We start from the raw sequence: 57330 nt of genomic DNA, 5'->3' as shown, positions 1-57330 counted from the left end.
CTGGGTCGACACCATCGTGGCTGGCAAGCTCCCGGAGCCGAACGACCTCTACCTCGGCGACGGCCTGTACGCCGGGATCACCGCGTGGTCCCCGCTCGACATCTTCGCCACCGGGTCGTCGGCGGTCTACTACGTCGGTGCCCCCGACGAGATCACCGGGCACGTCCGGGAACTGCGGGCCCGGACCGGTCTGACGTCGCTGATCCTGGCCGGCTGGCCGCTGATCGACGAGGCGAAACAGGTGGCCGAGCACCTGGTCCCGAGGTTCGCCGACCTGGACTGACGATTCGCGTGAGGGGCGCCGCGGCGATCGTCGCCGCGGCGCGCTTCTCGTTGACGGAGCCGGGTGCCCGCGAGAACAGTGAGGGGTACCGGTCCGTACTGGAGGTGCCCGATGGTCAGCGCAGCACTGTTGGTTCGCGTCGAGGCGAAGCGGGGCAAGGAGGCCGCGGTCGCCGAGTTCCTCGAGGGCGCGCTGGCACTGGTTCGGGACGAGCCCGGCACGACGGCGTGGTTCGCGCTGCGCTTCGGACCCGCCACGTTCGGTATCTTCGATGCCTTCCCCGACGAGGCGGGCCGACAGGCGCACCTCGCGGGCCGGGTCGCCGAGGCCCTCGCGGCCCGCGCCGACGAACTGTTCGTCGCCCACCCCACCATCACCCGGGTGGACGTCCTGGCGAGCAAGCTCCCCGGCTGACGGGTGTCGCAGCAACGTCACGATCAGCTCGCGGCGTTGGACGAAACCGTGACCTTCGGGCCGTCGACGGCCGCGCCGGGAGGCGTCCGGCCCGCGTCACAGGCGGCCGGGCCGTGGCCTCGCTCACGAACCGCACGGTCGTCACCGAGTGCCGTCGCGATGCGGTCCGCGCTGCATTTTCACTGATCAGCGCGCTCACGGCGGCTGCGCCCCGCATCTTTCGGCCCACCTGTTCGCGTATACCCGCATACCCGAACAGGTACCCCTCCGCGTAGTTATACGGATGTCTCGATCAGATAACGACGGAACTCTGGGTTGTGCCCGAACACCGATGCCAGAACCAGTGTCGGACCGCCGCAAGACCCCGGAGGACCTCGAATGGCCCTGAAGAACACCCGACTGACCCGCACCTCCCGTGGACTGGTGCTCGGCGCCGTGACCGCCGGAGCCCTCATGATCCCCGTCGCGCCCGCCTTGGCGCAGCCCGCCACGTCCCACTCGATCGGCAGCTCGGTCCAGGTCACTCCGGTGGCCAGCTCGGCGGGACAGGCCGCCGCCAACGCCGCCCAGTCCAAGATCGGGTCCCCGTACGTGTGGGGCGCGACCGGCCCCAGCTCGTTCGACTGCTCCGGTCTGGTCCAGTGGGCCTACAAGCAGGCCGGCAAGTCCATCCCGCGCACCAGCTACGACCAGGTCGGCGGCGGCAGCTCGGTGTCGCGCGGCAACCTCCAGCCCGGTGACGTCGTCGCCTTCTACGGCGGCGAGCACGTCGGTATCTACATCGGTGGCGGCAACGTCGTCCACGCCCCCACCGAGGGCGAGAACGTCAAGGTGACGTCCGTCGACGCCATGCCGTTCTCCGGCGCCAGCCGCTACTGATCAGCGGTACCCCCGACAGCAAAGAGCCCGTCACTCCGATCGGAGTGACGGGCTCGTTGCCGTGTCGCGCTCGACTCAGCAGTCGTAGTACAGCGAGAACTCGTACGGGTGCGGACGCAGGTTGACCGGCGCGATCTCCTGCTCACGCTTGAGCGAGATCCAGGTCTCGATCAGGTCGGACGTGAACACGCCGCCCTCGGTGAGGTAGTCGTGATCCTGCTCGAGGCGGTCGATGACGGCCGACAGGCTGGTGGGGGCCTGCGGGATGTTGCGGGCCTCCTCCGGCGGCAGCTCGTACAGGTCCTTGTCGACCGGAGCCATCGGCTCGATCTTGTTCTTGATGCCGTCCAGGCCGGCCATCATCTGAGCCGCGAAGTTCAGGTACGGGTTGCCCGAGGAGTCCGGCGCGCGGAACTCGATGCGCTTGGCCTTCGGGTTGTTGCCCGTGATCGGGATACGGACGGCGGCCGAGCGGTTGCGCTGGCTGTAGACCAGGTTGATCGGCGCCTCGTAGCCCGGCACCAGACGGTGGTACGAGTTGATCGTCGGGTTCGTGAACGCCAGCAGCGACGGCGCGTGGTGCAGGATGCCGCCGATGTACCAGCGGGCGATGTCCGACAGGCCCGCGTAGCCGGCCTCGTCGTGGAACAGCGGCTTGCCGTCCTTCCACAGCGACTGGTGCACGTGCATGCCCGAGCCGTTGTCACCGAAGAGCGGCTTCGGCATGAAGGTGGCCGACTTGCCGTGCTGCCACGCGGTGTTCTTCACGATGTACTTGAACAGCTGCAGGTCGTCCGCCGCCGCGAGCAGCGTGTTGAACTTGTAGTTGATCTCCTGCTGGCCGCCGGTGCCCACCTCGTGGTGGCCGCGCTCGAGCTCGAAGCCCGCGTTCTGCAGGTTCCGGGAGATGTCGTCGCGCAGGTCGACGTAGTGGTCGTACGGCGCGACCGGGAAGTAGCCGCCCTTGGCGCGCACCTTGTAACCGAGGTTGGGGCTGCCGTCCGCGTTGCGGTCGTTGCCGGTGTTCCACGCGCCCGAGATGGAATCGAGCTCGTAGAACGCGCCGTTCATCGTCGAGTCGTAGGAGACGTTGTCGAAGATGTAGAACTCGGCCTCGGCACCGAAGAAGGCGGTGTCGGCGATGCCGGTCGACTTCAGGTACTCCTCGGCCTTGCGGGCGACGTTGCGCGGGTCGCGGCTGTACGCCTCGCGGGTGAACGGATCGTGGACGAAGAAGTCGATGTTCAGCGTACGAGCCTTGCGGAACGGATCGATCCGCGCCGTCGCGACGTCGGGCAGCAGCATCATGTCCGACTCGTGGATGGACTGGAAACCGCGCACCGAGGAACCGTCGAACGCCAGGCCGTCCTCGAACACGTCCTGGTTGAAGGCGGACGCCGGGATGGAGAAGTGCTGCTGGACGCCCGGCAGGTCGCTGAAGCGAATGTCGACGAACTCGACGTTCTCATCGGCGATGTACTTGATGACCTCTTCGGCCGTGGAGAAAGCCACGTTGGTGCTCCTTCATTCGGTTACCAGCCGGTCGGGTTACGGCGGTTTCGTCGAGGCAAGACGGTAGATAGCCGGTGTTGCCCGCTAATCAAGCCTATGTTTCGCCGGTGTTACGCGTCGGTGTTCGGGGGCCGTACCCTGGGTGAATGTGACCATTCCCACTGGCCGGCGGGTGTGACGAGCGGCACCGAGGCGGCTGCACCGGCCTCGTGCGGCAGGTCGACGCCTATCCTGGACCCATGGCAAGAATGACCGGTTCCTGGCTGTCCGGCCCCTCCGCGGCACTGCCGAAGGATCAGACCAAGGCGCAGGCGTATCGAGGTGAGCTACTCGGGCTGCCGGCCGACGGTCCCGGATCGCTCGCCGGCACCGGGCGACGCGTCGCCGCCCTCGCCGTCGACTGGCTGTCCGCGGCGGGCGTCGTCATGTTGCTCATCGGCGAGGCACCGCTCGAGAACTCCCGGCTCGGCACCTACACGATGATGCTGTGGTTCGCCGTCGGCGTGGTGTGCGTTTCGCTGTTCTCGTTCACGCCCGGCCAGTACATGCTGGGCCTGCAGGTCGCCCGGGTCGACGCGCCCGCCCGGGTGGGCGTGCTGCGAGCCCTCGGCCGGCAGGCACTCATGGCGTTCATCGTCCCGGCCGTCATCACCGACGTCGACGGCCGCGGCATGCACGACCGCGCGACCGGCACCGGACTGGTCCGCGTCCGCTGAGCCCTTCCCCCCGGAAAGCCGAATGTCACATCGGTTCAGTCGGACTGAACCGATGTGACATTCGGTCGGAGCGGGGGAGGGTCAGCGGCGACGGATGGTGCGCTGCATGCCCTTCATCTTTGCGCCGGGCGGCAGCGGACCCTTGGGCATCGCGGCGCCGGTGCGGCCGCTGATGGCCGCGAGCCGCGACTCGATGGAATCCATGCGCTTGGTGTCGATGTTGCGCGGGAGCTTGTTCAGCTGCTTGGTGAGCTGCGACAGCGGCACCTGGCCCTCGCCGTTGCCGACCACGAAGTCGTAGATCGGGGTGTCGCCGACCAGGCGAGCGGTCTTCTTCTTCTCCTGCGCGAGCAGGCCCTTGACGCGCTGCGGCGAACCCTCGGCCACCAGGACGACACCGGGGCGACCGATCACCCGGTGCACCGCGTCCAGCTGGGTGGTGCTGGCGACGGCACTGGTCACGCGCCACGCGCCCTGCATGTTCTCGAGCGCCCACGCCGCGGCGCCCGCCTGTCCCTCGGCCTTGCCGTAGACGGTCTTCTGGACGCGCTTGCCGAAGATGATGAAACCGAGCAGCACGCCGATGAGGAGACCGATCGGCAACAGGAACCATTGGATGCCGAAGATCAGGCCGATGAGGAAGAACACGACCGCGCTCGCCACGACGGCGCCGATGATCAGCGGCAGCAGCAGCTTGTCTTCCTTGCGCTGCATCTGGAACGCCTGCCAGAGCTGAGTCCGGCGTTCCTTCGATGCCTGCTTGCGGGCCGCCTTCGCCGCAGCCTTCGCTTCCTTGCTGGGTTTGCCCGCTTTTCCGGACTTACTGCCGTTCGCCATACCTCACAGGATACGACGCTCACCGCGCACTATCGCGCGCGCGGTGAGCCTGCACGGCACGTCAGGCGCGGGCGGCCAGACGCTCGAGCACCGAGCTGGCCTCCTGCGAGGCGCTGCCCTCCTCGGCGAGATGTGCCTGGCCTTCGGGGAGTGGCCGGCCGTGGTGCGCCATGGCCTGCGCGTACAGGCGGCCGGCGCGGTAGGACGAACGGACCAGCGGCCCCGCCATGACGCCCGCGAACCCGATCTCCTCGGCCGCCTGCGAGTGCTCGACGAACTCCTCCGGCTTGACCCACCGCTCCACCGGGTGGTGCCGCGGCGACGGACGCAGGTACTGGGTGATGGTGATGATGTCGCATCCGGCCTCGTGCAGGTCCACCATCGCCTGGTGCACCTCCTCCGGAGTCTCACCCATCCCGAGGATCAGGTTGGACTTGGTGACCAGCCCGAAGTCGCGGGCGGCCGTGAGGACGCCGAGTGAGCGCTCGTAGCGGAACGCCGGACGGATCCGCTTGAAGATGCGCGGCACGGTCTCGAGATTGTGGGCCAGCACCTCCGGACGCGACTCGAACACCTCGGCCAGCAGGTCCGGCTTGCCGTTGAAGTCCGGCACCAGGTTCTCGACGCCGGTCCCGGGGTTGAGGGCGTGGATCTGGCGGACGGTCTCGGCATACAGCCACGCACCGCCGTCGGGCAGATCGTCGCGGGCGACGCCGGTGATCGTCGAGTACCGCAGGCCCATCGCCTTGACGCTCTCGGCGACGCGCCGGGGCTCGTCACGGTCGAGGTCGGTGGGCTTGCCGGTGTCGATCTGGCAGAAGTCGCAGCGGCGGGTGCACTGCTCGCCGCCGATGAGGAACGTCGCCTCCCGGTCCTCCCAGCATTCGTAGATGTTGGGACAGCCGGCTTCCTCGCAGACCGTGTGCAGACCCTCGTTCTTGACCAGGCCCTTGAGCTCGGTGTACTCGGGGCCCATCTTCGCGCGGGTCCGGATCCAATTGGGCTTGCGTTCGATCGGCGTTTCCGCGTTTCGGATCTCGATGCGGAGCAGCTTCCGTCCTTCTGGGGCGACAGTCACGCCGTCGATCGTACGCCTGACCGAACCTCTCGTTCCGGTGCGGGGACGGGCCTCAGCCGAACCGGACGGTGGTGAACTCGGGGGTGCGCTCGTCGGCCTCCGGGCGGGACGCCGCGGCGGGGGCCGGCGCCACCCGTTCGATGTCGTGGACGGTCACCGGGAGGCGACCGTCGAGTGCCTCCAGGACCGCGGCGGTGACCGACGGCGCGACCTCCTCGACCGTGACGTCGCGGCCGAGTTCCCGCGACAGCGTGGTGACGCCGGCGTCCTTGATGCCGCACGGGACGATGTTGTCGAAACCGTCGAGGGCGGCGTTGCAGTTGAGCGCGAACCCGTGCAGCGTGACGCCGCGCTGGACCCGGACGCCGATCGCCGCGACCTTGCGTTCCGGTAGCCGGCGGCCGTCCGACAGCGCGGCCGGGAGCCACACGCCGGAGCGTCCCTCGACGCGGCCGCACGTGAGGCCCAGATCGGTGCACACGGCGATGAGCGCCTGCTCGATCCGGCGAACGTAGCTGACGACGTCGACGGGTTCGGCGAGCTTGACGATCGGGTATCCGACGAGCTGTCCGGGGCCGTGCCACGTGATCTTGCCGCCGCGGTCGACATCGATGACCGGGGTGCCGTCGACGGGCCGATCCTCGGGGGCCGTGCGGCGCCCGGCGGTGTAGACGGCGGGATGCTCGAGCAGGAGCAGGGTGTCCGCGCCGCGGTCGTCGGCGCGGGCGGCGGCGAGGGCGCGCTGGTGCTCCCACGCCTCCATGTAGTCGATGCAGCCGAGGTGTTCGACGGACATCGGCAGGGCGCTGGATCGGGCCGATCCGGTCGCCGCCGGGAAAACACTGCTCATGCGCTAGACGGTACGCCCGCCGACCCGGCGGTCCGTCACCGCCCGAACGCGTATGCGAGGGCGTCGTCGATCGCGGCGTGACGGAAGTCGAACCCGGCCTGTTCGAGGACGGACGGCACGGCCCGCTGACCCGTCAGCACCGCTTCCTGAGCGAACTCGCCGATCAGCGCGGACACCGCGAACCCGGGAACCTTCCACGGCGCCGGGCGGTGCGCCACGCGGCCCATCGCGTCGTTGAACCGTGCATTGGTGACGGGTTCGGGCGCGCACAGGTTCACCGCGCCGCGGACGGTGTCGTGGGTGAGCGCGAACTCGATCGCGGCCACCTCGTCGACGAGCGAGATCCACGACATGTACTGGCGCCCGTCGCCGAGTCGGCCGCCGAGGCCGAGTCGGTAGAGGGGGCGCAGCCGTCCGAGCATGCCGCCCTCGGGGGCCAGCACCGTCGCGGTCCGGAGCGTGACGGTCCGGACTCCGGCGGCGCGGGCGGGATCGGTTGCGGCTTCCCAGTCCCGACACACCTGGGCCAGGAAGCCGCCACCGGACGGCGACCGCTCGTCGACGATCCGGTCGCCGGTGTCGCCGTAGTAGCCGACGGCGCTGCCGTTGACCAGGACCGGCACCCCGGTCTCGGCGACCGCGTGCGCGAGCACGTCGGTGGTGGTGAGCCGGCTGTCGCGGATGGCCTGCTTGTACGCGCCCGACCAGCGCTTGTCGCCGATCCCGGCCCCGCACAGGTTGACGACGGCGTCGGCGCCGCGCAGGACCTCGCCGTCCACCACTCCTGCCTCCGGTGTCCACTGCCGTTCGTCGGGCGCGGTCGCCGGGTGGCGGACGAGGCGGGTCACCTCGTGGCCGCCGCTCCGCAGCGACGCGACGAGCGCACTCCCGATCAGACCGGACGATCCGGCAACGACGACACGCATGTCACCCTCCTCGTTTCGAAACGCCGAGGGGCACCATCCCTCACGGAGATGGTGCCCCTCGGCGGCGGCTCACGGCGCGATCCGGCGGACCTTACAGACCCAGATCGGCCTCGAACGACGCCTCCTCGAGGCGCTGCTTGATGGTGGTCAGGAAGCGACCCGCATCGGCCCCGTCGACCAGGCGGTGGTCGTAGGTGAGCGGCAGGTAGCACATCGAGCGGACGCCGATGGACTCGTTGCCGTTCTCGTCCTGGACCACGACCGGACGCTTGACGATCGCGCCGGTGCCCAGCATCGCCGCCTGCGGCGGCACCAGGATCGGGGTGTCGAACAGCGCGCCCTGGCTGCCGATGTTGGTGATCGTGAACGTGCCACCGGCCAGCTCGTCCGGCTTGAGGCCACCGGAGCGGGCACGCTTGGCGATGTCGGCGATCGCACGGGCCAGGCCGGCCAGCGACAGGTCACCGGCGTTGTGGATCACCGGGGAGAGCAGACCCTGCTCGGTGTCGACCGCGATGCCCAGGTGCTCGGCAGCGTGGTAGGTGATCTCCTTGCTGTCCTCGTTGTAGCTCGCGTTCACGTTGGGGTGAACCTTGAGCGCCTCGACGACGGCCTTGGCGAAGAACGGCAGGAAGGTCAGGTTGACGCCCTCGCGCTCGGCGAAGTCGGCCTTGGCCTTCGCCCGCAGGGCCGCGATCCGGGTGACGTCGACCTCGAAGGTCTGGGTCAGCTGCGCGGTGGTCTGCAGCGACTCCCGCGTCTTGGTCGCGGTGATCTGGCGGATGCGGTTGGCCTTCTGCGTCGTCCCGCGCAGGTGGGCCAGCTCGGGGCGGACACCGGCGGTCGCGGCCGGAGCCGGGGCGGCGGCGGCCGGCGCAGCGGCGGCGGGGGCAGCGGCGGCGGGAGCCTTGGCGGCCTCGGCGGCAGCCAGCACGTCCTGCTTGCGGATGCGGCCACCGACACCGGTGCCGGTCACCTTCGACAGGTCGACGTTGTTGTCCGACGCGAGCTTGCGGACCAGCGGCGTGACGTACGGGGTGGCGTCCGTCGACGGAGCGGGAGCTGCCGCGGCGGCCGGTGCGGCCGGAGCGGGAGCGGGTGCCGGAGCAGCGGCCGCGGGTGCGGCCGGGGCAGGCTCGGGTTCGGGCGTGGGCTCGGGCTCGGGGGTGGGCTCGGGCTCGGGCTCGGGGGTGGGCTCGGGTGCGGGAGCCTCGGCGGCGGGCGCGCCGGAGCCGACGACGGCCAGCTGGCCACCCACGTCGACGACGTCGTCCTCCTGCGCGGTGATCTCGAGCAGCACACCGGCGACGGGGGACGGGATCTCGGTGTCGACCTTGTCGGTGGAGACCTCGAGGAGCGGCTCGTCGACGGCGACCTCGTCGCCCACGGCCTTCAGCCAGCGCGTGACGGTGCCCTCGGTGACGGACTCACCGAGCTCGGGCATCGTGACGGGGGTGCCGTCGGTGGAACCGGCGGACGCGGGCGCAGCAGCGGCGGGGGCCGGTGCAGCCTCGGCGGCGGGAGCCGGTGCTTCTTCGGCGGCGGGTGCCTCTTCGGCAGCGGGAGCGGACTCGGCCTCGGGCTCGGCAGCGGGAGCCTCGCCGGCATCACCGATCACAGCCAGCTCGCCACCGATCTCGACGACGTCGTCCTCCTGCGCGACGATCTTCGTCAGAACGCCGGCGGCCGGGGACGGGATCTCGGTGTCGACCTTGTCGGTGGAGACTTCGAGCAGCGGCTCGTCTACTTCGACCGTGTCCCCTTCCTGCTTGAGCCACCGCGTGACAGTTCCCTCGGTGACGGACTCACCAAGGGCTGGCATCTGGACGGAGAAGGCCATTTCTTTTGACTCCTCGACAGTTGTGTTCGGGTTGTTGAGTTTTGTCGACTTGTGGTCGAAAACCATTGTGCTCGGCAAGCACGGTTCCGGCGGCGTTGTACGACGTTTCCGAGGCGCCTCACTCCGGCGGTGTGCTGCGCTTCGGACCCGTCGTGCGGCGCGCTGCGCCCATCCTTTCATTGATGCTCTGAGCGCGTCGTGCGAGGGGCGTGTCATGTGCATTTCCCTCGTCGCGGACGACGGCGGCTGGCAAAATCGGTCAGATCGCCGCGGAGCGGTCCGAGGCGCTCAGGGAGGAGAGTTCAGGTGGGGTTGTTCGACCGGTTCACGCGCGGCAGGTCGCGGGGGGCTACCGCCGCGCCGTCCGACGCGCGACATCTCGCGGACTGGGCGCGCTCGCACTACGGTGTCGAGGCCTATATCGAGCCGCAGACCACGGTGACGGAACTGACCGTCGTGCTCGTGGCGGCCGACGGTGAGTGGACCCGTCGCAAGGTGGGCGGCGAGCGCGGCGCGCGCCGGCTGGGTCAGGAGTTGAAGATTCCCGTCTACGACGTCCGCAAGACCGGCTATCCGCAACGGATGCGGGACTACGACAACCGTCGCCGCATCGAGCGCAAACGCGAGCGGCAGCGGGAGCTGCTGCAGCGCGATCACGACTAGGGCGGCCGCGCCTACCCGTGCGTCTTTCCAGTAGCCGGAGGTACCGGAAAGGCGCACGGGCGCGAGGCGCCTAACCGTTGGCGGCGATGTCCTCGATCACCGAGATCATCGTCCGGACCGGGACACCGGTGCCGCCCTTGCCGGTGTAACCGAACGGGCCGCCGGTGTTGAACGCCGGACCGGCGACATCGATGTGTGCCCACTGCACGCCGTCGGCGACGAACTCCTTCAGGAAGATCGCGGCCGCCAGCATGCCGCCCCAGCGGTGCGGGGTGACGTTCGCCAGGTCCGCGACCCGCGAGTTCAGGTCGCCGCGCAGCTCGGCCGGCAGCGGCATCGGCCAGGCGTTCTCGCCGATCTCCTGCGAGATCGCCGCGACCCGATCGCGGAACTCGTCGGTGCCCATGACACCGGGGGTGCGGTTACCGAGCGCGACCATCTGCGCGCCGGTCAGCGTCGCGGTGTCGATCAGGTAGTCGGGACCGTCCTCGCAGGCGCGCACGATCGCGTCCGCCAGGACGAGGCGGCCCTCGGCGTCGGTGTTGATGACTTCGACGGTGGTGCCGCCGTACTGCGTCAGCACGTCGCCGGGGCGCTGCGCGGTCGCGGACGGCATGTTCTCCGCCATCGGCACCCACGCGGTGACGTCGACCGGCACGCCCAGCTTGGCGGCCAGCACGACGGTGGCGACCACTGCCGCGGCACCGCCCATGTCGGAGGTCATGTTCTCCATGCCGGCGGCCGGCTTGATGGAGATGCCGCCGGTGTCGAACGTGATGCCCTTGCCGACCAGCGCGACCTTCTTGACCCCGCGACGGCGGCCGGACGAGTACGACATCTGCACCAGCCGCGGCGGCCGCGACGAGCCCTGCCCCACGCCGACGATGCCGCCGAAGCCGGCCTTCACGAGCGCCTTCTCGTCGAGCACCTTGACGGTGAGGCCCGCCGCGGTGCCCAGTGCCTTGGCGCGGGCGGCGAACTCCGCCGGGAACAGGTGGCTGGGCGGGGTGTTGACGAGTTCGCGGGCGGTGGCGACGGCCTCGGCGATCGCAACCGAACGGTTGAGCGCCTCCTTCGTCGCCTTGGCGCGCGGCGCCTCGACCAGCAGTTCGACGCGGCCGAGCGGGCGCGCATCGGCGCCGGGCGCGGACTTGGCCTTGAACTCGTCGAACGTGTACGCGCCGAGGTAGAAGCCCTCCGCCGCCGCGCCGAGATCCACCCCGGCCAGCGTCGTCGCGGCCGTCGCGACGCCGGACAGTGCCCGGGCCGCGACACCGGCGGACTTGCGGACCTGCTCGGCGTCGATCCTGTCGGCGGCGCCGAGACCGACGGCGAGCACGCTCGACACCCGCAGCTCCGCCGGCGCGGGCACGCGGGTGAGCTCCTCCGCCTTGCCGGTCGCGCCGACCGACTGCAGGTCGTCGAGCAGCCCCGCCAGCACCTCCTCGTCCACCCCGGCGCCGAGGAGCGCTTCGGGGCCGTCGGGACCGGCCGTGAGACCGATCACGAGGACGTCGACCCGCCGGCCGAGTGAACCGGCGAGCGCCAGCTCGGGTCCCAGGGGGCGGTTGAGGGAAGAGGTTGCGGGCACGGGCGTCTCCTGCACGGCGATAGGGAAGTAAGGGCCGAAACCCGATGCTAGTGCCCGGATCGACGTGCCGAGGTCCGCGCCGTCGTGCACTAGGTTGTTGCCCCATGAGCGACGAGCAGCTGCTGCAGGGCCCCATCCACTCCGTTCACGTCGAGCTCGGTGCCACCTTCGCGCCGTTCGGCGGATGGGAGATGCCGGTCTCGTACGCGGGCACCGTCGCCGAGCACACCGCGGTGCGGGAGACGGTCGGCCTGTTCGACGTCAGCCACCTCGGCAAGGCACTGGTCGCGGGGGCGGGCGCGGCGGAATTCGTCAACGCCACCCTCACCGCCGACCTCGGCCGGATCGGACCCGGCCAGGCGCAGTACACATTGTGCTGCACCGAGACCGGCGGTGTCGTCGACGACCTGATCGCCTACTACGTCGGCGCCGACGAGGTGTTCCTGGTGCCGAACGCGGCCAACACCGCCGATGTCGTCGCGCGGCTGCAGGCGGCCGCCCCGGCGGGCCTGGCGATCACCGACCAGCACCGCGCCTACGCGGTGTTCGCGGTGCAGGGCCCGCGGTCGGCGGACGTGCTGGCGGCGCTGGGGCTGCCGAGCGACATCGAGTACATGGGATTCGTGGACGCCGAGTGGGACGGGAGGCCGGTGCGGGTGTGCCGCAGCGGTTACACCGGCGAGCGCGGTTACGAGCTGTTGCCGCGGTGGGAGGACGGCGAGCCGGTGTTCCGGGCGCTGCTCGACGCGGTCCGCGCGCACGGCGGACAGGCCGCGGGGCTGGGCGCGCGCGACACTCTGCGCACCGAGGCGGGGTACCCGCTGCACGGGCACGAGCTCTCGCTGGACATCTCCCCGCTGCAGGCGCGCTGTGGATGGGCCGTCGGCTGGTCCAAGCCGCAGTTCTGGGGACGCGAGGCCCTCACCGCCGAGAAGGCCGCCGGCCCCGCCCGGCGCATGTGGGGGATCAAGGCGCTCGACCGCGGCGTCCTGCGGCAGGGGCAGACCGTGTCGAAGGACGGCGCCGCGATCGGCGAGACCACGTCGGGCACGTTCTCGCCGTCCCTCAAGGTCGGGATCGCGCTGGCATTGCTGGACACCGCGGCCGGTGTCGCGGCGGGCGACGAGGTCACCGTCGACGTCCGCGGGCGTACCCTCCGTTGCGAGGTCGTCACGCCGCCGTTCGTGCCGGTCCACACCAAGTAATGCTCGGTACCAGGGAAAAAGCGGCGAAACTCGTTTAGATAGGATCACCGCTTATGACAGACGGCCTCGAATTCGCGCGCACCCCGCATCCTTCTCCCGCGACCGAAGAGGCGCGGCGAGAGATTCTGGCGGCGCCCGGATTCGGTCGGTACTTCACCGATCACATGGTGTCGATCCTGTACACCGAGGGCCGCGGTTGGCACGACGCCGAGGTGTTGCCCTACGGCCCGATCCAGCTCGATCCGGCCGGCATGGTGCTGCACTACGGTCAGGCCATCTTCGAGGGACTCAAGGCGTACCGCCAGCCCGACGGTGGCATCGCGTCGTTCCGGCTGACGGCGAACGCCGAGCGGTTGCGCCAGTCCGCGCGCCGGCTCGCGATGCCCGAGCTGCCCGACGAGTTGTTCGTCGGATCGATCGAGGCGCTGCTCGACGTCGACGAGGCCTGGATCCCCGCGGCCGGCGGCGAGGACTCGTTGTACCTGCGCCCGTTCATGTTCTCCACCGAGGCCGGGCTGGGGGTGCGTCCCGCCAAGGAGTACCGCTACCTGCTCATCGCCTCGCCGGCCGGCGCCTACTTCCCGCGCGGCGTCAAGCCGGTGAGCGTGTGGCTCTCGCGTGAGTACGTGCGCGCCGCGCCGGGCGGCACGGGCGCGGCCAAGTTCGCCGGCAACTACGCGGCCTCGTTGCTCGCGCAGGCGCAGGCGTCCGACGAGGGCTGCGACCAGGTGGTGTGGCTCGACGCGACCGAGCGCAAGTACGTCGAGGAGATGGGCGGGATGAACCTGTTCTTCGTCTTCGGCTCGGGTCCCGATGCGCGCCTGGTGACGCCGGCGCTGTCCGGGTCGCTGCTGCCGGGTATCACCCGCAACTCCCTGCTGGCCCTCGCGACCGACGCCGGTTTCGCCGTCGAGGAGCGCAAGATCAGCACCGACGAGTGGCGGGAGAAGGCCGCGTCCGGCGAGATCACCGAGGTGTTCGCGTGCGGCACGGCCGCGGTCATCACGCCGGTCGGCCGCGTGAAGTCCGCCGAGGGCGAGTTCACGATCGCCGACGGCGAGCCCGGCAAGATCACGATGGCGCTTCGTGACACCCTCACCGGCATCCAGCGCGGCACCTTCGCCGACACTCACGAATGGATGACCAAGCTGCGCTGAGCGCACCTGTTCACCGACCTCGGGCCCCTTCGCACCTGCGGAGGGGCCCGAGAGCGTTGCGTAGGACAGACGCCCGTACGGGTACCGGCGTCAGCTCCCGAGTAGGAACCCGACCGCGGTCGCCGCGACCGTGAACTCGAGGGCGGCGCCCAGGACGTCGCCGTTGACGCCGTCGAAGCGGCGTACGCAGTGCCGAACCAGGAGCGCCGCGCCCGCGAGCGCGACGGCGATCACGACCGGGCCCTGCCACCATCGTCCCGGCACTGCCCACAGCGCCGCGGCCACGAGGGGCAGCGCCCACGCCGCCGCAGCCCACAGCGGCTGCGAATCCGCGACGAGGGCACCGAAGCCACGGGTGCCGGACGCGGGCACCCCGCGGCGGCACGCGAACACGACCGCCACCCGGCCGGACGCGATCGCGGTCACCGCCGCGAGCCAGGCGCCGTGCGCGCCCAGGGCGCCCAGCGCGACGGCCTCGACCCCGATCGTCACGACCAGCGCGGCCACCCCGAACGGTCCGGCACCGCCGCTGCGCATGACCTCCCGAGCGCGTTCGGGCGGGCCGTAACAGCCGAGCCCGTCCGCCGTGTCCGCGAGGCCGTCGACGTGCATGCCGCGGGTGAGCAGCGCGAGCGCCCCGACGGTGAGGAGACCGGACAGGGCCGGGTCGAGCCCGGCCCACAGCAGCACCCACAGCAGCCCGGCCGCGACCGCTCCGAGCGCCGCGCCGACCACGGGAGCGGCACCGATGGCGCGGCGGCCCTCCGGACGGCCGATGTCGGCCGGCCCGCGCACGGGCAGCACCGTCAGCCACGAGAAGGCCAGCGCCCACCCGGCGACCGCGTTCCGCACGCTCAGACCGGTTCCGGCTCGCCGTCGACGGCGGCGTTGTTGCTCACGCCCGCCTGGTCGAACGTCGCCATCCGGGACAAGGTGGCCACCGCGCCCTGCAGCACCGGCAGCGCCGCGACCGCACCCGACCCCTCGCCGAGTCGCATGTCCAGGCCCAGGATCGGATCGAGTCCGAGGTGGCGCAGCGCGATCGTGTGCGCGGGTTCGGTGGACCGGTGCCCGGCCACCCACCACTCCCGCGCCCCGGGCGCCAGCACCTCGGCGACCAGCGCCGACGCGGTGACGACCAGACCGTCGACGATCACGGGGGTCCGGCGCACCGACGCCTGCGCGAGGAAACCGGCCATCGCGGCCAGATCCGCGCCGGCGACCGTGCGGAGCAGGCCGACGCCGTCGCGCAGGTACGGCCGCGCCCGGCGCAGCCCGTCTCGGATGGCGGCGGTCTTGCGCATCCAGCCCTCGTCGTCGATGCCGGTGCCGCGGCCGACGGCCGCGACCGGTTCGGTGTCGGTGAGGGCGGCGACCAGGACGGTGGCCGGGGTGGTGTTCCCGATGCCCATTTCCCCGGCGATCAGCAGATCGGCACCCGAGTCCACTTCCTCGTCGGCGATGGCCCGGCCGGCCGCGATCGCGCGCAGCGCCTCGTCGTGGGTGAGGGCGTCCTCCCGGTCGAGCGACCCGGAGGACCGGCGCACCTTGTAGGCCGACACGGACGGATCGGTGTCGGCGTCGACGGCCAGGTCCTCCACCCGCACCCCGGCGCCGGCGATCTCGGCGAGGACGTTGACCGCGGCGCCGCCGCTGCGGATGTTCGCGACCATCTGCGCGGTCACCTCCGGCGGGTACGCCGACACCCCGTTCCGCGCGATGCCGTGGTCGCCGGCGAACACCACCACCCGCGGCCGCTCGAACACCCGCGGCGGGCACACCCCCTGGCAGGCCGCCGCCCACACCGACAACTCCTCGAGCCGTCCCAGGGCGCCGGTCGGCTTGGTGAGCAGCAGCTGCCGGGCCTGGGCCTGCGCGCGGACGTCGGCGTCCGGCGGCGCGGGAGGCTCGAAGTCCGGAGCCGTCGGATTCACGGGATCGCTTGTCACGCTGAGCCTTTCGATTGCAATGTCGCTCACTTGAGTGTCAGGGGTAGCCCAGCGACGACGAGCACCACGTCGTCGCACACGGTCGCCAGCCGGGAATTGAGGGCGCCGATCTCGTCGCGGAACAGGCGACCCGCGCGGGTCTCCGGAATCACGCCCAGGCCCACCTCGGGACTGACGAGCAGCAGCCGCCCGCCGAACCCGGCGACCGCGGCCACGAGGGCATCGGTGCGCGGTGCGACGGTGCCGCGCGGCGCATCCCATGCCCCGGCGTCGTCGAGCTCGCCGGTGAGCCACGTCCCCAGATCGTCGACGAGTGTCGGCGGGTGGGGGCCCGCCGCCGACAGGAGGTCGATCAGGCTGTCGCCGTCGGCGGTCTCGACCGTCGTCCAGTCGGCCGGCCGGCGGCGCCGGTGCAGCTCGATCCGCGCGTCCCAGTCGGCGTCGCCCGGATACCGGCGCGCGGTGGCCACGTACCGGACGTCGGCACGCCCGCTCGACGCGCCGAGCAGGTCCTCGGCGTGCGCGGACTTCCCGGACCGGGCGCCGCCGAGGACGAGTGTGCGATGCGGGGCGGACGCGGCAGGGGAGAGCACGGGGTTAGACGCTACCAACAGCATCGGGCCGGTCCTCGCAGTGCGAGGACCGGCCCGACGGGGGACGGATCAGACGGCGTCGCCCGGGCCGACGCGGGGCTTGGGGGCGCGCATCTTGCGGATCTGCGACGCCCGCACGAACGCGTACCAGCCGAGCTTGAAGCCGCCGTCGACGGAGTCGGGGAAACGCTCGCGGACCCGCCGGTTGATCATGCGGCCGAGGAAGTAGCCCTCGCCGGCCATGAACAGCATCATCACGAGCATGCCGAGCGTGACGTAGCTCTGGATGACCGGGCTCAGGAACATCGCCAGGATCAGGATCAGCGCGAGCGGCATGAACAGGCCCACGAGGTTGCGGCGACTGTCGACGATGTCGCGCACGTACGCGCGGACCGGGCCCTTGTCGCGCGGCAGCAGGTACTTGTCCTCGCCGGCGAGCATGCGGGCTCGGCGGTCGGCGGAATCCGCGCGCCGCTCGGCCGCGGCGATCTTGCGTTCCTCCTTGGAACCGCGGGTGGCCTTGCGGCGGGCCCGCGCCTCCTTGGTGGTCAGCGGTGCGGGCGCGACCGGTCCACGGCGCTTGGCCTCGGCGTCCCGGCGCCGGGGTGTGGGGCGGCCCTTGCCGGGCGTCGCGGCACCGGTCCCGGTCGCCGCACTGGTGGTCTCCGCGGTCGACTCGATGACCTCGACGTCGCGCTTGTCGGAATTGTCGGAGTCGCCTCGGCGTAGCAGCTTCACGTCTCCAGGCTATGGGATAACCGCCGCCGTGGCGAAACCGACCACCCGTCGAACCGCCAGGACGCGGCGCGAAATGCCGAGGTCGCCGGGCCGCAATACACTGCGCGGATGCGTGTGCTGATCGCCCCCGACTCGTTCGGCGAAACCCTCACCGCGGTACAGGCGGCCGACGCGATGGCCGCCGGCTGGCGATCCGTCCGTCCGGCCGACGACATCGTCCGCGCACCCCAGTCCGACGGCGGGCCCGCGTTCGTCGACGTGATCTCCGGCACGGTCGGCGGCAGGCGGGCCTCCCGGGTCGCCGGCCCGCTCGACGCGGAGACCGTCGCGCGCTGGGTCCTGGCCGACGGCACCGCCTACATCGAGTCCGCGCAGGCCGTGGGGCTCGGGCTGCTCGGTGGGCCGCCGAACCCGGACACCGCACTGCGGGCGCACAGCCGCGGGGTGGGGCAGCTGCTCGCCGCCGCAGTCGCAGCCGGAGCCCGCCGAATCGTCGTCGGGCTCGGTGGCAGCTGCTGCACCGACGGCGGCCGCGGGCTGGTCGCCGCGCTCGGCGGCCTGGACCGGGCGCGGAGCCGGCTCGCCGGTGTCGAGGTGGTCGCGGCCACCGACGTCGAACACCCACTCCTCGGGGAGCACGGCGCCGCTCGGGTCTTCGGTCCGCAGAAGGGCGCCGACGCCGACGCGGTGGCGGTGCTCGAGCAGCGCAACGTCGCGTGGGCGGCGGAACTGGCCGCCGCCGCCGGCCGCGACGTCGCCGACCTGGCGGGGGCGGGTGCGGCCGGTGGGCTCGGCGCCGCGCTCCTGGCCCTCGGCGGCGTCCGCGCGTCCGGCGCGGCCGTCGTCGCCGAGGTCACCGACCAGGCCCGGCAGGTCGCGGCGGCGCAACTGGTGCTCACCGGTGAGGGGAAGTTCGACCACCAGTCGCTGCGCGGGAAGCTCGTCACCTCGCTGGCGCGGGTGGCCGCCGAGGCCGGGGTGCCGATCGTGCTGGTCGCCGGGCAGATCGCGGTGGACCGGGAGGCGGTGCACGACGCCGGCATCGCGGCTGCGTTCTCGATCGCCGAGTCCGCCGGCTCCGTCGAGCGCGCGATGGCCGAGGCGGCGTCCGAGCTCGAAACGCTGACCGCGCGCGTCGCGGGCCGGGCGGAGTGCGGGGCGACACATGAGGAATAGGAGTGCGGAGAGTACCGTTGAAGCGATCACGGGTTTGGTACGAGCGACAGGGAGAGCCCATGACTGTGCAGAACGAGACCGCCACGCACGGCGTCACGATGACCGAGGCCGCGTCTTCCAAGGCGAAGGCGCTGCTCGATCAGGAGGGGCGCGACGACCTCGCGCTGCGTATTGCCGTGCAGCCCGGTGGTTGCGCGGGTCTGCGCTACCAGCTGTTCTTCGACGACCGCACGCTCGACGGTGACCTCGTCGTCGACTTCGGCGGCGTCAACCTCGCGGTCGACCGCATGAGCGCCCCCTATGTCGAGGGTGCGTCGATCGACTTCGTCGACAGCATCGAGAAGCAGGGCTTCACGATCGACAACCCGAACGCCACCGGGTCGTGCGCCTGCGGCGACTCCTTCAACTGAGTCCCGTACAACTTCATCTACGCTTCTGACGCGGAGCCGGCCACAGCGGCAGGCTCCGCGTCAGACTGCGTTTCGGACACCTTCGTCCACCCGACACCCGCCACCGAGCTGAAAGGCACCCGCGTGACCATTGCGGTAACCGGATCCATCGCCACCGACCATCTGATGCGGTTCCCGGGCCGCTTCGCCGAGCAGCTGCTGGCCGATCAGCTGGCGCACATCTCGCTCAGCTTCCTGGTCGACGACCTCGTGATCCGGCGTGGCGGTGTCGGCGGCAACATCGCGTACGCGATGGGAGTGCTGGGCGGATCCCCGCTACTGGTGGGGGCGGCGGGCATGGACTTCGCCGAGTACCGCGACTGGCTCGCATCCAACGGCGTCGACTGCAGCGCCGTGCGCGTGTCGGACAGCGCGTACACGGCCCGCTTCGTCTGCACCACCGACGAGGACATGGCGCAGATCGCGTCGTTCTACCCGGGCGCCATGAGCGAGGCCCGCGAGATCGATCTCGCCGACGTCGCGCAGGCGGCCGGCGGCCTGGACCTGGTGCTGGTGGGCGCCAACGACCCCGACGCGATGGTCCGGCACACCGACGACTGCCGGCGGCTGGGCATCGCGTTCGCGGCCGACCCGTCGCAGCAGCTCGCCCGGCTGTCCGGGGAGGACGCCAAGAAGCTCATCGCGGGCGCGGAGTACCTCTTCACCAACGAGTACGAGTGGGGTCTGCTGCAGCAGAAGACCGGCCTGTCGGAGGAGGAGATCCGCGCGCAGGTGGGGCTGCGGGTGACCACCCTCGGCGCCAAGGGCGTCGAGATCGTCGACGCCGACGGCAACTGGGTCCGGGTCGGCGTCGTACCCGAGCGGGCCAAGGTCGACCCCACCGGTGTCGGCGACGCCTTCCGCGCCGGCTTCCTGCTCGCGCACACCGCCGGCCTGAGCCTCGAGCGGTCCGCCCAGCTCGGCTCGCTGGTCGCCGTGTACGTCCTCGAGACCGTCGGCACGCAGGAGTGGACGTTCGAGCGGGACGACGCCGTCAAGCGCCTGACCGACGCGTACGGCCAGGACGCCGCGAACGAGATCGCCGCCCTGCTGCCCTGAGACGGCTGCGCCGCCTGTGCGCCTTCCCGGATGCTCGCGCTCCCGGAAAGGCGCACAGGCGCGACGCGCCTACAGGCTGACGGGGTACACCGGTTCCTGGATCTGCGGGAGAATCCGCTTCTCGACGAAGATGCCGTGCCACACCATGAAGCACAGAATCGTCCACAGTCGACGGCTGTGATCCGAGACGCCCTGTCGATGGTCGTCGAGCATCCGGCTGACGGCGGCCTTGTCGAAGATGTGGTCGGTGCCCGACTCGGCGATCTGCTGGTGCGCCCAGTCGAACAGTTCGGTCCCGGCGAGCCAGTGCCGCAGCGGCACCGGGAAACCCAGCTTGGCGCGGTGCAGCACGTGCGGCGGCACGATGCCCTCGAGCGCCTGCCGCAGCGCGTACTTCGTCGTCGTCTTCGTGATCTTCTGGTCGAGCGGCACCCGCGAGGCCACCGCGAACACCTCGGGATCGAGGAACGGCACCCGCAGCTCGAGCGAGTTCGCCATCGTCATCTTGTCGGCCTTGACGAGGATGTCGCCGCGCAGCCACGTGAACAGGTCCAGGTGCTGCATCCGCGCCACCGGATCCCAGTCCCGCGACTGCGCGTAGATCGGCGCCGTGACGTCCTGGTGCGTCCACTCGGGACGGAAGTCGCGCAGTACCGCGCGCAGCTGCGTGTCGTTGAAGCTGCGCGCGTTGCCGTAGTAGCGCTCCTCGAGCGTCATCGAACCGCGGTGCAGCAGGCTCTTGCCGCGGGTGCCGTCCGGGATACGCTCCGACAGCGCCGCCGCGGCGCGGCGCAGCGGCTTCGGGAGGTAGTCGAACGGCTTCAGCGACAACGGCTCCCGGTAGATGGTGTAGCCGCCGAACAACTCGTCGGCGCCCTCACCCGAGAGCACGACCTTGACGTGCTTGCGGGCCTCCTTCGCGACGAACCACAGCGGCACCAGCGCCGGATCGGCGACCGGGTCGTCGAGGTACCAGATGATCTCGGGGATCGCGGCCGCGAACTCGGCGGGGGAGACCACCTTGACCACGTGGCGGGCGCCGATCGCGGCGGCGGACTCGGCGGCGACGTCGACCTCGGAGTAGCCCTCGCGCTCGAACCCGGTGGTGAAGGTGATCAGGTTCGGATTGTGGCGCATCGCCAGCGCCGCGATCGCGGTGGAGTCGATACCGCCGGAGAGGAACGAGCCGACCGTGACGTCGGCCCGCATGTGCTTGGCGACCGAATCCTCGAGCGCCTCGGCGATCTCCCGGTACCGGGACTGCTCCGCGCCCGCGGCGAACGGCACCGCCGGGAACGTGGGGGTGAAGTAGCGCGTGATCCTCGGCGCCTCGCCCGGCGTCAGCCGCGCGTGGCAGCCCGACTCGAGCCGGCGGATCTCGGTGTGCAGCGTCTCGGGTTCGGGCACGTATTGCAGAACGGTGTAGTGCTCGGTCGCGCGCGCGTCGAGCTCGGTGCCGATCCCGATGACGTCGGACAGCTCGAGCAGGCTCTTCTTCTCGCTGCCGAAGGCGAAGCCGTGCGTGCCGGTGGCGATGAACAGCGGCTTGATGCCGAACGGGTCGCGCGCCACGAACAGCTCGCGGGTCTCGGTGTCCCAGACCGCGAACGCGAACATGCCGCGCAGACGGCGGACCGCGTCGGCGCCCCAGTAGTGGTACGCCGCGACGATGGCCTCACTGTCACCCTCGGTGCGGAACTGCGCGTCGTGGTCCTTCGCGAGTTCCTCGCGCACCTCGAGGTAGTTGTAGATCTCGCCGTTGAAGGCGAGCGCGTAGCGCTCGGGGTTCTCCGGCGGACCCCATCGCAGCGGCTGGTGGGAATGCTCGATGTCGATGATCGACAGTCGGTTGAATCCGAAGATCAGGTCGTCGTCGTGCCAGGTCCCGTGCTCGTCGGGGCCACGGTGACGCAGACAGTGCATGGCCGCACCGACGCGCGCGACCGCGTCGTCGCTGGTGCCGTCCGTGGTGAGTAGTCCGAGCAGTCCGCACACAGCGTCCAGTACCTCGATTCGGTGTCGATTGTCGGTCGGGAGCCGGCCGGTGCCGAAGCACGCCGAATTCCCCCACGGAAGTATGCCGCAGTTTCGGGGCGGGACCCCCGCTCGGGGACCGCGAGGAGACGCGGCTCTCAGCTCAATCCCAGGTAGCGCACGTAACGTCGCGGGACATTGGTCCCGACTGCAACACGGGCGCCGACCCGACAGTGGAGTATCGGCGCGGTTGGTCTACGCTGCGTAGTAATTGGGCCTTCCCTCCGGGTGTGCCCTAGTGGAATTGCGGCGATCAGGAAGGCGTGAACGTGGCGCAAGGTCGGATCCTTCGGCGAGCCGGGCTGGCAGCATCTCTGGGCATAGCTGCCATGCTGCTGTCGGGTTGTTCAATCGACAATTCGGTGCTTCGCTTCGGGTGGCCATCGGGAGTTACCCCTCAGGCCGAACGTATGCGCGAACTGTGGACGTGGTCGGTCATCGCCGCCCTCGTCATGGGTGTCATCGTGTGGGGCCTCACCTTCTGGGTGGTCGTCTTCCACCGCAAGAAGAAGGACTCGCCCGAGTTCCCGCGCCAGACGGCCTACAACGTGCCGCTGGAGCTCTTCTACACGGCAGTCCCGTTCGTGATCATCGCCGTGCTCTTCTACTTCACCGTGGTCGTCCAGAACTACGTCACGGAGAAGAAGGACAACCCGAACGTCGTCGTCGACGTCACCGCGTACCAGTGGAACTGGAAGTTCGGTTACCGCACGATCGATCTGGGTGACGGCGCCGCCAAGTACGAGGGCACCGACCAGGCCGCCACCGAGGCCGCGCTGGCCGCGTCCAAGCCCGAGGGTGTCGACGAGCACGGCAAGGAAAAGATCGGCGCGATCCACGGCAAGAACCCGCAGGACCTGTCCTACCTGCACTACGACAAGATCGAGACCGTCGGTACGAGCAACGAGGTTCCGATCCTCGTTCTCCCGACCGGCAAGCGCATCGAGTTCGTGCTGGCGTCCTCCGACGTCATCCACTCCTTCTGGGTCCCCGAGTTCCTGTTCAAGCGTGACGTGAACCCGAACCCCAAGGAGAACCACTCCGACAACGTCTTCCAGATCAGCGAGATCGAGAAGGAAGGCGCGTTCGTGGGCCGTTGCGCCGAGATGTGCGGCACGTTCCACGCGATGATGAACTTCGAGGTCCGCGCTGTGACGCCGGAGAAGTTCGAGCAGTACATCGAGGCTCGCAAGCCCGCCGAGGAGGGCGGCAAGGGCCTGGGCACCGCTGAGGCACTCGCGTCGATCGGTGAGTCCCCGACTGCGACCTCGACGTCGCCGTTCAACACCGACCGCACCGTGCGCGAGGCATCGGCCACCGGTAACTGACCGCCCGAGCACCCCTGACCAAGGACAAGAACTGATATGAAGATCGAAGCCAAGCTCTTCGAGATCCTGACGGTGTTCTTCATTCTCGTCGCGATCGTCTACGGTGTCTTCACCTCGATGTCGCGTACCGGAATCGAATGGGCCGGCCTCACCGCGATCGTCCTGTCGGCGGGCCTGAGCCTCATCGTCGGAACGTACTTCCGTTTCGTGGCGCGTCGTCTCGACACCCGCCCCGAGGACTACGAGGAGGCGGAGATCTCCGACGGCTCCGGCGATCTGGGCTTCTTCAGCCCGGGTAGCTTCTGGCCCATCCTGCTGGCCGGCGCTGCCGCGATCGCCGCACTGTCGCTGGCGTTCTTCCAGCCGTGGATGATCGTCGTGGCGGTGGCACTCGTGCTGGCCGCGGCCGCCGGTCTGGTCTTCGAGTATCACCTCGGCCCGGAGAAGCACTGACACGTACTCCACAGCAACGCCGTAGGCGCCGGACCCCGCTGGGGTTCGGCGCCTACGGCGTTTTCGGGGTCCGATTGCTCATGTGACATTCCGAGCTTCCGGCTCAGGCTCGAACGACGCTGTCGGGAATCCAGTTGCCGTGGAAGCCGGCCGGCACCCGCTGGGGCAGCGCGACGGCTGCCCGGTCCTCGAGTGTCTGTGCGTCGAGAATACGAAGTTCGGTCGTGGGGCCCGCCAGGTCCGACACCAGGCCCATGACGATCCCGTCGCCCTCGGCGCTGTCGCGGGACTCGCTGTGGAAGACGAACTCGCCCACGGCCGACCGCGGGCCGAAGTCCCGCATCACCTCTACCCCGCGGTCGCGGCGGGTGCGCAGGAGCCGATGTTCGCCGGCGGCGGTTCCGGAGACCATCCAGGCGTCGCTGTGCACACCGCTCGTGAACCGCTCGTCGATTCGCGGGAACTCGACGTGATCGTCGGCGAGGCGTTCTCGCCGGACCGCCACGCCGGGCTCGACGTGCCACCGCTCCCATCGTGGTCGGCCCTCCGACGGACCGGTCAGGTCGCCGTCGAAGACCCGTTCGTGGACGACGACGTCGACGACGACGCCGGTCCCGGTGCTGTACGCGTTGACGGGATGGAAGACGTAACAGGGCTCGATCTCCGACCAGCGCGGTTCCGGAGCGCCGCGGCGGGGGAGCAACCCCACCCGGGCCGGGTAGCCGGGGTTCCACGCGTAGGGGAAGGAACCGGCGCGGGTGCGCGGGAGACGATTCATCAGCGGCGGGGGAACGCGCACACGCCCGACGGCGGCGCCGAGCGCGAGGGCCGCGAGTGGGCGCAGCGGCCGCGTCACGTTCGCGGCGACGGCGCTGCGCACGTCGAACGTGACGGGCAGGTCGTAGATCACCACGTAGTCGCGGGTGAGTGAGAAGGCGTGGATCATCGGGCTGCCGGCCACGCGGATCGGGACCTTCCGGCGCAGTCGGCCGTCCGGACCGACGACGGTGTACTGGACGGTGTTGCCGCGCCCGAAATGGTAGGAGACGGCGTGTAATTCACCGGTCGCAGGGTCCTGGACAGGATGCGCGGTGTATCCACCGCGGACGGCGCCGTCGAAATCACACACCTCGACGGTGTCGAGATCGTAGGACAGTTCCGCAGACGCCACCCCACCCTCGACCAGTGCCAGGGTCCGTCCGGCGAATCCGATGACGTTGGTGTTTGCGGACGGACCGTGCAGCGGGGACCTGCCGCTCTCCCGGGGCGCCGTGCGGTGCAGCGTGGCCGCCGTCACTTCGGAGTCGACCCAACGATTGCGATACCAGAGCGCGCTGCCGCCACCGAGCCGGACGCCGTGGACCATGCCGTCGCCGGTGAACCAGTTGTATTCGTCGGGACGCACGTCCGCGATCGGATTGGGGCCGTTTCGCACGTAGCGGCCGTCCAGCCAATCGGGGATCGTGCCCTGCACGGGCAGGTCGAACTCCGTGACCTCAGCGCGAACCGGCGCGTAGCGTTCGTCGACGAAGCTGGTCGCCATCGGTTTTCCCCCATCGGTAGCGGTGTCGTCCGCGACATCAGGACGTCTGAAGGGGGTGGGGGAGGGTTTCGCCGGTGGGGGAGTGGGCGCCCGGCACCGGTACAACGGGAAAGGCCCCGAACCGTATCGGTTCGGGGCCTTTCGTCGGATCGGGCGATCTAGTGCACTTCGCCGTTTCCGGAGCCGTTGCCGCGGCTGCGGTCCTGGTACTCGGTGAGGATGCGCAGCTGCTCGTGCTCGGCCGCGTGATCGGCCGACTCGAGAGCGTGGCTCTGCTCGACCGGATCCGGGGAGAGCAGGCTGCCCGAACCCGGCTTGCCGGCGGAGCCCAGCTTGTTCATCTTCTTCGGGATCGCAGCACCCTGGTACTCGAGCGGGATCGGGTGACCGTGCTCGTCCACCGGGCCGAGCGGCTGGTGGATCTCGACGTACTCACCGTGCGGCAGACGCTTGATGATGCCGGTCTCGATGCCGTGCTCGAGCACCGCGCGGTCGCTGCGCTGGAGGCCCAGGCAGAACCGGTAGGTGACGTAGTAGGCGATCGGGGGCAGCAGCACCATGCCGATACGGCCGATCCAGGTCATCGCGTTGAGCGAGATGTCCAGGTGGTAGGCGATGATGTCGTTGATGCACGAGATCGTCAGCACCAGGTAGAACGCGATGGCCATCGCGCCGATGCCGGTACGGACCGGGACGTCACGCGGACGCTGCAGCAGGTTGTGGTGAGCGTCGTCCTTGGTGAACTTCTTCTCGATCCACGGGTAGGCGATCAGGATCGCGAACACGATGCCCATGATCAGCGCGACGGCGAACACGGCGGGGATCGTGTACCGGTTGAACAGGTAGATCTCCCACGCCGGCCACAGTCGGGCCATGCCGTCGGTCCACATCATGTAGAAGTCGGGCTGCGAACCGGCCGACACCTGCGACGGGTTGTACGGACCGATGTTCCAGATCGGGTTGATCTGCAGCAGACCGCCCATGAGCGCCAGGATGCCGAACGTGAACGCGAAGAACGCGCCACCCTTCATCGCGAACACCGGGAGGATCCGGACACCGACGACGTTCTGCTCGGTGCGGCCGGGGCCGGGGAACTGCGTGTGCTTCTGGTACCACACCAGCGCGAGGTGCGCGGCGATGAGGGCCAGCAGGATGCCCGGGATCAGCAGCACGTGCGCGACGTACAGACGCGGGATGATCAGGGTGCCGGGGAAGTCGCCACCGAAGATCAGCCAGTGCAGCCAGGTGCCGGCGATCGGCACACTGAGCGTGATGCCGGAGAGCGCGGCGCGCAGACCCGTACCGGACAGCAGGTCGTCCGGCAGCGAGTAGCCGAAGAAGCCTTCGAACATCGCCAGGATCAGCAGCAGCGAGCCGATGACCCAGTTCGCCTCACGCGGGCGACGGAACGCGCCCGTGAAGAAGATGCGCAGCAGGTGCACGATGATCGACGCGGCGAACATCAGCGCGGCCCAGTGGTGGATCTGGCGGACGAACAGACCGCCGCGGACCTCGAACGAGATGTCGAGGGTGGTCGCGTACGCACGGGACATCTCGACGCCGCGCAGCGGCTCGTAGGCGCCGTTGTACGTGACCTCGGCCAGCGACGGGTCGAAGAACAGCGTCAGGTAGACGCCCGAGATCAGCAGGATGATGAAGCTGTAGAGCGCGATCTCGCCGAGCATGAACGACCAGTGGGTCGGGAAGACCTTGTTGATCTGCCGCTTCATGCCAGCCGCGAGATGGTAGCGGGAGTCTACGGCTTCGGCGCGCTCCGCCATCCGGGTCTGGGTAGTTGTACTCACGGTCGACGCTCCCAAAATGCCGGGCCGAGGGCTTCGATGAAGTCACCGTTGGCGACGAGGTAGCCCTCTTCATTCACAGTAATAGGCAGCTGCGGAAGAGCACGAGCGGCGGGACCGAAAATCGGCTTGCCGTACTGCAGCGCGTCGAACTGCGACTGGTGGCAGGGGCACAGGATTCGGTTGGTCTGCTGCTCGTACAGCGAGGTGGGGCAGCCGAGGTGGGTACAGATCTTCGAGTAGGCGACGTAGTCGCCGTAGTTGAAGCTCTCCTGGCCCTTGCGCTTGACCGCCTTCTGCGCGTCCTCGGTGCGCAGACGGATGAGCATGACGGCGTTGCGGATACCGCGCAGCGCCTTGAACAGCTCCTCGTCGTTGCCACGCTCGGACTCGCGGAACGGGAAGACCGTCTCCATGCCGCCGGCGTCGAGGTCCTCCGGACGCACCAGCACGATGTCGTGGGGGCGACCGGTGTCGCGGCGCAGGTAGATCGTCTCGCCCGCGTAGCGCGGGGTCCAGCCGGACACCCACAGCGGGGACTCGTCACGCTTGGCCCACGGGTTCTTGATCATGCCGCCGAGGGGCATGACCGCCATGATGCCGACCGCGCCGCCACCGAAGAGCAGGCTGCGCTTGATCATCTTGCGACGACCGATGGACGACTTGTCCAGGGTGGAGCTCAGCTGGGCGCCGAGGGTCCGCTTGTCGACCTCGGCCGAACCACCGTCGTGGCGGTCCTGGATCGACAGCTCTTCGGGGATGAACTTCTTGGTGAACTTCACCGCGCCGACGCCGACCCCGAGGATCGCCACACCCATGGTGAGACCGATGAGCGGGGTGTACAGGTTGTACGCCCAGTACGTGTCCTCGCCCTCGCCGGCCCACTCCCACGGCCAGAACAGGAAGATGGCGATGAAGGCGATGGCCGAGAGACCGGCCAGGACGAACCAGAAGGCGACGCCGCGCTCGGCGCGCTTCTCGGCCTTGGTGCCCTTGACCGCCCAGCGATCGCGTTCGAACGCCACATCGACGCCGTCGAGGTTCGTACCGAGCTGGACGAGTTCGTCCTGGCTCATCCGGTCGAGTTCGTCGTCGGTGTACTTCTTCGGCGTGCCGCCGCTACCGGCGTCGCTCATGACCTTGCTCCGATCCACAGTGCAGCGCCGACGACAGCGACGATGCCGATGACCCACATCGCGAGACCCTCGGATCCCGGTCCGATGCCGCCGAGGCCGTAACCACCGGGGTTCTTGGCCTCGCTCGACTGCTTGACGTAGGCGATGATGTCCTTCTTCTCCTCGAGCGTCAGCTGACGATCGGAGAACTTGGGCATGTTCTGGGGGCCCGTGACCATGGCGGCGTAGATCTGCTGCTCGCTGGCCGGGTCCAGAACGGGGGCGTACTTCCCGGAGGACAGCGCACCGCCGCGTCCGGTGAAGTTGTGGCACGACGCGCAGTTCATGCGGAACAGTTCGCTGCCGCGCGCGACGTCGCCACCACGCAGCGACGACTGGGCGATCTCGCCGTTGTCGTCGCGGACCAGGGTGGGGCCACCACCCTGGGACTGCACGTAAGCGCCGATGGCGTCGGTCTGACGGGCGTCGAACTTGGCGGGCTTGCGCTCGGCCTGCGCCTCGTTGCGGGCGGCCGGCATACGACCGGACGACACCTGGAAGTACACGGCTGCCTCGCCGACACCGATCAGGCTGGGGCCGCGGTCCTGGACACCCTGCAGGTTCGCGCCGTGGCACGTGATGCAGGAGGTGTCGTAGAGCTGCTTACCCTCGCGGATCAGCGCAGCGGAATCGTCGCTCGCGGTGGCGACCTGCGGTGCAGGCGTCAGTGCGGAGGCGAGGAATCCGGCGCTCACGAGACCCAGCATGAGGATCAGGGCGCCGGTGACGCGCCGACGCAGCTTGCGCTGGCGGCGCGCCTTCGCGGCGGATCCGGCTGTGGTGCGGTCGGGCATGTCACCCTCGAAGGCGGGAGGGGGGGATGAACTCATCTGTATCCCTTTGGTATGTCGGGACGACTGAAGCGTCAGGGGGCTGCCTGGTCGTTCAGCTGGCTAACGGATGAAATAAATCGTGGCGAACAGGCCGATCCACACAATGTCGACGAAGTGCCAGTAGTACGAAACGACGATCGCCGCAGTGGCCTGAGCAGGCGTGAACTTGCTGAGCTTGGTGCGGACGATCAAGAAGACGAACGCGATCAGACCGCCGATGACGTGCAGTCCGTGGAAGCCGGTGGTCATGTAGAACACCGATCCGTACACGCTGCTCGAGATCGTCGTGCCCTCGTGCACCAGGTGGTAGTACTCGTAGCCCTGGCCGAGCACGAAGAACGTGCCCATGGCCAGAGTCAGCAGGTACCACCGCCGGAGGCCGAAGACGTCGCCCTTCTCCGCTGCGAAGACACCCATCTGGCAGGTGAAGGAAGACGCGATCAGCACCAGCGTGACCGGCACTGCCAACGTGAGGTTCAGCTCCGTCGGCTCCGGTGGCCAGTTCCCATTCGCCTGTGCACGTGCAACGAAGTACATGGCGAAGAGCCCTGCGAAGAACATGAGCTCGCTTGACAACCACACGATGGTGCCGACGCTGACCATGTTTGGCCGGTTCAGCGAGTGCACGCGCTGGGTGATTGCCGATCCTGAAGTCCCTACTGCGCTCGTCACGCTGAGAAGTATGACGCTTCGTCGTAAAGGAAAGCCACCCGGGTCCTGTGTCGGCGCGTCGGCGCACGTCAGAGGGGGTGCACCGGCGGTCCCCGCGGGGGTCGGGGGACATGACAAAGTAGGCACATGGAACTCAGGCGGAACGTCGCTCGTTGGATGGACAGAATTCTGCCCAAGAGGTCGCCCGCGCCCCTCGATCGCACCCGACCGGACCTGGTCGTCGTGGTGTCGGGGTTCGACGACGTCGAGGGGTGCTCGACGGTGCTCGAACGGGGCGCCACGGGCACCCCGGCCTGGCTCCCCGACGCCGAGGCCGTCCTCCGGCACCACCTGCTGCTGCCCGAGGACGCGATCGAGCCGGCCGTCGCGATCGCCGCGCAGGACGGGTACACGCCCACGGCCGATCCCGAACCGGCCGACGACGGGATGCTGCTGCTGCGGCTCGAGCGTGTCCAGGTGCTCGACGCCCTCCACTGCTCCCAGGAACGGTCCCGGATGGCCGGGCTCGCGCAGCGGCACGGCGGCACCGTGCTCGGTTGGGAAGGACTCCAACCGCCCGCCGCGGTGTGACCGGGGCGACCACTAAGCTGCGGTGCGACAAGGCTCCGCCGGACATCCGGTGGGCGAACAGCAGAAGGGGTCGTGATGGTGCGGCAGTCGGCAGCGCAGGCAGTGGATCGAGTGGCGGGCGCGGCCGACCGGACCTGGCCGGCGATCCTGGGCGCTCTCACCGACGGCAGAGACCTCACCGCGGACGACGCCTCGTGGGCGATGGACGAGATCATGTCCGACAACGCGACCTCTGCGCAGATTGCCGCGTTCGGCATAGCGCTGAAGATGAAGGGCGCGACGCCGCCCGAACTGCGCGGTCTCGCGGACGCGATGCTCGGCCACGCCCGCAGCGTGCCGGTCTCCCCGGACGTCGTCGACGTCGTCGGAACAGGTGGTGACCGTTCGAACACCGTGAACATCTCCACGATGGCCTCGGTCGTCGTGGCCGCGTCGGGCGTGCGTGTGGTCAAACACGGCAACCGGGCCGCCTCGTCCAAGAGCGGTGGCGCCGACGTCCTCGAGGCGTTGGGTGTGCACATCAACCTCGGCGCCGAGGACGTCGCCCGCTGTGTCGAGGAGGTGGGAATCGGATTCTGCTTCGCGCCGGTCTTCCATCCGGCCCTCCGGTTCGCGGGTGCGCCCCGCAAGGAGATCGGCATTCCGACCGTCTTCAATGTGCTGGGGCCGCTCACGAACCCGGCCCGTCCGCGCGCCGGGCTCATCGGCTGTGCGTTCGAGGACCTCATCGAGGTGGTCGCCGGGGTGCTCGCAGAGCGCGGCAACTCAGCGCTCGTCGTGCGTGGCGACGACGGGCTGGACGAGCTCACGACGTCGACGACGTCCGTGGTGCACGTGGTGTCGGGCGGCGCGGTGCGGACCCGGAAGCTCGACCCCACGGACCTGGGGATCGCGCGCGTGCCGCTGGATGCGCTGCGCGGTGGCGACGCCGAAGCCAATGCGGCGGTGGCGCGGGGCGTCTTCGCCGGCGACGAGGGACCCGTTCGGGACGCGGTGCTGCTCAATGCCGCGGGTGCGCTGGCGGCCTTCGCGGGGATCGGGGAGAGCCTCGAGGAATCGCTGGCGGCCGGCCTCGAGAAGGCGGCCCGAGCAATCGACTCGGGGGCCGCGTCGACCGTGCTGGAGCGGTGGGCGGTCCTCACGACGGAGTTGGGCGCCGCCCACCGCTAGGCGTACGAGGCCGCCTACTCGCCGAGCGAGAAGGCGGCCTCGATGTCCACGCTCGAGTACGACTGGAACGCGATGTGGGTCGCGGTCTTGATGACGCCGTGCACCTTGTTGATCCGTTCGGTGACGACCTCGGCGATCTGCGCGTGGTCGCGCACCTTCACGATCGCGATGAGGTCGATGTCGCCCGCGCACGAGTAGACCTCGGACACGCCGTCCAGGTCGGCCACCGCCTGCGCGGTCTCCGGGATCCGGTCCGCCTCGGCGTGGATCAGGACGATGGCGTTGATCATGTCGCTCCTTCGGTGTGCCCGCGTGCAGCGGTGTGCTGACGTTCGACCAACACAGTAGGCGTTTGCGCGGTCCGCGCGGATGGCGGCAACGCTGTCGGCACCGAGGGCGGCCGCGCGGCCCGGGCGAGCGTGCACCAGCTCTCCCAGGCCCCCGCGCCGCGGACCGGTTCGCACCAACCGCTGCTGGTTCGTACGATCCGCACGCCGTCCCCGTCGAGCCACCGCGCGACCACGGTGAGCTCCTCCGGCGAGGCCCCGCGCAGCGGTGTCGGGTCCGGGAGCACGGTCTCGGCCGCCGCGACGAGCGCTTCGACGACCGGCATGGGCGCGACACCCCGCCGCGCGACACCGGCGGACGCGAGCCGGCCCGAGCGGATCACCGCGAACTCCCAGCCGCCCTCCGCGGCGGGACGCGCGGCGATCAGCTCGTCCACCGCGGCGATGGCCCCGAGCCGCTGCATCCGGCGCAGCACGAGCCCGAGGGCGGCCGTGCGATCCCGTAGGCGCGCGGCACTCTCGAACAGTTCCCCGGCCGCGAGTTCCTCGACCCGGGTGCGCATGCGGTGCAGCGGGGTGTCGTCCTCGCCGCGCAGCAGCGCCCGCGCGAGTTCGGGTGCCGCCCGGTAGCCCTCCTCGTCATCGGCGACGGCAGGGCACCCGCCGATTTCGCGGGGCGGGCACTTGGGCCCGTGCCGTCCGCCCTTGCCGATTCGGGTGGTGCAGGTGCGCAGCCCGCAGAACTCCGCGATCGTCAGCGCCGCGTCGGCGGCGTCGGTTCGGGTGCGAAACGGGCCCAGGGCGGCGTCGGTGGGGGTGCGGACCACGGACAGTCGCGGGAACGTCTCGGTGGTGAGCACGACCCACCAGCCCCGCATCGGGTACTTCGAGCGCCGGTTGTACGGCGGCACGTGCGCGCTGATCAGCCGGAGCTCGCGGACGCCGGCCTCGAGCGCGTGCGCGCACTCGACGTGATCGATCCGGGTGGCGAGCGCGACCATCTCCTTCATCCGTCCGCGTGTCTCGGATCCGGTGAAGTACGTCCGCACCCGCCGCCGCAGATCGACGGCGGTGCCGACGTAGAGGACCTCGTCCGACGGTCCGCGGAAGAGATAGACCCCGGGCGAGCGTGGAAGATCGCTCGCGAGAGCTCGTTTCGCGCGTTGCTCGGCCGACACGGCGGGGATGTAGTCGAGTAGTTCGGGCAGGCTCTGCACACCCTGGTTGCCGACCCGGCCGATCAGCGCGTGCAGAACGTCGACGGTGGCCCGCGCGTCGTCGAGCGCGCGGTGCGTGGGGGTGGTGTCGGCGCCGAGGAGCGCCGCGAGAACCGACAGCTTCACCGACGGCGCCTCGTCGCGACTGAGCACCCGACGGGCGAGCTTGACCGTGCACAACACCTGGAAGCGGGGCCAGGGGATCGCCGCCCGGGCGGCGGCGGCCTTGAGGAAGCCGACGTCGAAGCCGGCGTTGTGGGCCACCAGGACGGCGCCGCGAGCGAACTCGAGGAATCCCGGCAGTACCGCCTCGATCCGCGGAGCGCCGCGCACCATCGCGGTCGTGATGCCGGTGATCTCGACGATGTACGGCGGGATGGCCCGCCCCGGATCGACGAGGGTGCCCAGTTCCCCGAGAATTTGCCCGCCCCGGACCTTGACCGCACCGATCTCGGTGATGGAGTCGGATTCGGCGCTGCCGCCGGTCGTTTCGAGATCGACGACGACGAAGGTGACGTCGCGCAGCGGCGCATCCAGTTCGTCGAAGGCCATCTGACCGTCGAGGGCACCGGCGCGGGCGGGGTGGGGCGAGCTCACGACCGGAGACAGTAGAGATACCCACCGACACCGCCCGCAGACACCGATTCGGATGAAAGAGACGAGCATCACAGTCGGTCGTTCGGTAGGTCGTGGCGGTCCCCGTGGCGCCCCCGGCGGGGAGTGCGTGGCGGCCCGGTTCCGGTGCGGTGCGGGCCCTTTCGGCGGGGGGCTCGCGTCGGCGCCGGCGCGACTCACGAATCGCCCGTGACCTGTGCCGACGTGGGTGGTGATCGGTCGGTATCGGGGTGTGCGGACGAGGGGTGCCGTCCGTCGGACGGCACCGGAACGGACCGGGTGTTATCGCGCCGTGATCTTCCGGGTACCGAGGCGGCGGTAAGTCCGGACGTTTCGGGCGAAAGCGGCGATTTCCGCGCGTCCGGGTCGACACCGTGGATGCGGTTTCGTAATCTTCTCGAGACCTAGCGGAGTCTTGCCGCCCCACCCGGAGTGGCATCGCTGGGACCGCCTAATCGGTGTCTCCTCGGGGACGCCGTGCCGGGAACCCAAGTTTTCAATGGGGTGAATCCCGTCGAAGCCGCACACGCGGTGTCGGCGGGTAGGGCTGATCTTCCCAGCCCGAACCCGTCAGCTAACTCGGTCGGCGGACGAACGGAAGAAACGGAGTTCTCTTTCTCGTGGCGTCATCTACTCTCAAGCGCTCTGCGCGCCGTGCGGCCGTCGCCGGCGCACTTGCCGTCGGAGCCGTCACGGTTACCGCGGCACCGGCTCTCGCCGACACGATCAACGTCCCGGGCGTGGGTGCCGTCGAGGTTCCCGGTGTGACGCAGGCTCAGGTCGACGCCGCGATCGCGAACATCGCTCCCGGTATCGCGCAGGGCGTCGGAACCGGCAGTGCCGCACCGGCTCTCCCGCAGTCCGTCGCCCCCGTCATGAGCCTGGGCGAGCAGGCCTTCAAGGCCGCCGAGGCCAAGCTCGGCGCCCCGTACGTGTACGGCGCCGCCGGTCCGGACGCCTTCGACTGCTCGGGCCTGGTGCAGTGGGCCTACAAGCAGGCGGGGCTGAACCTGCCGCGCACGAGCTACGACCAGGCCGCCGCGGGAACTCCGGTCTCGCGCGACAACCTGCAGGTCGGTGACGTGATCTCGTTCTACGGCGGCAGCCACTCGGGCATCTACGCCGGCAACGGCAACGTCATTCACGCGTCCACTGCCGGCCAGCCGGTCAAGATCGCGCCGGTGTCGTCGATGCCGTTCGACGGCGCGCGTCGGTACGCGTGATGCACTAGCACTGCCTTGCCTGCGGGGGCGGATTCGGCTGCGGCCGAGTCCGCCCCCGCACGCGTTTTCCGGGCAGTAGAGCGGGTTGTTCGTGGCGTACGTGACGATGTACGAATTGTCCTACCCGCGGGTAGACACGGACATATGCCATTCCGTAACCTGTTCGAGACCTTGCGGAACCCATCGCCGTGCGGTGGATGACGAATCCAGAAACGGAGAGTCGCACTGCCGTGCCCTCGAAGAAGATGAAACGCTCGTTGTGTACTGCCGTGGCGGCCGGAGTGCTGTCGCTGACCGTGGCCGGACTGCCGGCCGCGTCGGCCGGTGCCGACCCCGTCGTGAACAATGCGACGCAGGCCCTCGAGCGCCTCGCGGACCTCTCCCGCGAATCCGAACGCACCACCGAGGCGTTGCACAACGCCCAGATCGACCTCGACGGCAAGCAGGCCGCGCAGCGCGACGCCGAGGCGCGACTCGCGGCCGACCGCGCCGCCGTCGCCGACGCACAGTCGCGCATGGACCAGTTCCGGCCCACCGTCAGCAAACTGGTGGCCGCGAGTTATCAAGGCGCACGCACCAATCGACTGTTCGCCGTGATGGTGAGCGACTCGCCGCAGCAGTTGCTCGATCAGATGTCGGCGCTCGATGCCATCTCGAGCGAGACCGCCCGGGCCGTCGCACAGTTCAAGCAGGCGACGACCGACGCCGAGTCGGCCGAGAACGCGTCGCGTGCGTCCGCCGACGCAGCCCGCTCCGCCACCGAGCAGGCCAGGTCGGTCAGCGACGGACTGCAGAGCAAGCAGAGCGACCTGCAGAAGCAGATCGACGAGGTCACCAAGGCGTTCGACCGGCTCACCGGCGCCGAGCGGGCGCAGTTGGCCGGTGCGACGTTCCCGCCGGGGGTCGACGCCGGCAGCATCCTGGCGAATCTGGCCCCGGGATCGGGCTCGGCCGCCCTCGAAGCGGGTCTCACGCAGGTGGGCAAGCCGTACAGCTGGGGCGCGACCGGCCCGGACGCGTACGACTGCTCGGGACTCGTCGTGTGGGCCTTCAAACAGATCGGCAAGTCGCTGCCCCGGTCGAGTCAGGCGCAGGCCCAGGCCGGCACCCCCGTCGACAGGAGTCAGCTGCAGCCCGGGGACGTCGTGATCTTCTACGACGACGCCTCGCACGTGGGCATCTACGCCGGGAACGGCAACGTTCTCCACGCCTCGACGTACGGCACGCCGGTCAAGGTCGACTCGATGGCGTCGATGCCGTTCAACACCGCTCGGCGGTACTGAGGACCGATACCGCTCGGCGGTACCGCGGACCGATACACCGTGCGCCGACGGGCCCGATACCCAGGGGTATCGGGCCCGTTCGCGTGATCGGCTCTTACACTTTCGGACGTGCCCGCTGAAGATCACGTCCCGCGTCGCGTTCCCACGCGGCGGGTGCGGCGTTGGGAATGGGTGGGCCTCGCGGGTCTGGGGGTGGCCGTGGCCCTCGTCCTGTCGCTGACGGCGTTCGACCGTTCCGGCGAATCCCCGGACGTCCGCGGCGCGGCACCGGTCGGGAATCCGTACGAGGACGGACGGCGTGCGGGGGCGCAGGCCGTGCTCGACGAATGGGCGCGGGCGCTGCGGGCCGGTGACGCCGCGGCGCTGCCGGACCTGTTCGACCCCGCTGCGGACCCGGGATTCCTCGACGCGGAGATGCGCCGGGCCGCCAACCTCGCGCAGGTCCCGCTGTCGGAGTTCGGCTACGACATCGGCTTCGACCCCGAACAGTCCGTCCCGGCCGGGTTCGCCGACTCCCTCGGGGCGTCGGACGTCTGGGCGCCGACGGTCTACCTGCGCTACGCGATCGAGGGTGTGGACGCGCAATCGACACGCAAGCCGGTCGCGCTCGTGCTGGCGCGCCGCGGCGACGACTGGAAGCTCGTCAGCGATGCCGGCATTCCCGGATCCGGTCGTGAAACGTGGAGAGGGCCCTGGGATTTCGGCCCGGTCGTCACCCGTACCGTGCCGGGGGCGGACGGGCGGTCGTCCGTCGTCCTCGGCCATCCCGGCCAGTCGGCGATGGTGGACCTGCTCGCCGCCGACCTCGGTGACGCCGTCGAGCACGTCACCCAGGTGTGGGGTGAGGACTGGTCGCGGCGGGCGCTCGTCCTGGTGGCCGGGTCGCAGGAGGAGTTCGAGTCCCTGGTGGGTGTGTCGCACAGCGGCTCCGACATCGCGGCGGTCTCGGTGTCGGACGCCGTGGACCACCGGTCCCGGACGGCGTCCGGGCAGCGGATCGTGTTCAGTCCCGAGTCCGGGGACCGGTTGACCGACTTCACGCGGGTCGCGGTGCTGCGGCACGAACTCACTCATGTCGCGGCGCGCGCGGTCACCGAGGACGGCTCGCCGATGTGGATCCTCGAGGGCTACGCGGACTACGTCGGCTACCGGGGCGGCGAGGGGACGTTCGGGTCGATCGCGCCCACGCTGGCCGCCGCGGTGTCCGCCGACGGACCGCCCACGACGCTGCCCGCGGACGCGGACTTCGGCGCGGGCGGCGACACCGCCCGCCGGGCATACGAATCGTCGTGGTCGCTCGCGGCGTTCGTCGCCAGCGAGTACGGCGAGCAGCGCCTGGCCGATCTGTACCGCGTCCTGGCCCAGGGCAAGGCCTCCGACGCCCAGCTGGACGGGCGCATCCGCGACGTGCTCGGGGTGGACGCCGACGAGTTCGCCCGCTCGTGGGGCGAGTGGGTCGCCAAGCAGTTGGTGTGACCCTGGTGCCCGGCACCGGCGCATCGGCGAATACGGTGAACGCATGCGTCGAACCCTGTTGGTGACGAACGATTTTCCGCCACGTCCCGGCGGCATCCAGTCGTACCTGCACACCTTTGCCGCCCAGCTGCCCGCCGAGGAACTGGTCGTCTACGCTCCGCGCTGGCGCGGGGACAGCCACACTCGGTTCGACGCCGAGCAGCGCTACGACGTGGTCCGGCATCCGACGACGTTGATGGTCCCGACGCCGTTCGTGGCGCGCCGCGCGGCGGCGCTGGTCGAGAAGTTCGAGTGCGACGCGGTGTGGTTCGGGGCGGCCGCGCCGCTGGCGCTGCTGGCGCCGGTGGTGCGTCGCGCCGGGGCCACCAGGGTGATCGCCTCCACGCACGGCCACGAGGTGGGCTGGTCGATGATTCCCGGTGCGCGGCAGGCGCTGCGCCGCATCGGCGACCACACCGACACCGTCACGTTCGTCAGCAGGTACACCCGCGGCCGGTTCGCGTCGGCGTTCGGTCCGCGGGCCGCGCTCGAACACCTCCCGTCCGGCGTCGACACGGACGTGTTCCGGCCCGATCCGGCGGCGCGCGCGGAATTGCGGGCGCGCTACGGGCTGGGGGAGCGGCCGACGATTCTGTGCCTGTCCCGGCTGGTGCCGCGCAAGGGACAGGATCAGCTGATCCGCGCCCTGCCGACGATCCGCACGAGTATCGACGGTGCGGTGCTCGTGATCGTGGGCGGCGGGCCCTACGCCGACCGGCTGCGCGCGCTGGCCCAGGAGTGCGGTGTGGCGGACCACGTCGTCTTCACCGGCGGGGTGCCGGCCGCGGAACTGGCCGCCCACCACACGATCGCCGACGTGTTCGCGATGCCGTGCCGGACCCGGGGGGCGGGGCTGGACGTCGAGGGACTCGGCATCGTGTACCTCGAGGCGTCGGCGACGGGCGTGCCGGTGATCGCCGGCCGGTCGGGAGGGGCGCCGGAGACCGTCGTCGAACACGAGACCGGCCTCGTGGCGGACGGTACCTCGGTGAACGACGTCGCCCGCTCCGTGGTCTCGGTGCTGTCCGATCGTGATCGCGCCGCGGCGATGGGGGCCGCCGGCCGGTCCTGGGTGCAGCAGCACTGGCGCTGGGACGTACTGGGGGCCGAGTTGCGGAGCCTGCTCGCCTGAACGCCGAATGCCCTGCGCCGCACGAAGTTCGCGGGCACAGGGCACTCTGGGGCGTTACTTGCTGTAGATCCGCTCGATGTCGTCCGCGAAGCTCTGGTGGACGACGTTGCGCTTGAGCTTCATGGTCGGGGTGAGCTCACCGGTCTCCTCCGTGAAGTCCACCGGCAGGATGCGGTACTTCTTGATCGCCTCGGCGTGCGAGACGAGCTTGTTGGCGTCCGCGATCGCGGCGTCGATCTCCGCGGTGAGGTCGGCGTCGGCGAGCAACTCGGCCACCGTGGTGCCGGCCGGCTTGCCGTTGCTCTCGTTCCAGCCCGGGAGCGCCTCGGCGTCGATGGTGATGAGCGCGCCGATGAAGGGCTTCTGATCGCCCACCACGATCGCCTGGCTGATGAGCGGATGCGCCCGCAGGTGATCCTCGAGCTGCGCCGGCGCGACGTTCTTGCCGCCCGCGGTGACGATGATCTCCTTCTTGCGGCCGGTGATGGTGATGTAGCCGTCCGCATCGACGGTGCCGAGGTCGCCGGTGTGGAACCAGCCGTCCTCGACGGCCTCCTTCGTCGCGGCCTCGTTGCGCCAGTACCCCGAGAACACCACCGGGCCGCGGAGCATGATCTCTCCGTCGTCGGCGATGCGGACAGTGTTGCCGGCCAACGGGTTTCCGACGGTTCCCACCTTCTGGTTGCCGATCGTGTTGACGGCGAACGCGGCGGTGGTCTCGGTGAGGCCGTAGCCCTCGTAGATCGTGACGCCGATCCCGCGGAAGAAGTGGCCCAGTCGCGCGCCGAGCGGTGCGCCGCCGGAGATCGCGAGCTTGCAGTTGCCGCCGAGCGCCGCCCGCAGCTTCGAGTACACGAGCTTGTCGAACACCGTGTGCTTGACGTTCAGCACCAGACCCGGTCCACCGTTGTCCTTCGCCTCGCTCCACGCCACCGCGGTGGCGGCGGCGGCGTCGAAGATCTTGCCCTTGCCGCCGGAGTGCGCCGTCTGCCGCGCGCTGTTGTAGACCTTCTCGAACACCCGCGGCACCGACAGGATGAAGTCGGGCTTGAACTCGGCGAACGTGGGGACGAGGTTCGGGATGTCGCTGGTGTGGCCGATCGAGGCGCCCGCGTCGAGCGCGGCGATGCTGACGGCGCGGGCGAGGACGTGGGCGAGCGGAAGGAACATCAGCGTGCTCACCCCCGGTGTGGTCAGCAGGTCGCCCAGCGACGACGCGATGATGCCCCGCGACTCCGCGATGAGGTTGGCGTGGGTGAGCTGACAGCCCTTGGGTCGGCCGGTGGTGCCGGAGGTGTAGATCAGCGTCGCCGGATCGCTGGACCTGAGCGACTTCTTCCGCGCCTCGACGCCCGCGTCGGGGACGTCGGCGCCCTGCTCGGTGAGGATCGCCACGGCGCCCGCGCTGCCGGACGACGGCTCGATCTGCAGCACGGCCCGCAGATCCGGTGCCGCCTCGGCCACCTCGGCCACCGTCGCGGAGTGCTTGTCGTTCTCCACGATGAGCCCGATGGCAGCCGAGTCCTCGAGAATCCACCGCACCTGCTCGGCCGACGAGGTCTCGTAGATCGGCACCGTGACACCACCGGCCGCCCAGATGGCGTAGTCGAGCAGCTGCCACTCGTACCGGGTCGCCGACATCAGCGCCACACGGTCACCGGGCTGCACCCCGCGCGCGATCAGTCCCTTGGCCACCGCGGTGACCTGGTCGGCGAACTCGCGAGCGCTGACGTCGATCCACGAGCCGTTCACCAGCCGCCGGAACACGCGATGCCCGGGCTCGGTCGCCGCGTACTCGAACACGGAGTCGACCGCGGACGCGTCCTCCGGAATCGTGAATGTGGCAGGAACGCTGAACTCGGGCACGACAACCTCCGGACTGCAGGTACTGGCGAGTAGGGTTTGCTCGTCCTCACGATAGACCGATGCGGGTATGACGCGCGGCACTGCCTCCCACCTGCGGCTCGGTCGATCCCCGCGCACTCGGGTGTAGTCCACGTCACGGCCCGCGGCGCCGGTGTGTGAAGCTGGGGGAGTGAGCAGCATTCAGGTGGCCGACCAGACCTTCGTAGCAGCAGCGCCCGACCGGGTCGCCGCCCGGGTGTCCGTGCCCGCCCGGTGGCGGGTGTGGTGGCCGGACCTGGTCCTGGGCGTGCGCGAGGATCGCGGCGAGAAGGGGATCCGCTGGACCGTCGCCGGGCCGCTGACCGGAACGATGGAGGTGTGGCTCGAACCCGTCATGGACGGCACGATCGTCCACTACTTCCTCCACGCGGAGCCGACCGGAGCCACCACCGCCGGGTCGGCGTCGCTCGACCTCGCCGGGCTGAACCACGCGCGCCGGCTGGCCGGCAAGACGATGACCTTCGAGATCAAGCAGCAGCTGGAGGCCGGGCGCCCGGCGGGCGAGCCGCCCGCATAGGAGAATTGTGCGCGGACACGGGCATCGTGTGAGATGAACGTGCGGTGAGGCGCACCGGCGCTCCAGCCGCGCGTGAGCCGTTCTGAAAGGAAGCGTCCGAGGCATGGCCGAGAAGACCAAGCGGTCGATCACCATCGACGCACCCGCCGAGCAGGTGATGGGTGTGATCGCCGACTTCGACTCCTACCCGGTGTGGGTGGAGGCGGCGAAGTCCGTCGAGGTCCTCGCCTCGGGACCGGACGGACGCGCCGAGCAGGTGCGCTTCGTTCTCGACGCCGGCATGGTCAAGGACACCTACGTGCTCCGGTACCGGTGGGCGCCGGACGGGATGTCGGTCGGTTGGGACCTCGTCTCCGGCGAGATCCAGAAGGCGCAGTTCGGTTCCTACACGCTCGAGCGCGAGGGTGACGGCGCCACCCGGGTCACCTACGAGCTGACGGTCGACCTGACGATTCCGATGATCGGTCTGTTCAAGCGCAAGGCCGAGAAGGTCATCACCGACACCGCGCTCAAGGAACTCAAGAAGCGGGTGGAGGGCTGAACGCCGCCGTGTCCGGACCGGGAACGCGGGTACTGCTGGTGGTCGGCAAGGGCGGCGCCGGCCGGACCACCGTGGCGGCGGCGACGGCGGCCGGGTTCGCCGCCGCGGGGCGACGTGTTCTGCTCGCGTCCCTCGATCAGGCACACGGACTGCCGGACGTTCTCGGCCTCCCGGTCGAGTCCGGCACCGAGACCCGACTGGCGCCCGGGCTGGACGCCGTCCGGATCGACACCCTCGCACTGCTCGAGGAGCGCTATCGCGGGCTGGTGTCGCTGCTGGCGCTCGGCGGAGCCCACGACCACGGTGCCCAGTTCACGAACCTGGCTCCCGAGGAACTGACCGGGGTGCCGGGCGTCGAGGAGCTCCTGGGTCTGCGGGAGATCCTGCGGTTCGTCGACGAGGACCGGTGGGACGTCGTGGTGGTCGACTGCCCGCCGACCGCGGACGCCTTGCGCGCGTTTGCCGTTCCCGAGACGGTGACCGGGTACGTCGAGAGAGTCTGGCCGCGGCACCGGCGTGTGGTCGCGGCGACCGCCGCGGACGCGCGCCTGTCGTTCGCGGTGGCGCTGCTCGACCGGGTGGTCGACGGCGCCGCCGCGGTGGCGAGCCTGCTGACCGATCGCGCCCGCACCGGTCTGCGAGTGGTGGTGTCGGCCGAGGAGGTCGGGCTGGCCGAGACCCGGCGATTGCTGTCGGCCGCCGCGCTGGCCGAGTTGCGGGTCGCGGACATTGTGGTGAACAACCTTCTGCCGCAGCAGCATTCGTCCGCGGCGACCGGTGGGGTCGCGGACTGGTACCGGGCGCGGTCCGCGGCGCAGGAGGCCGCGCTGGCCGGCCTCCGTACGGTGGCCGGGGCCGCGCCGATCCTGTCGGTCGCCGCGCGTCCGGTCGGACCGGTCGGGTTGGTCGCACTCGGCGAACTCGCCCCCGAGGTGCGCGTCGGCGACGGATCCGCGCCGGTCGACGAGCCGCCGGTACGGGTCGCGCTCGAATCCGGCGCCGGCGGCGTGGACTCGGTGTACGCGATGCGGATGACCCTGCCGCTCGTCGACCCGGAAACCCTGACGTTGGGACGAGTGGAGGACGACTTGCTGGTGGGAGCCGACGGCAGACGCCGGCGGGTGCGGTTGGCGTCGGTGCTGCGCCGGTGCACCGTGCGGGACGCCGACTTCGACGGCGCCGACCTGGTGGTGCGCTTCGTTCCGGACCCGGCGGTGTGGCCGCAGTGAGCACCGACCACGGCGAACTCGTCGCCGAGTTGCGAGCTCTCGCCGAAACCGTGCTGGATCGGCTCGACCCGATCCTGCAGAAGGCCGCGGCGGGCAGGGACGCGCCGACCGGCGGGACCTGCACCAGCTGTTCGTGGTGTCCGCTGTGCGCGCTCGCGGCGCTCGTCCGCGGCGAGCAACACGATCTCGTCACCCTCGTCGCGGATCAGGCCGGCACCCTGCTCGCGGCGCTGCGCGAGACCCTCGACGCGCACGACCCGGCGCCCTCCGAACGCCCGGACGCACCGGCGCCGACACCGGCCTCCGCGTTCGTCCCGATCGACGTGACGATCAGGCGCTGAGTCGACGGCACCCCGCGTATCGTCGGGCGATGTCGGTGGGCAGAATCGTCGGAGTGGACAGCACCGCAGCACTGACCGTCGGAGTCGACGTCGGCGGCACCAGTATTCGGGCGTCGGTGGTGAACGCCGACGGCGAGGTACTCGACACCGCGCACGCGCCCACGCCGCACTCGGCCGACGCCCTCGAACGCGGGATCGATCGGGCCGTGCGCGAACTCGCCCACCGCCACGACGTCGTGGCGGTGGGGCTCGCGGTGGCCGGGTTCGTCGACTCCGACCGCACGACGGTCCGCTTCGCGCCGCACCTGCCGTGGGTCGACGCGCCCGTCGCGCGAACGCTCGGCGAGCGGATCGGGCTGCCGGTCGTCCTCGAGCACGACGCCAACGCCGCCGCGTGGGCGGAATGCCGATTCGGCGCCGCCGCGGGCGGACGCAACGTGGTGATCGTCGCGATCGGCACCGGCATCGGGGCCGCGCTGCTGATCGGCGGGCACCTCTACCGCGGAAGCTTCGGAGTGGCACCGGAACTCGGGCACATGCAGGTGGTGCCGGGCGGGCGGGCGTGTGCGTGCGGCAAGCGGGGATGCTGGGAGCGGTACTGCAGCGGGACCGCGCTCGTCGACACCGCCCTCGAGTTGCTGGCCGAGGACCCGTCCGCGTCGACCGTGCTCGCCCGCGACGTGGCGGTGGACCCGGGTGCACTGACGGGACGTCGGATCGCGGCCGCCGCGGGCGAGGGGGATCCGTTGGCGCTGGCGACGTTCGCCGATTTCGCGAAGTGGCTGGGGGTGGGGCTGGCGACGGTGTCGGACGTCTTCGACCCGGATCTCATCGTGATCTGCGGAGGTGCGGGCAGTTCGGCCCCGCTGTTCCTCGACGAGGCGCGCGAGCACTACGCCCGGCTGATCACCGGCTCGGGGCACCGTCCGCTCGCCCGCATCCGTCACACGCTCCTCGGGGAGGCCGCCGGGATGATCGGTGCCGCGGACCTCGCCCGGGCGGCGGTGGGCGCGGGATCCGGCGGGCGCTGACCCGGGCCGGGGGTCGCAGGTGCGATGTGGCAGCGCCGGAGACTGCTGAGTACAGTCTTGGGCAAAGGAACGCCCGGGGCCGGAAGGACACCATGTGGTACTGGCTGTTTAAGTACGTGTTGTTGGGCCCCATGTTGTGGGTCCTCAGCCGGCCGAAACTCGAAGGCGCCGAGAACATTCCGACGGACGGCCCGGCGATCCTCGCCAGCAACCACCAGGCCGTGCTCGATTCCTTCTTCCTGCCGCTGCGCTGCCCGCGCCGGATCACCTTCCTGGCGAAGAGTGAGTACTTCACCGGCAGCGGTCTCAAGGGCGCGTTCCAGAAGTGGTTCTTCTCGGCCGTGGGTCAGGTGCCGATCGACCGTACCGGCGCGTCGGCGGCCAAGGACGCGCTCGACGCCGGCCTGCGCGTCCTCTCGCAGGGGAAGTTGCTGGGCATCTACCCCGAGGGCACCCGCTCACCCGACGGCCGGCTGTACAAGGGCAAGACCGGGATGGCGCGCCTGGCGCTCGAGTCCGGTGTCAAGGTCATTCCCGTCGCGATGGTCGGTACGGCGAAGGTCAATCCGATCGGATCGAGGATGTGGAAGCCCGCCAAGGTCACCATCCGCGTCGGTGAGCCCATCGACTTCTCCCGGTTCGAAGGCATGGGCGGCAACCGCTTCGTCGAGCGTGCCGTGACCGACGAGGTGATGTACAAGCTCATGCGCCTGTCCGGCCAGGAGTACGTGGACATCTACGCGGCCACCGTCAAGAACCAGGAGCCGGGGGCCGAGCAGGACCCGTCCACGGCCGACGCCGCCCGCGTACCCGACTCCCGGGCCGGGTGACGGGCCCGCGTTGCCGCGTGACCGGTACCGCGGCGGCATGAGCGCACTCGATCCCCGCACGCCCGTGCTCGTCGGCGTCGGGCAGGCGTCCGAGCATGTGGGCAGCGCCGACTACCGCGGACTGTCGGCAGCAGAACTCGGCGCCCGGGCCGCCTCCGCGGCGGTCGCCGACGCGGGCGCGGGACGCGCTTCGGTGGCGGCCGCGATCGACACCGTCGCCGGCATCCGGCAGTTCGAGATGTCGATGCCGGGCGTGTCGTCCCTCGGCCGGTCGAACAACTTCCCGCGCTCGGTGGCCACCCGGATCGGGGCGGCCCCCACCCGCGCGATCCTCGAGGTGGTCGGGGGACAGGGGCCGCAGTCGCTGGTCACCGAGCTGGCCGAGGCGATCGCGCACGGCCGCAGCGAGATCGCGCTCGCGGTCGGCGCGGAGGCGATCTCGACGGCCCGGCACCTGGCCGACGCCCCCGACCGCCCCGACTTCTCCGAAACCGTGGACGGCGATCTCGAGGACCGCGGCCACGGGCTCGGCGGGATGCTGTCGCGGCCGGCGATCGAACACCACCTCACCGATGCCGCCAGCCAGTACGCCGTCCTCGAGCATGCGCGTCGGGCCGGGCTCGGCCGCAGTCGCGCCGAGCACGTCGCGGCCATGGGCCGGCTCTTCGCGCCGTTCACCGAGGTGGCGGCCCGGAACCCGCACGCGGCGGCGCGCACGGTCCGGACGGCTGCGGAACTCGCCCGGCCGAGCGCCCGCAATCGGCCCATCGCCGACCCGTACCTGCGCTATCTCGTGGCGCGGGACCAGGTGAATCAGGCCGCTGCGGTGATCGTCATGTCGGTGGCGGCGGCGCGCCGGCTCGGGGTGCCCGCGGAGCAGTGGGTGTTCCTGCACGGACACTCCGACCTGCACGAGCAGGGCATGCTGGCGCGCGCCGATCTGGGCTCCGCGCCGGCCGCCGTGACGGCGGCACGGCACGCGCTGGAGATGGCCCGGATCGGTCCGGCCGACCTCGCCACGATCGACCTCTACAGCTGCTTTCCCGTCGCGGTCTCGGTGATCGCCGAAGGCCTGGGACTCGCGGCCGACGATCCCCGCGGCCTGACGGTGACCGGCGGGCTGCCGTTCTTCGGCGGCGCGGGCAACAACTACTCGATGCACGCCATCGCCGAGACCGCCGTCCGGTGCCGGGCCCACCCGGGCAGCTACGGCTTCGTCGGCGCCAACGGGGGCATCCTGTCGAAGTACTCCGCGGGGGTCTACTCGACGACGCCGGTGCCCTGGCGGGTGTCGGACGACGCCGTCCTCCAGCAACGCATCGACGCCACCCCGGCCGTGCCCGTGCGGGAGCGCGCCGACGGCACGGTGACCGTCGAGACGTACACCGTCCGGCACGCCCGGGACGGCGACCGCACCGGCATCGTGGTGGGACGGCTGGACGGGGACGGAGAGCGGGTCGTCGCGATCGGCGGCGACGGCGAGTTCGCCGACCGGCTCACGGACGAGGACCCGCTCGGCACCCGAGTGCGGGTGCGGGCGACGCCGGAGGGCAACCGGGCGACGTTCGGACCCGGCCCACGATGAGACCGTACAGCCGACGCCGACGTGTCGTCGGCGCTGTGGCCGCGGCCGCGCTCGCGGGTGTCGCGCCGGCGGGGTGGATCGCGGTGGCCGCGGCCGGACGCGTGCACGACCGGGACCGAACGCCCGCCGCGCCCGTCGCGATCGTGTTCGGGGCCCGGGTGCGGCACGGGAAACCGATGAAGTTCCTGCAGGGCCGTCTGGACACCGCCGTCGAACTCGTCGCCGACGGAACGGTCGCCGACGTGCTGGTCTCCGGCGACGGGCACGGTCGATCCGGTGACGAGATCGCCGCGATGATCGAGTACTTGACGGCCGCCGGGGTGGACCGCAGCCGCATCGTCGCCGACCCCTACGGTCTCGACACCTACGACACGTGCGTCCGCGCCGCCACGGTGTTCGGTGTCCGCCGGGCACTGCTCGTCACGCAGCCGTTCCACCTGCCGCGCGCCGTCGCGCTGGCACGGGCCGCAGGCATCGATGCCGACGGGGTCCGGGCCGGACGGGCCGGTGGCCGCCGCGTGACGCTGGCGCGCAACGTGGTTCGTGAGGCGCTCGCGTACCCCAAGGCGGCGTGGGACGTCGTCAGCGCTCGCAGTCCCGAAGGGGCGGGGCCCGCGCACATTCGGTGATCGACGTGCCGACCGCGGAATCTGAGTCGCCCCGCGTCCGCGCCGGTAAGTTCCCCTGCGTGTCCCTCGTCTCCTTCGCACGATCCCGGCCCCGGCTCTTCTGGTCGCTGGTCGCTGCGGTGACCGCGCTCGTGTACGCGGCAACGCTCGTGGTCTACGGCCTCGCCGACGACACCGAGGAAGTGGTCATGGTGGTGCCCGCGGACGACGAGGTCGTCGTCATCGTCACCCCCAAGGCGATGCACCCGACGACCGACCGGCTCGACGTGGAGATCCAGATCGTCCCGGGCAGAGAGTTCTTCGGCGCGCGCGGCGACACACTCGCGGAGCAGATCAACCTCTACCTCGCGCCCAGCACTGCCCGCGCGGAACTCGCCTTCCCGGCGGGGTCGGTGCCGACCACCATGTTCGACGCCCAGCTCATGATCGCCGGGCAGGCCGGCCGGTGGCCGTTCGACCGGTTCGCGATCGAACCGCTCGTCGTGGAGGCGTACACCGGGGCGGGCGACGGCGTCCGGATCCTCCCGACCCGGGTGCTGTTCGACGGACAACTCGAGGGCTGGGAGGTCCGCGACGAGTCCGTCACGGTCGGTCCCGAGTACGCCGCCGCAGGCGAGGGGCTCGACGTCCGCGTGCAGCGGACGGCGGGGACGCTGGTCTACGCGCTGATCCTGCTGCTCATGATGGTGGTGCTGGCGGTGCTCGCGGCGTTCGCGGCGATCCAGACCACCCGCCGCCGGCGCCGGGTACACACCGACATGCTCGGGTGGATGGCGGCGATGCTCTTCGCCGTCGTGCCCATGCGCAGCATCCTGCCCGGCGATCCGCCGATCGGTTCGTGGGTCGACGTCTCGCTCACTCTGTGGGTGGTCGTCACGCTCGTGTGCGCGCTGGCGCTCTACGTGTACTGCTGGTGGCGCGACACCGCCGTGGAATCCGGCTCAGGCCACCGACGGGACGCGTTGCGGGGCGCCGGCCGACCGTCGGAGGACGCGGGGGCCGGCGCCGACCGCGACCGCCACGATGACCGCGACGGCCCACCACACGTAGGTGGAGGCGAGGAACTGGTCCCAGACGGGCCATCCGGTGCCCTCCCAGCGGCCGGGTCCCAGCCGCCAGTGCGGGGCGATCAGGAACACCGCGCAACTGGCGAGCACCCCGACGCCGAGCGCGAGGCTGCGTCGGCGGTAGGCCTCGACCCCGACGAGCAGCAGCAGCGGGGCGACCCAGACCCAGTGGTGTGACCAGGAGACGGGGGAGACGAGCAGCCCGAGCAGCGCGTTGACGCACAGCGCCAGCGCGGTGGCACCGGCGGCGAAGGCGCGGTGCATCGCGACGGCCGCGAGCACCAGGGCGACGGCGCTCGCCCCGAGCCACAGGACGCTGCGCAGCGACTCGTCCGCGCCGAGGCGGGCGAGCACGCCGGTGATGCTCTGGTTCGCCGGATACGCCGGGGTCCCGATGCGCCCGGAGTCGAACAACGTCTCGGTCCAGTACTGCCACGAATCGGCACGGGTGAGCACGAACCCGATCGCGCCGAACGCCGCGAAGCTGACGGCCGTCGTGACCGCGGCCCGGAAGTCCTTGCGAATCAGGAAGAACAGGACGAACGCCGCCGGAGTGAGCTTGAGTGCGGCCACGAAGCCGATCAGCACGCCGCGCGGCCACGGCGTCTTCTTCGGCAGACAGTCGGCCGCCACGACGGCCATCAGCAGGATGTTCACCTGCCCGTAGTTCAGCGTCGAGTACACCGGCTCCAGCGCGAGCGCGGCCACCGCGGCGGCCAGCGCCCCCCACAACAGGGTCGTGCGCGGAGCCACCCCGACGGACGCGAGGGTGAGCACGAGCGTGGCGAACAACGCGAGCAACGACAGCGTCGTCAGCACGACACCGGCCGCCTCGAGCGGGATCGCCGACATCGGGCTGAACACCACTGCCGCCAGCGGGGGATACGTGAACGGCAGCCCGATGCCCGACGCCGTCGGGGGCATGGCCCCGTACAACGGTCCGCCGTCGGCGAACACCGCCCCGCCGAGGCGGTAGACGTCCAGGTCGATCCGGTAGTAGAAGCCCACGTCGCGCAGGCCGGGGAACCCGAACAGGTGGTACGCCGCGCCGCACGCCGCGGCCACCGCGATCAGTACCTGCGTGACGATGCCCAGCGGCGAGCGCCACCAGGAGGGCTGGGTCGCGGCAGTGGCGCCGGCGACGGGAGCCCGGTCGGTGGAGTCGGGGGTGGGGGTGCGCACCAGACCATCCTTCTACGAACAGAGGGCGCGGTGTCGAGTGCCCCGGCCCGTGGGCATAGGCTCCCCACCGTGCGCTACTTCTACGACTGTGAGTTCATCGAGGATGGTCGCACAATCGAGCTCGTCTCGATCGGTGTGGTTTGCGAGGACGGACGCGAGTTCTACGCCGTCTCCACCGAGTTCGACCCCGAGCGTGCCGGCAAGTGGGTGCGGCGGAACGTCCTGCCCAAGCTGCCGCCGCCGTCGTCCCCGCTGTGGAAGAGCCGTGCGCGCATCCGGGACGACCTGCTGAAGTTCCTCGTCCCGCGGCCCGGAATCGAACCCGAGCTGTGGGCGTGGGTGGCCGCCTACGACCACGTGGTGCTGTGCCAGCTGTGGGGCGCGATGACCGAGCTGCCGTCGACGATGCCGCGCTACACCCGCGAGCTGCGCCAGCACTGGGAGTACCACGGGTGCCCGCCGCTGCCGCAGGTTCCGGACGACGCCCACGACGCGCTGGCCGACGCCCGGCACAATCTCGCGAAGTTCGAGGCGATCGAGGCCTTCCGCGCCGTCCGGTGAGCGCGATCACGCCGGGACGCCGGCGCAACGATTCCCTGTCAATGGGGCCCATCGGTGACTCGCCCCCGGCAACGTGAATATCCTGTAGATGTGAACTGGACTGTCGACGTTCCGATCGACCGCTTGCCCGAACTGCCGCCGCTGCCTGCCGCCATGCGCGAGCAGCTCGACGCCGCGCTCGCCAGGCCGGCCGCGCAGCAGCCGCAATGGCCCGCCGACCAGGCCGCCGCCATGCGCACCGTCCTCGAGAGCGTGCCCCCCATCACGGTGGCCGGCGAGGTCGAGGCGCTGTCGGAGAAGCTGGCCGAGGTCGCCCGCGGTGAGGCCTTCCTGCTGCAGGGCGGCGACTGCGCGGAGACCTTCGCGGACAACACCGAGCCGCACATCAAGGGCAACATCCGCACGCTGCTGCAGATGGCCGTCGTGCTCACCTACGGCGCGAGCCTGCCGGTGGTCAAGGTCGCGCGCATCGCCGGCCAGTACGCCAAGCCGCGCTCGTCGAACACCGACGCGCTCGGGTTGCCGTCCTACCGCGGCGACATGGTCAATTCGCTGGTCGCCGACGAGGCCGTCCGCATCCACGATCCCTCGCGCCTGGTACGCGCGTACGCGAACGCCAGCGCGGCGATGAACCTGGTGCGGGCGCTCACCGGCTCGGGGATGGCGGACCTGCACAAGGTGCACGACTGGAACCGCGAGTTCGTGTCGTCGTCGCCGGCCGGTGCCCGCTACGAGGCGCTCGCCGCCGAGATCGACCGCGGGCTGCGTTTCATGAACGCGTGCCGGGTGAGCGACCCGAACTTGCAGTCGGCGCAGATCTACGCGAGCCACGAGGCGCTGGTGCTCGACTACGAGCGCGCGATGCTGCGCCTGGACAACACCGACGACCACCCCAAGCTGTACGACCTGTCCGCGCACTTCCTGTGGATCGGCGACCGCACCCGACAGCTCGACGGCGCGCACGTCGCCTTCGCCGAGCTGGTCGCCAACCCGATCGGCCTCAAGATCGGCCCGTCGACCACGCCGGAGCAGGCCGTCGAGTACGTCGAGCGCCTCGACCCGACGAACAAGCCGGGCCGTCTGACGCTGATCTCCCGCATGGGTAACGGCAAGGTGCGTGACCTGCTGCCGCCGATCATCGAGAAGGTGCAGGCCACCGGTCACCAGGTGATCTGGCAGTGCGACCCGATGCACGGCAACACCCACGAGGCCACCACGGGCTACAAGACCCGTCACTTCGACCGCATCGTCGACGAGGTCCAGGGGTTCTTCGAGGTGCACAACGGCCTCGGCACGCACCCGGGCGGCATCCACGTCGAGCTCACCGGTGAGAACGTCACCGAGTGCCTCGGCGGCGCGCAGGACATCTCGGACGTCGACCTGTCCGGTCGCTACGAGACCGCGTGCGATCCGCGCCTGAACACCCAGCAGTCGCTGGAACTGGCGTTCCTGGTCGCGGAGATGCTGCGGGACTAGTCGGAGCCCACCTGAAGGGTCCCTTCGTGCGCTCCCCGCGCACGAAGGGACCCTTCAGCCGTTCGGGGCCCGTCCCGCAGGCACCGGCACGCGGCGGGGGTCAGAGCAGCGAGGTGAGCGTGACCGTGCCACCGGGCGCGACGCGGCCGCCGGCTCCGGGACTCTGCGAGATGATCAACGACCGGTCCGAGCTGACGATCTGGCGCACCTCGTACCGCAGGCCCAGGCGGTCGAGTTCGGACTTGGCGGCGGCGACCGAGCGGCCCAGCATCGACGGTACCTTCACCGCGTTCGACACCTTCAGCACCACACTGGCACCGGCCTTGACGGTGGTCCCCACCGCGGGATCGGTCCCGACCGCGTCGCCGGCGTCGACGTCGCCGTCGAAGACCTGCTGGACGTCGCGCACCGTGATGCCCACCCCGTCGAGGGCCTTGCGCGCGGCGTCCTCCGACAGGCCCGACACGTCCGGGACGTCCACCGGCGGGGCGCCCTTGCTGCGGATCAGCCGGATCTGAGATCCGACCGCCAGCATCGTGCCGGGGGCGGGCTCGAGCGCGGCGATCGCCCCGACCGGGACGCGCGCGCTGAACGCCTCGCCGCCGTCGACCGGCACGAACGTACGCTCCCGCAGGCTGGCCTCGACGGCCGCGACGTCGCCGCGCCCGGTCACCTCGGGGACCGTGGGCCGGCCGAGCGAGACCAGGACCTGCACCGTCGACCCGCGTGGCACCTTCGACCCGCTCGGCGGGTCGGTGCCGACCAGCGCGTCGACGGCCACGGTGTCGGAGTACCGGCCCGTCGTCTCCGCGGTCAGGCCGGCCGCCTCGATGCTGGTGGTCGCGGCGGCCGGGCTCTGACCGTCGACCGCCGGGATGGCGGCGTACCGGCCCGAGCCGAGCCACCACCCGCCGACGCCGACCGCGGCCGCGACGAGCAGCACCACCAGCAGCCACACCAGCACCGTACGACGGGATCGTCGCCCGCGTGCCGCCGCGTCGCCGAACGGACGGCCGACGGGGCTCTCGACGGGCGGTTCCGCGTCCTCCTCGGGTGGCCGGGGGGTGACGGTGGTGACCACCTTGGTGTGCTGCACGCCGGTGTCGGACGCAGGCGCCGGCAGCACCGTCGTCGGGTCGGGACCGCGGTCGGCGGTGGGCGCCTCCGGATTCCGGGCGGTCACGGCCGTCGGTGCGGCGGCCTGCTGGGCGGCGCGGCGCGGCGCGGGCACCCGGTACGGCGGCAACTGCAGCTGCGCGCTGACGGCCCGCAGTTGCGCCGCCATCGCACCCGCGTCCGCGAACCGTTCGTCGGGAACGCGTTCGGTGGCCCGGACGACGAGGTCGTCGAACTCCGGCGGTACGCCGTCGATCAGCGTGCTCGGCGCCGGCACGTCGTTGTCGATGCGCTGGTACGCGATCGACAACGAGGTGTCGCCCGTGAACGGGGTGGTGCCGGTGAGCATCTCGAACAGCATCACTCCCGCCGCGTACACGTCGCTGCGGGCATCGGCCGTCCCGGTCGTGACCTGTTCCGGCGACAGGTACTGGGCGGTGCCCAGGATGACGCTGCGGGACGTGGTGTTGGAGGCGGCGATGGCGCGCACCAGCCCGAAGTCGGCGATCTTGACGTCACCGGCGTGCGAGATGAGGACATTCTCGGGCTTGATGTCGCGGTGCACCAGTCCGGCGCGGTGTGCGACGGCCAGCGCCTCGAGGACCGGGCGGGTCACCGCGGCGGCCGCGTGCGGGGGCATGGGCCCGCGCTCGCGCAGCAACTCGCGCAGGGTCCCACCCTCGACGAGTTCCATCACCAGGAAGGCGTGCTCACCATCGCTGCCCTGGTCGTGCACTCCCACCAGGCCCGGATGGTTGAGCCGGGCCACCGCGCGGGCCTCGAACTCGAAGCGCGCGAGGAACTGCGGATCCGCCGCGAACTGCGGGTCCATCACCTTGATCGCGACCGGACGGTCCAGCCGCAGGTCCATGCCGCGGTAGACGGTGGACATACCGCCCCGCGCGATGGGTGCATCGATGCGATAGCGCCGATCCAGCACCACACCGATCAACCGTCCGGGATTCAAGCTCGCGCCCCCTCGTTTCGTTCACAGAGTCATGTCGATCGTAGTCAGCCCGCGGCCGTCCACCCGATTCCGCGACGCGGGCCGTGGTCGTACCGCCGTCGCCGACCCGATAACGTTAGGGGAGTGAGTGCTATCCCTTACTGCGATGACGTGTTGGACCGGTCGATTCCGCTGCTGCAGCTGGCGGACGTGTCGAAGGGGATGGGTCTCGCGGTCACCCGCGTGCACCAGCTGCTGCGCGACCACCACCTGATCGCGGTCCGGCGCGACGGGGTGCTGGGCATCCCCGAGGCGTTCTTCGGCGACGACGGCCAGCCCGTGCGTCTGCTCCCGGGGCTGATCGTCGTGCTGCGCGACGGCGGCTACGAGGACGAGGAGATCCTGCGGTGGCTGTTCGCCGAGGACGACACGCTCCCGGGCACCCCGATCGACGCGATGCACGGGGACCTGGCGCGCGAGGTGGTCCGCCGCGCCCAGTCCATGGCCTTCTGACGGCGCTTTCGACGGTCCGTCCGACGCCCCGCCCCGGTCTACCGGGTGCCGGGCAACAGGGATTTCCCGAGCAAGGGTAGCGCGACCGCGAGGCGGCGGCGCCGCGGCACGGTCGCGCGCCGGTCGAGGATTCGGAAGTCGTACCTCTCGATCTCGTCGAGGATGTCCCCGTACAGGACGAAGGCGACGCGGATGCCGGGGCGGGCCCGGGGCGCGAGCATGTCGAGTCCAGGTTCGGCCCGCCGGTACACCGACCGGGTGAGCGCGACGAGGTGCGCGAGGGCCCGGCGCACACGCGGGTCCACGGTGCCGGTCCGGCGGCCGTACCGCAGCAGGTCGGCGTCCACCCCGAACGCGGCCAGCTCGTCGGCGGGCAGATAGACCCGGCCACGGTCGAGATCCTCGCCGACGTCCCGCAGGAAGTTGGTCAGCTGGAACGCCTCGCCCAGCGCCGCCGCACACGGTGCCGCGTCGCCGGTGGGGACGCTGGTGCCGAGGACCGGCAACATCTGCAGGCCGATGACCGCGGCCGAGCCGTACATGTAGTGGCGCAGCGTCGCCAGGTCGGGATAGGTCGCGCGGTAGCCGGGAGTCCCGGGCACGTCCATGCGCATCGACTCGAGAAACGCGCGGAAGTACTCGACGGGAATGTCGTAGCGGCGGATCGTGTCCGCGAGGGCGGGCAGCACCGGACCCGCGTAGGAATCGTCGACGGCGCGGCCCGCGAGCGCCGCGGCGAGCTGCTGCTCGACCACGTCGAGCGCCGCCGCCCGATCGACCGCGCCGCCCTCTGCGGTATCGGTGTCGGTGTCGACGATGTCGTCCACGACGCGTGCGAAGCCGTACAGCGCGTGCACCGCCGGGCGTCGCTCGGCGGGCAGCAACCGGGTGGCCAGGAAGTAGGTGCGGCCGTGGCGGGCCGCGAGTTCGCGGCAACGTCGGTACGACGGGGTGAGGTCCTGGGGGGCGGATCGGGTCACGACGACGCCCACCCGGTCAGAGGGACGAGGACCGGGAGTCGGCCGCCGTCCGCGCCAGTTGCTCCGCCGGGTCCGGTCCCCGAAGCGATCCGAGGGGAACCGGCGCAGGTTCGGTGGACTTGTCCGAGACCGTCCGCAGACGCAGCGGGTCGACGGTCCGCAGCGACAACGCGGCCACGACGGCGGCGAAGGTCGCGAGCGCGACGTGGAAGAACGTGTAGAGGCCGATCGAGCCGTCCGGCTGGAAGACGAGCATCAGCCAGGTGGACAGGCCGACGACCACCTGCAGCGTTCGGGGCGACATCGCGAATCCGGCGGCGATCGCGAGCGGCCACGAGTAGTACCAGGGCAGGGCGGCCGGGGACAGGATCACGATGGCCACGAGGGCCGCGAGGATACCCAGGACCGCGTCCCGCTCCGTCTTGCGGAAACGCCACCAGATCCACAGCAGGAGGCCCATCAGCGCGAGCGCGCAGATCGACCGGGTCACCTCGAGCACCGGTGTCAGCCGGAGCCCCGTGAACCACCCGGTTCCCACCGTGACGACGTGCGCCATGATCGTCGGCAGCGAGAGCCAGTTGATGATCTTCGCGGAGCCGGACAGGGCGGTGAGCCAGCCCAGCCCGACCCCGGCGACGGCCGAGGCGGCGGTGAAGATCGCCACGAACACCGCGACACCGGTACCGGCGGCCCGCACGAACGACGCCAGCGGCGCCGCCGGCTCCCGGCCCTCGGCCTCCGCGCGCTGACGTTCGTGGATGATCCAGATCCAGACGATGAACGGCAACGCGATGCCGGCCATCGCCTTGACCGCGACTCCGACAGCGATCACGGCGATCGCGAGGACGTGCCGCCGGTCCAGGGCCAGCGTCACACCGGCGACCATCAGCCCGACCATGAGCAGTTCGTTGTGGACGCCGCCGATGAGATGGATGAGCACCAGCGGGTTGAGCACCGCGACCCACACCGCGACCGTCGGCTGACCGCCGAGCTGGCGGGCCAGGCGGGGCAGCGCCCACAGCATCAGGCCCAGACCGGGCAGGAACGCCAGCCGCAACAGCATGGTGCCCGCGACGACGTTGTCCCCGGTGATGCTCGTGACGCCCTGACCGATCAGGAGCGAGATCGGGCCGTACGGGGCCGTCGTGGTGGTCCACACGTTGCTGACGTTGTCGAGCAGGATGCCGGGGTTGACGACCGGACCGACCGCGTAGGGGTCGAAGCCGTCGCGCAGCAGCGCACCCTGCGCGAGGTACGAGTACGCATCGCGACTGAACATCGGGACCGCCAGCAGCAACGGCGCCGTCCACAGCGGAACCGTCCACGCCAGGGCCCGCAGACCCACCTCCCCGCGGATGGTCGCCCGGCCCAGCCGCACCCACGCCAGGATCATCGACAGCACACCGGCCCAGACGATGATCATCGAGAGCGCGTAGCCGTGCCCGAAGCGCAGCCACGACAGCCGCATCTCCTCGAGCAGTGGATCGTGCTTGCGGACACTGCCGGCGCCGAAACCACCGAAGGTGATCATCACCGCTCCGAGGAACCCGAGCACGCTCGCATGCCCGGCGGGCGTGCGCAGGTAGTCGGCGCTCGAACGCAGCCGGGACCGTCGGTCGGCGGTGGCGGCGGTGGCGTTCAGGGATCGGGAAGGGGCCGACATCGGTGCAGGTTCCTCCCCCGGAAGGGTTGCTCGGCGCTGTCCGACGGCGTCGCATCGGCCGGACAGCATGGGACGGAGACTCAGTTTAGTGCGTCGCCCACGGTTGTCCGGCACGCCTTCCCCCCGATCGGCCGCAGATGCGCCGCGCGGCCAGTTTGCCCGAAATGAGGTCCGTCGGATCGCCTAACCGGGTGTCGTCCCGGAGCCGGCGAGGCCGATGTCGGTATCGCGTGAGGTCAGGTTACGTCGTCGGAACGGACCGGTCTGCCGGAACACGTGTGCCGGCGCGAAGACACCCCACTCACGTGGGCCGCGCGCGGCATGGCGGCGGGCAGTCCGGATGTGATCAACCCCATAGTCGGCGGTGATGCCCGGGTAGCCGCGCCCGAGCAGGTGCAGGGCCGCCGACACCCCGGCGTGCCCGGCCCCGACCCCGACGACCGGGTCGGTG

The 57330-nt window shown here is 70.5% G+C and carries 54 protein-coding genes, 1 pseudogene and 1 riboswitch (2 of these 56 cut by a window edge); of the genes and pseudogenes, 30 read left to right on the top strand and 25 right to left on the bottom strand.

The features are described 5' to 3' along the window. The 3 genes from E7742_RS10145 to E7742_RS10135 form a co-directional block, all read left to right on the top strand. Positions 1–283, top strand: the 3' end of a protein-coding gene (locus tag E7742_RS10145) for an LLM class flavin-dependent oxidoreductase (RefSeq protein ID WP_137798841.1). It extends 827 nt beyond the left edge of the window; only the last 283 of its 1110 coding nucleotides appear in the window; its start codon lies beyond the left edge, outside the window; the stop codon is at positions 281–283. A 111-nt stretch (positions 284–394) separates the two neighbouring features. Then, positions 395–697 carry a putative quinol monooxygenase gene (locus tag E7742_RS10140; protein WP_137798840.1) on the top strand — a complete coding sequence of 101 codons (303 nt, stop codon included), beginning with the start codon at positions 395–397 and terminating at the stop codon, positions 695–697. A gap of 378 nt (positions 698–1075) precedes the next feature. Next, on the top strand, positions 1076–1576 hold the full coding sequence (locus E7742_RS10135; protein WP_137798839.1) for a C40 family peptidase: 501 nt from the start codon (positions 1076–1078) through the stop codon (positions 1574–1576). Between the two features lie 75 nt (positions 1577–1651). Here the strand turns inward: E7742_RS10135 and glnA are convergent, their stop codons facing one another. Next, positions 1652–3088 carry a type I glutamate--ammonia ligase gene (gene glnA / locus E7742_RS10130; RefSeq protein ID WP_137798838.1) on the bottom strand — a complete coding sequence of 479 codons (1437 nt, stop codon included), beginning with the start codon at positions 3086–3088 and terminating at the stop codon, positions 1652–1654. Positions 3089–3327: 239 nt separating this feature from the next. On the opposite strand from glnA, the gene E7742_RS10125 reads away from it, so the two are divergent. Continuing rightward, positions 3328–3804: an RDD family protein gene (locus E7742_RS10125; protein ID WP_137798837.1), complete on the top strand. Its 477-nt coding sequence runs from the start codon at positions 3328–3330 to the stop codon at positions 3802–3804. A gap of 81 nt (positions 3805–3885) precedes the next feature. Here the strand turns inward: E7742_RS10125 and E7742_RS10120 are convergent, their stop codons facing one another. From E7742_RS10120 to sucB, 5 genes are all read right to left on the bottom strand, one after another. Then, positions 3886–4641 (bottom strand): DUF4191 domain-containing protein, encoded by a 756-nt coding sequence (locus tag E7742_RS10120; RefSeq protein WP_137798836.1) that lies wholly within the window; start codon positions 4639–4641, stop codon positions 3886–3888. Positions 4642–4702: 61 nt separating this feature from the next. Next, a complete protein-coding gene (lipA, locus tag E7742_RS10115; RefSeq protein WP_137798835.1) occupies positions 4703–5719 on the bottom strand; it encodes a lipoyl synthase in 1017 nt (338 codons plus the stop codon). A gap of 52 nt (positions 5720–5771) precedes the next feature. After that, a complete protein-coding gene (lipB, locus tag E7742_RS10110) occupies positions 5772–6569 on the bottom strand; it encodes a lipoyl(octanoyl) transferase LipB (protein WP_137798834.1) in 798 nt (265 codons plus the stop codon). Positions 6570–6604: 35 nt separating this feature from the next. Then, the gene (locus tag E7742_RS10105) at positions 6605–7495 is read right to left on the bottom strand and encodes a TIGR01777 family oxidoreductase (RefSeq protein ID WP_137798833.1); all 891 of its coding nucleotides are present in this window, start codon (positions 7493–7495) and stop codon (positions 6605–6607) included. Positions 7496–7586: 91 nt separating this feature from the next. Then, entirely contained in the window at positions 7587–9335 is a 1749-nt protein-coding gene (gene sucB / locus E7742_RS10100) for a 2-oxoglutarate dehydrogenase, E2 component, dihydrolipoamide succinyltransferase (protein ID WP_137798832.1), read from the bottom strand. Positions 9336–9641: 306 nt separating this feature from the next. On the opposite strand from sucB, the gene E7742_RS10095 reads away from it, so the two are divergent. Then, complete coding sequence (locus E7742_RS10095; protein ID WP_137798831.1) at positions 9642–9998, top strand: oxidoreductase; 357 nt, start codon at positions 9642–9644, stop codon at positions 9996–9998. Between the two features lie 70 nt (positions 9999–10068). Here E7742_RS10095 and E7742_RS10090 read toward each other — a convergent pair whose 3' ends face one another. After that, entirely contained in the window at positions 10069–11589 is a 1521-nt protein-coding gene (locus E7742_RS10090; protein WP_137798830.1) for a leucyl aminopeptidase, read from the bottom strand. Between the two features lie 104 nt (positions 11590–11693). On the opposite strand from E7742_RS10090, the gene gcvT reads away from it, so the two are divergent. Together gcvT and E7742_RS10080 are read left to right on the top strand one after the other, a co-directional pair. After that, entirely contained in the window at positions 11694–12794 is a 1101-nt protein-coding gene (gene gcvT / locus E7742_RS10085; protein ID WP_137798829.1) for a glycine cleavage system aminomethyltransferase GcvT, read from the top strand. Between the two features lie 53 nt (positions 12795–12847). Next, positions 12848–13951, top strand: coding sequence for a branched-chain amino acid aminotransferase (locus E7742_RS10080; RefSeq protein ID WP_137798828.1), 1104 nt, complete (start codon positions 12848–12850; stop codon positions 13949–13951). Between the two features lie 90 nt (positions 13952–14041). On the opposite strand, the gene E7742_RS10075 is transcribed toward E7742_RS10080, so the two are convergent. From E7742_RS10075 to E7742_RS10060, 4 genes are read right to left on the bottom strand one after another with little or no spacing between them, the layout of a single operon-like run. Beyond that, positions 14042–14803: an adenosylcobinamide-GDP ribazoletransferase gene (locus tag E7742_RS10075; protein ID WP_137798827.1), complete on the bottom strand. Its 762-nt coding sequence runs from the start codon at positions 14801–14803 to the stop codon at positions 14042–14044. 2 nt (positions 14804–14805) lie between these two features. Beyond that, positions 14806–15900, bottom strand: coding sequence for a nicotinate-nucleotide--dimethylbenzimidazole phosphoribosyltransferase (gene cobT / locus E7742_RS10070; protein WP_137798826.1), 1095 nt, complete (start codon positions 15898–15900; stop codon positions 14806–14808). 26 nt (positions 15901–15926) lie between these two features. Continuing rightward, on the bottom strand, positions 15927–16517 hold the full coding sequence (locus E7742_RS10065) for a bifunctional adenosylcobinamide kinase/adenosylcobinamide-phosphate guanylyltransferase (RefSeq protein WP_137798825.1): 591 nt from the start codon (positions 16515–16517) through the stop codon (positions 15927–15929). Positions 16518–16562: 45 nt separating this feature from the next. Then, positions 16563–17231, bottom strand: coding sequence for a DUF3043 domain-containing protein (locus E7742_RS10060; protein WP_137798824.1), 669 nt, complete (start codon positions 17229–17231; stop codon positions 16563–16565). A gap of 108 nt (positions 17232–17339) precedes the next feature. Here E7742_RS10060 and E7742_RS10055 point away from each other — a divergent pair, with 108 nt between their 5' ends. The 3 genes from E7742_RS10055 to E7742_RS10045 all read left to right on the top strand — a co-directional run bounded on the left by E7742_RS10055 (position 17340) and on the right by E7742_RS10045 (position 19915). Then, positions 17340–18407, top strand: a complete 1068-nt coding sequence (locus E7742_RS10055; RefSeq protein WP_137798823.1) for a glycerate kinase family protein — start codon at positions 17340–17342, stop codon at positions 18405–18407. Between the two features lie 59 nt (positions 18408–18466). Beyond that, positions 18467–18817: a HesB/IscA family protein gene (locus E7742_RS10050; RefSeq protein ID WP_137798822.1), complete on the top strand. Its 351-nt coding sequence runs from the start codon at positions 18467–18469 to the stop codon at positions 18815–18817. Between the two features lie 123 nt (positions 18818–18940). Further along, a complete protein-coding gene (locus tag E7742_RS10045; RefSeq protein ID WP_137798821.1) occupies positions 18941–19915 on the top strand; it encodes a carbohydrate kinase family protein in 975 nt (324 codons plus the stop codon). 69 nt (positions 19916–19984) lie between these two features. Here E7742_RS10045 and asnB read toward each other — a convergent pair whose 3' ends face one another. Further along, positions 19985–21910, bottom strand: a complete 1926-nt coding sequence (gene asnB / locus E7742_RS10040; protein ID WP_137798820.1) for an asparagine synthase (glutamine-hydrolyzing) — start codon at positions 21908–21910, stop codon at positions 19985–19987. A gap of 302 nt (positions 21911–22212) precedes the next feature. Here asnB and ctaC point away from each other — a divergent pair, with 302 nt between their 5' ends. Beyond that, on the top strand, positions 22213–23277 hold the full coding sequence (gene ctaC, locus E7742_RS10035; protein ID WP_137798819.1) for an aa3-type cytochrome oxidase subunit II: 1065 nt from the start codon (positions 22213–22215) through the stop codon (positions 23275–23277). A gap of 36 nt (positions 23278–23313) precedes the next feature. Continuing rightward, the gene (locus tag E7742_RS10030) at positions 23314–23730 is read left to right on the top strand and encodes a cytochrome c oxidase subunit 4 (protein WP_137798818.1); all 417 of its coding nucleotides are present in this window, start codon (positions 23314–23316) and stop codon (positions 23728–23730) included. 103 nt (positions 23731–23833) lie between these two features. Here the strand turns inward: E7742_RS10030 and E7742_RS10025 are convergent, their stop codons facing one another. The 5 genes from E7742_RS10025 to ctaE form a co-directional block, all read right to left on the bottom strand. Then, positions 23834–25273 carry a carotenoid oxygenase family protein gene (locus tag E7742_RS10025; RefSeq protein WP_137798817.1) on the bottom strand — a complete coding sequence of 480 codons (1440 nt, stop codon included), beginning with the start codon at positions 25271–25273 and terminating at the stop codon, positions 23834–23836. A 158-nt stretch (positions 25274–25431) separates the two neighbouring features. Continuing rightward, positions 25432–27054 (bottom strand): cytochrome bc1 complex cytochrome b subunit, encoded by a 1623-nt coding sequence (qcrB, locus tag E7742_RS10020; RefSeq protein WP_137801138.1) that lies wholly within the window; start codon positions 27052–27054, stop codon positions 25432–25434. A 20-nt stretch (positions 27055–27074) separates the two neighbouring features. Then, complete coding sequence (qcrA, locus tag E7742_RS10015) at positions 27075–28211, bottom strand: cytochrome bc1 complex Rieske iron-sulfur subunit (protein WP_137798816.1); 1137 nt, start codon at positions 28209–28211, stop codon at positions 27075–27077. Continuing rightward, positions 28208–29080 (bottom strand): cytochrome bc1 complex diheme cytochrome c subunit, encoded by an 873-nt coding sequence (gene qcrC, locus E7742_RS10010; RefSeq protein WP_217497531.1) that lies wholly within the window; start codon positions 29078–29080, stop codon positions 28208–28210. The genes qcrA and qcrC overlap by 4 nt, the downstream gene beginning before the upstream one ends. 63 nt (positions 29081–29143) lie before the next feature. Further along, entirely contained in the window at positions 29144–29755 is a 612-nt protein-coding gene (gene ctaE, locus E7742_RS10005) for an aa3-type cytochrome oxidase subunit III (RefSeq protein WP_137798815.1), read from the bottom strand. Between the two features lie 126 nt (positions 29756–29881). Here ctaE and E7742_RS10000 point away from each other — a divergent pair, with 126 nt between their 5' ends. After that, the gene (locus E7742_RS10000; protein ID WP_137798814.1) at positions 29882–30325 is read left to right on the top strand and encodes a ribonuclease E inhibitor RraB; all 444 of its coding nucleotides are present in this window, start codon (positions 29882–29884) and stop codon (positions 30323–30325) included. Positions 30326–30400: 75 nt separating this feature from the next. After that, the gene (gene trpD, locus E7742_RS09995) at positions 30401–31495 is read left to right on the top strand and encodes an anthranilate phosphoribosyltransferase (RefSeq protein WP_137798813.1); all 1095 of its coding nucleotides are present in this window, start codon (positions 30401–30403) and stop codon (positions 31493–31495) included. 14 nt (positions 31496–31509) lie between these two features. On the opposite strand, the gene E7742_RS09990 is transcribed toward trpD, so the two are convergent. Both E7742_RS09990 and E7742_RS09985 read right to left on the bottom strand, forming a co-directional pair. After that, a complete protein-coding gene (locus E7742_RS09990) occupies positions 31510–31785 on the bottom strand; it encodes an Lrp/AsnC family transcriptional regulator (protein WP_137798812.1) in 276 nt (91 codons plus the stop codon). Further along, positions 31782–33551: a DEDD exonuclease domain-containing protein gene (locus E7742_RS09985; RefSeq protein WP_175420601.1), complete on the bottom strand. Its 1770-nt coding sequence runs from the start codon at positions 33549–33551 to the stop codon at positions 31782–31784. Before E7742_RS09985 ends, E7742_RS09990 begins: the two co-directional genes overlap by 4 nt. Before the next feature lie 501 nt (positions 33552–34052). Beyond that, a riboswitch (cyclic di-AMP (ydaO/yuaA leader) is annotated at positions 34053–34219 on the top strand. A gap of 15 nt (positions 34220–34234) precedes the next feature. On the opposite strand from E7742_RS09985, the gene E7742_RS09980 reads away from it, so the two are divergent. The 4 genes from E7742_RS09980 (at position 34235) to E7742_RS09965 (ending at position 38767) form a co-directional block, all read left to right on the top strand. Further along, the gene (locus tag E7742_RS09980) at positions 34235–34837 is read left to right on the top strand and encodes a C40 family peptidase (RefSeq protein ID WP_137798810.1); all 603 of its coding nucleotides are present in this window, start codon (positions 34235–34237) and stop codon (positions 34835–34837) included. Between the two features lie 230 nt (positions 34838–35067). Next, on the top strand, positions 35068–36120 hold the full coding sequence (locus tag E7742_RS09975) for an NlpC/P60 family protein (RefSeq protein ID WP_217497530.1): 1053 nt from the start codon (positions 35068–35070) through the stop codon (positions 36118–36120). Between the two features lie 108 nt (positions 36121–36228). Then, entirely contained in the window at positions 36229–37596 is a 1368-nt protein-coding gene (locus E7742_RS09970; protein ID WP_441346893.1) for a peptidase MA family metallohydrolase, read from the top strand. A gap of 43 nt (positions 37597–37639) precedes the next feature. Beyond that, positions 37640–38767, top strand: a complete 1128-nt coding sequence (locus tag E7742_RS09965) for a glycosyltransferase family 4 protein (RefSeq protein WP_137798808.1) — start codon at positions 37640–37642, stop codon at positions 38765–38767. Positions 38768–38821: 54 nt separating this feature from the next. On the opposite strand, the gene E7742_RS09960 is transcribed toward E7742_RS09965, so the two are convergent. Then, positions 38822–40633 carry an AMP-dependent synthetase/ligase gene (locus E7742_RS09960; protein ID WP_137798807.1) on the bottom strand — a complete coding sequence of 604 codons (1812 nt, stop codon included), beginning with the start codon at positions 40631–40633 and terminating at the stop codon, positions 38822–38824. A gap of 169 nt (positions 40634–40802) precedes the next feature. On the opposite strand from E7742_RS09960, the gene E7742_RS09955 reads away from it, so the two are divergent. From E7742_RS09955 to E7742_RS09915, 9 genes and pseudogenes are all read left to right on the top strand, one after another. Then, entirely contained in the window at positions 40803–41189 is a 387-nt protein-coding gene (locus tag E7742_RS09955) for a polyketide cyclase / dehydrase and lipid transport (protein ID WP_137798806.1), read from the top strand. A gap of 103 nt (positions 41190–41292) precedes the next feature. Continuing rightward, entirely contained in the window at positions 41293–41730 is a 438-nt protein-coding gene (locus E7742_RS09950; protein ID WP_137798805.1) for an SRPBCC family protein, read from the top strand. Between the two features lie 8 nt (positions 41731–41738). Next, positions 41739–42959: an ArsA family ATPase gene (locus E7742_RS09945; RefSeq protein WP_254699228.1), complete on the top strand. Its 1221-nt coding sequence runs from the start codon at positions 41739–41741 to the stop codon at positions 42957–42959. Continuing rightward, positions 42956–43300 (top strand): hypothetical protein, encoded by a 345-nt coding sequence (locus E7742_RS09940; protein WP_137798804.1) that lies wholly within the window; start codon positions 42956–42958, stop codon positions 43298–43300. Before E7742_RS09945 ends, E7742_RS09940 begins: the two co-directional genes overlap by 4 nt. A gap of 29 nt (positions 43301–43329) precedes the next feature. Continuing rightward, positions 43330–44331 carry an ROK family protein gene (locus E7742_RS09935; RefSeq protein WP_175420457.1) on the top strand — a complete coding sequence of 334 codons (1002 nt, stop codon included), beginning with the start codon at positions 43330–43332 and terminating at the stop codon, positions 44329–44331. A 92-nt stretch (positions 44332–44423) separates the two neighbouring features. Continuing rightward, positions 44424–45161 carry a lysophospholipid acyltransferase family protein gene (locus tag E7742_RS09930; protein WP_137798803.1) on the top strand — a complete coding sequence of 246 codons (738 nt, stop codon included), beginning with the start codon at positions 44424–44426 and terminating at the stop codon, positions 45159–45161. A 37-nt stretch (positions 45162–45198) separates the two neighbouring features. Continuing rightward, a complete protein-coding gene (locus tag E7742_RS09925; RefSeq protein WP_137798802.1) occupies positions 45199–46746 on the top strand; it encodes an acetyl-CoA acetyltransferase in 1548 nt (515 codons plus the stop codon). Further along, positions 46743–47375, top strand: coding sequence for a SanA/YdcF family protein (locus tag E7742_RS09920; protein ID WP_137798801.1), 633 nt, complete (start codon positions 46743–46745; stop codon positions 47373–47375). The genes E7742_RS09925 and E7742_RS09920 overlap by 4 nt, the downstream gene beginning before the upstream one ends. A 188-nt stretch (positions 47376–47563) precedes the next feature. Next, positions 47564–48283: pseudogene (locus E7742_RS09915) on the top strand (DUF4436 family protein); the annotation flags it as partial. Positions 48284–48316: 33 nt separating this feature from the next. Here E7742_RS09915 and E7742_RS09910 read toward each other — a convergent pair. Beyond that, positions 48317–49624, bottom strand: coding sequence for a glycosyltransferase 87 family protein (locus E7742_RS09910; protein WP_441346892.1), 1308 nt, complete (start codon positions 49622–49624; stop codon positions 48317–48319). A 69-nt stretch (positions 49625–49693) separates the two neighbouring features. Between E7742_RS09910 and E7742_RS09905 the strand changes: the two genes are divergently transcribed. Together E7742_RS09905 and E7742_RS09900 are read left to right on the top strand one after the other, a co-directional pair. Beyond that, a complete protein-coding gene (locus E7742_RS09905; protein WP_137798800.1) occupies positions 49694–50185 on the top strand; it encodes a polyadenylate-specific 3'-exoribonuclease AS in 492 nt (163 codons plus the stop codon). A gap of 90 nt (positions 50186–50275) precedes the next feature. After that, entirely contained in the window at positions 50276–51661 is a 1386-nt protein-coding gene (locus E7742_RS09900; RefSeq protein ID WP_137798799.1) for a class II 3-deoxy-7-phosphoheptulonate synthase, read from the top strand. 100 nt (positions 51662–51761) lie between these two features. Here E7742_RS09900 and pknB read toward each other — a convergent pair whose 3' ends face one another. Beyond that, positions 51762–53744, bottom strand: a complete 1983-nt coding sequence (gene pknB / locus E7742_RS09895; RefSeq protein ID WP_137798798.1) for a Stk1 family PASTA domain-containing Ser/Thr kinase — start codon at positions 53742–53744, stop codon at positions 51762–51764. Positions 53745–53867: 123 nt separating this feature from the next. On the opposite strand from pknB, the gene E7742_RS09890 reads away from it, so the two are divergent. Then, positions 53868–54236 (top strand): Rv2175c family DNA-binding protein, encoded by a 369-nt coding sequence (locus E7742_RS09890; protein ID WP_137798797.1) that lies wholly within the window; start codon positions 53868–53870, stop codon positions 54234–54236. Positions 54237–54274: 38 nt separating this feature from the next. Here E7742_RS09890 and E7742_RS09885 read toward each other — a convergent pair whose 3' ends face one another. The 3 genes from E7742_RS09885 to E7742_RS09875 all read right to left on the bottom strand — a co-directional run. Next, entirely contained in the window at positions 54275–55216 is a 942-nt protein-coding gene (locus tag E7742_RS09885; RefSeq protein WP_137798796.1) for a phytoene/squalene synthase family protein, read from the bottom strand. 16 nt (positions 55217–55232) lie between these two features. Next, positions 55233–56879 carry an alpha-(1->6)-mannopyranosyltransferase A gene (locus E7742_RS09880; RefSeq protein ID WP_137798795.1) on the bottom strand — a complete coding sequence of 549 codons (1647 nt, stop codon included), beginning with the start codon at positions 56877–56879 and terminating at the stop codon, positions 55233–55235. 183 nt (positions 56880–57062) lie between these two features. Beyond that, positions 57063–57330 carry the 3' portion of a hypothetical protein gene (locus E7742_RS09875; RefSeq protein ID WP_137798794.1) on the bottom strand. Its footprint extends 20 nt past the window's final position, so 268 of the gene's 288 nt are visible here — the last part of the coding sequence; its start codon lies beyond the right edge, outside the window; its stop codon occupies positions 57063–57065.

It is taken from the genome of Rhodococcus sp. SGAir0479 (assembly GCF_005484805.1).
Taxonomy (GTDB): Bacteria; Actinomycetota; Actinomycetes; order Mycobacteriales; family Mycobacteriaceae; genus Prescottella.
This window is presented reverse-complemented; position numbering and strand designations above follow the sequence as displayed.

Bases quoted from the DNA above. Each gene is read 5' to 3' on its own strand.
- E7742_RS10000 (WP_137798814.1), top strand. From the start codon at position 29,882: ATGGAACTCAGGCGGAACGTCGCTCGTTGGATGGACAGAATTCTGCCC.
- qcrB (WP_137801138.1), bottom strand. From the start codon at position 27,054: ATGGCGGAGCGCGCCGAAGCCGTAGACTCCCGCTACCATCTCGCGGCT.
- E7742_RS10025 (WP_137798817.1), bottom strand. From the start codon at position 25,273: ATGGCGACCAGCTTCGTCGACGAACGCTACGCGCCGGTTCGCGCTGAG.
- E7742_RS10125 (WP_137798837.1), top strand. From the start codon at position 3,328: ATGGCAAGAATGACCGGTTCCTGGCTGTCCGGCCCCTCCGCGGCACTG.
- E7742_RS09880 (WP_137798795.1), bottom strand. From the start codon at position 56,879: ATGTCGGCCCCTTCCCGATCCCTGAACGCCACCGCCGCCACCGCCGAC.
- gcvT (WP_137798829.1), top strand. From the start codon at position 11,694: ATGAGCGACGAGCAGCTGCTGCAGGGCCCCATCCACTCCGTTCACGTC.
- E7742_RS10055 (WP_137798823.1), top strand. From the start codon at position 17,340: ATGCGTGTGCTGATCGCCCCCGACTCGTTCGGCGAAACCCTCACCGCG.
- E7742_RS10135 (WP_137798839.1), top strand. From the start codon at position 1,076: ATGGCCCTGAAGAACACCCGACTGACCCGCACCTCCCGTGGACTGGTG.
- E7742_RS10030 (WP_137798818.1), top strand. From the start codon at position 23,314: ATGAAGATCGAAGCCAAGCTCTTCGAGATCCTGACGGTGTTCTTCATT.
- qcrA (WP_137798816.1), bottom strand. From the start codon at position 28,211: ATGAGCGACGCCGGTAGCGGCGGCACGCCGAAGAAGTACACCGACGAC.
- E7742_RS09965 (WP_137798808.1), top strand. From the start codon at position 37,640: ATGCGTCGAACCCTGTTGGTGACGAACGATTTTCCGCCACGTCCCGGC.
- sucB (WP_137798832.1), bottom strand. From the start codon at position 9,335: ATGGCCTTCTCCGTCCAGATGCCAGCCCTTGGTGAGTCCGTCACCGAG.
- E7742_RS09920 (WP_137798801.1), top strand. From the start codon at position 46,743: ATGAGACCGTACAGCCGACGCCGACGTGTCGTCGGCGCTGTGGCCGCG.
- trpD (WP_137798813.1), top strand. From the start codon at position 30,401: ATGGTGCGGCAGTCGGCAGCGCAGGCAGTGGATCGAGTGGCGGGCGCG.
- E7742_RS09950 (WP_137798805.1), top strand. From the start codon at position 41,293: ATGGCCGAGAAGACCAAGCGGTCGATCACCATCGACGCACCCGCCGAG.
- E7742_RS09985 (WP_175420601.1), bottom strand. From the start codon at position 33,551: ATGGCCTTCGACGAACTGGATGCGCCGCTGCGCGACGTCACCTTCGTC.
- E7742_RS09990 (WP_137798812.1), bottom strand. From the start codon at position 31,785: ATGATCAACGCCATCGTCCTGATCCACGCCGAGGCGGACCGGATCCCG.
- E7742_RS10065 (WP_137798825.1), bottom strand. From the start codon at position 16,517: ATGCTGTTGGTAGCGTCTAACCCCGTGCTCTCCCCTGCCGCGTCCGCC.
- E7742_RS09930 (WP_137798803.1), top strand. From the start codon at position 44,424: ATGTGGTACTGGCTGTTTAAGTACGTGTTGTTGGGCCCCATGTTGTGG.
- E7742_RS10050 (WP_137798822.1), top strand. From the start codon at position 18,467: ATGACTGTGCAGAACGAGACCGCCACGCACGGCGTCACGATGACCGAG.
- lipB (WP_137798834.1), bottom strand. From the start codon at position 6,569: ATGAGCAGTGTTTTCCCGGCGGCGACCGGATCGGCCCGATCCAGCGCC.
- E7742_RS10105 (WP_137798833.1), bottom strand. From the start codon at position 7,495: ATGCGTGTCGTCGTTGCCGGATCGTCCGGTCTGATCGGGAGTGCGCTC.
- E7742_RS09935 (WP_175420457.1), top strand. From the start codon at position 43,330: ATGTCGGTGGGCAGAATCGTCGGAGTGGACAGCACCGCAGCACTGACC.
- qcrC (WP_217497531.1), bottom strand. From the start codon at position 29,080: ATGAGTTCATCCCCCCCTCCCGCCTTCGAGGGTGACATGCCCGACCGC.
- E7742_RS10140 (WP_137798840.1), top strand. From the start codon at position 395: ATGGTCAGCGCAGCACTGTTGGTTCGCGTCGAGGCGAAGCGGGGCAAG.
- E7742_RS10120 (WP_137798836.1), bottom strand. From the start codon at position 4,641: ATGGCGAACGGCAGTAAGTCCGGAAAAGCGGGCAAACCCAGCAAGGAA.
- E7742_RS09925 (WP_137798802.1), top strand. From the start codon at position 45,199: ATGAGCGCACTCGATCCCCGCACGCCCGTGCTCGTCGGCGTCGGGCAG.
- E7742_RS10080 (WP_137798828.1), top strand. From the start codon at position 12,848: ATGACAGACGGCCTCGAATTCGCGCGCACCCCGCATCCTTCTCCCGCG.